47 protein-coding genes (2 of these 47 cut by a window edge) are annotated in these 57,671 nt (G+C 67.9%); 28 read left to right on the plus strand and 19 right to left on the minus strand.

Annotated elements, in window-relative coordinates:
- The 6 genes from LC041_RS04965 to LC041_RS04990 form a co-directional block, all read left to right on the plus strand.
- Positions 1–25, plus strand: partial view of an SDR family NAD(P)-dependent oxidoreductase gene (locus LC041_RS04965; protein ID WP_226531852.1) — the 3' end only. It extends 974 nt beyond the left edge of the window; 25 of the gene's 999 nt are visible here — the last part of the coding sequence; the start codon falls outside the window, past its left edge; its stop codon occupies positions 23–25.
- Positions 26–527: 502 nt separating this feature from the next.
- Positions 528–2,048, plus strand: a complete 1,521-nt coding sequence (locus tag LC041_RS04970) for a SpaH/EbpB family LPXTG-anchored major pilin (protein WP_226531853.1) — start codon at positions 528–530, stop codon at positions 2,046–2,048.
- Between the two features lie 107 nt (positions 2,049–2,155).
- On the plus strand, positions 2,156–3,142 hold the full coding sequence (locus tag LC041_RS04975) for a class C sortase (RefSeq protein ID WP_226531854.1): 987 nt from the start codon (positions 2,156–2,158) through the stop codon (positions 3,140–3,142).
- A gap of 23 nt (positions 3,143–3,165) precedes the next feature.
- The gene (locus tag LC041_RS04980) at positions 3,166–6,666 is read left to right on the plus strand and encodes a SpaA isopeptide-forming pilin-related protein (RefSeq protein WP_226531855.1); all 3,501 of its coding nucleotides are present in this window, start codon (positions 3,166–3,168) and stop codon (positions 6,664–6,666) included.
- A gap of 154 nt (positions 6,667–6,820) precedes the next feature.
- The gene (locus LC041_RS04985) at positions 6,821–8,554 is read left to right on the plus strand and encodes a sigma-70 family RNA polymerase sigma factor (protein ID WP_226531856.1); all 1,734 of its coding nucleotides are present in this window, start codon (positions 6,821–6,823) and stop codon (positions 8,552–8,554) included.
- A 314-nt stretch (positions 8,555–8,868) separates the two neighbouring features.
- Positions 8,869–14,496 carry a DUF11 domain-containing protein gene (locus LC041_RS04990; protein ID WP_226531857.1) on the plus strand — a complete coding sequence of 1,876 codons (5,628 nt, stop codon included), beginning with the start codon at positions 8,869–8,871 and terminating at the stop codon, positions 14,494–14,496.
- Positions 14,497–14,594: 98 nt separating this feature from the next.
- Here LC041_RS04990 and LC041_RS04995 read toward each other — a convergent pair whose 3' ends face one another.
- Both LC041_RS04995 and LC041_RS05000 read right to left on the minus strand, forming a co-directional pair.
- Positions 14,595–14,759, minus strand: a complete 165-nt coding sequence (locus LC041_RS04995) for a hypothetical protein (RefSeq protein ID WP_226531858.1) — start codon at positions 14,757–14,759, stop codon at positions 14,595–14,597.
- 110 nt (positions 14,760–14,869) lie between these two features.
- Positions 14,870–15,112, minus strand: coding sequence for a DUF4190 domain-containing protein (locus tag LC041_RS05000; RefSeq protein ID WP_226531859.1), 243 nt, complete (start codon positions 15,110–15,112; stop codon positions 14,870–14,872).
- A 354-nt stretch (positions 15,113–15,466) separates the two neighbouring features.
- Between LC041_RS05000 and LC041_RS05005 the strand changes: the two genes are divergently transcribed.
- The 5 genes from LC041_RS05005 to LC041_RS05025 all read left to right on the plus strand — a co-directional run bounded on the left by LC041_RS05005 (position 15,467) and on the right by LC041_RS05025 (position 20,723).
- Positions 15,467–15,841, plus strand: coding sequence for a hypothetical protein (locus LC041_RS05005; protein WP_226531860.1), 375 nt, complete (start codon positions 15,467–15,469; stop codon positions 15,839–15,841).
- Positions 15,842–16,122: 281 nt separating this feature from the next.
- Positions 16,123–17,385 (plus strand): hypothetical protein, encoded by a 1,263-nt coding sequence (locus LC041_RS05010; RefSeq protein ID WP_226531861.1) that lies wholly within the window; start codon positions 16,123–16,125, stop codon positions 17,383–17,385.
- A 75-nt stretch (positions 17,386–17,460) separates the two neighbouring features.
- Positions 17,461–18,105: a class F sortase gene (locus tag LC041_RS05015; protein WP_226531862.1), complete on the plus strand. Its 645-nt coding sequence runs from the start codon at positions 17,461–17,463 to the stop codon at positions 18,103–18,105.
- 223 nt (positions 18,106–18,328) lie between these two features.
- Positions 18,329–19,345: a TerC family protein gene (locus LC041_RS05020; RefSeq protein WP_226531863.1), complete on the plus strand. Its 1,017-nt coding sequence runs from the start codon at positions 18,329–18,331 to the stop codon at positions 19,343–19,345.
- Between the two features lie 94 nt (positions 19,346–19,439).
- Positions 19,440–20,723, plus strand: coding sequence for a hemolysin family protein (locus tag LC041_RS05025; RefSeq protein ID WP_226531864.1), 1,284 nt, complete (start codon positions 19,440–19,442; stop codon positions 20,721–20,723).
- A gap of 13 nt (positions 20,724–20,736) precedes the next feature.
- Here the strand turns inward: LC041_RS05025 and LC041_RS05030 are convergent, their stop codons facing one another.
- From LC041_RS05030 to LC041_RS05045, 4 genes are all read right to left on the minus strand, one after another.
- Entirely contained in the window at positions 20,737–21,645 is a 909-nt protein-coding gene (locus tag LC041_RS05030; RefSeq protein ID WP_226531865.1) for an SDR family NAD(P)-dependent oxidoreductase, read from the minus strand.
- A gap of 32 nt (positions 21,646–21,677) precedes the next feature.
- Positions 21,678–22,346 (minus strand): cation diffusion facilitator family transporter, encoded by a 669-nt coding sequence (locus LC041_RS05035; protein WP_226531866.1) that lies wholly within the window; start codon positions 22,344–22,346, stop codon positions 21,678–21,680.
- A complete protein-coding gene (locus LC041_RS05040) occupies positions 22,346–22,681 on the minus strand; it encodes an ArsR/SmtB family transcription factor (RefSeq protein ID WP_226531867.1) in 336 nt (111 codons plus the stop codon). The genes LC041_RS05035 and LC041_RS05040 overlap by 1 nt, the downstream gene beginning before the upstream one ends.
- 83 nt (positions 22,682–22,764) lie before the next feature.
- Positions 22,765–23,310: a small multidrug efflux protein gene (locus tag LC041_RS05045; RefSeq protein ID WP_226531868.1), complete on the minus strand. Its 546-nt coding sequence runs from the start codon at positions 23,308–23,310 to the stop codon at positions 22,765–22,767.
- A 154-nt stretch (positions 23,311–23,464) separates the two neighbouring features.
- Here LC041_RS05045 and LC041_RS05050 point away from each other — a divergent pair, with 154 nt between their 5' ends.
- The 9 genes from LC041_RS05050 to LC041_RS05090 all read left to right on the plus strand — a co-directional run bounded on the left by LC041_RS05050 (position 23,465) and on the right by LC041_RS05090 (position 34,697).
- A complete protein-coding gene (locus LC041_RS05050; RefSeq protein WP_226531869.1) occupies positions 23,465–24,661 on the plus strand; it encodes a sensor histidine kinase in 1,197 nt (398 codons plus the stop codon).
- Positions 24,658–25,260, plus strand: coding sequence for a response regulator transcription factor (locus tag LC041_RS05055; RefSeq protein WP_226531870.1), 603 nt, complete (start codon positions 24,658–24,660; stop codon positions 25,258–25,260). The genes LC041_RS05050 and LC041_RS05055 overlap by 4 nt, the downstream gene beginning before the upstream one ends.
- 138 nt (positions 25,261–25,398) lie before the next feature.
- Positions 25,399–26,802: a threonine synthase gene (gene thrC, locus LC041_RS05060; RefSeq protein WP_226531871.1), complete on the plus strand. Its 1,404-nt coding sequence runs from the start codon at positions 25,399–25,401 to the stop codon at positions 26,800–26,802.
- Positions 26,803–27,003: 201 nt separating this feature from the next.
- Positions 27,004–28,341, plus strand: coding sequence for a purine-cytosine permease family protein (locus tag LC041_RS05065; RefSeq protein WP_226531872.1), 1,338 nt, complete (start codon positions 27,004–27,006; stop codon positions 28,339–28,341).
- A gap of 41 nt (positions 28,342–28,382) precedes the next feature.
- Positions 28,383–29,930 (plus strand): hydantoinase/oxoprolinase family protein, encoded by a 1,548-nt coding sequence (locus LC041_RS05070; RefSeq protein WP_226531873.1) that lies wholly within the window; start codon positions 28,383–28,385, stop codon positions 29,928–29,930.
- Between the two features lies 1 nt (position 29,931).
- The gene (locus tag LC041_RS05075; protein WP_226531874.1) at positions 29,932–31,032 is read left to right on the plus strand and encodes a DUF917 domain-containing protein; all 1,101 of its coding nucleotides are present in this window, start codon (positions 29,932–29,934) and stop codon (positions 31,030–31,032) included.
- Positions 31,029–32,147: a DUF917 domain-containing protein gene (locus LC041_RS05080; protein ID WP_226531875.1), complete on the plus strand. Its 1,119-nt coding sequence runs from the start codon at positions 31,029–31,031 to the stop codon at positions 32,145–32,147. Before LC041_RS05075 ends, LC041_RS05080 begins: the two co-directional genes overlap by 4 nt.
- Before the next feature lie 10 nt (positions 32,148–32,157).
- On the plus strand, positions 32,158–33,186 hold the full coding sequence (locus LC041_RS05085; protein ID WP_226531876.1) for an S-methyl thiohydantoin desulfurase domain-containing protein: 1,029 nt from the start codon (positions 32,158–32,160) through the stop codon (positions 33,184–33,186).
- Positions 33,183–34,697: a PucR family transcriptional regulator gene (locus LC041_RS05090; protein WP_226531877.1), complete on the plus strand. Its 1,515-nt coding sequence runs from the start codon at positions 33,183–33,185 to the stop codon at positions 34,695–34,697. The genes LC041_RS05085 and LC041_RS05090 overlap by 4 nt, the downstream gene beginning before the upstream one ends.
- An 18-nt stretch (positions 34,698–34,715) precedes the next feature.
- On the opposite strand, the gene LC041_RS05095 is transcribed toward LC041_RS05090, so the two are convergent.
- Positions 34,716–35,666: a saccharopine dehydrogenase gene (locus LC041_RS05095; RefSeq protein ID WP_226531878.1), complete on the minus strand. Its 951-nt coding sequence runs from the start codon at positions 35,664–35,666 to the stop codon at positions 34,716–34,718.
- 90 nt (positions 35,667–35,756) lie between these two features.
- On the opposite strand from LC041_RS05095, the gene LC041_RS05100 reads away from it, so the two are divergent.
- Entirely contained in the window at positions 35,757–36,332 is a 576-nt protein-coding gene (locus LC041_RS05100) for a TetR/AcrR family transcriptional regulator (protein WP_226531879.1), read from the plus strand.
- Between the two features lie 32 nt (positions 36,333–36,364).
- On the opposite strand, the gene LC041_RS17300 is transcribed toward LC041_RS05100, so the two are convergent.
- On the minus strand, positions 36,365–36,832 hold the full coding sequence (locus LC041_RS17300; protein ID WP_308012746.1) for an SDR family oxidoreductase: 468 nt from the start codon (positions 36,830–36,832) through the stop codon (positions 36,365–36,367).
- A gap of 18 nt (positions 36,833–36,850) precedes the next feature.
- Complete coding sequence (locus LC041_RS17305; protein WP_308012747.1) at positions 36,851–37,105, minus strand: hypothetical protein; 255 nt, start codon at positions 37,103–37,105, stop codon at positions 36,851–36,853.
- A 119-nt stretch (positions 37,106–37,224) separates the two neighbouring features.
- Here LC041_RS17305 and sigJ point away from each other — a divergent pair, with 119 nt between their 5' ends.
- From sigJ to LC041_RS05120, 3 genes are read left to right on the plus strand one after another with little or no spacing between them, the layout of a single operon-like run.
- Positions 37,225–38,106: an RNA polymerase sigma factor SigJ gene (gene sigJ / locus LC041_RS05110; protein WP_226531880.1), complete on the plus strand. Its 882-nt coding sequence runs from the start codon at positions 37,225–37,227 to the stop codon at positions 38,104–38,106.
- 16 nt (positions 38,107–38,122) lie between these two features.
- Positions 38,123–39,472 (plus strand): M20/M25/M40 family metallo-hydrolase, encoded by a 1,350-nt coding sequence (locus LC041_RS05115; RefSeq protein ID WP_226531881.1) that lies wholly within the window; start codon positions 38,123–38,125, stop codon positions 39,470–39,472.
- Between the two features lie 54 nt (positions 39,473–39,526).
- Positions 39,527–40,987, plus strand: a complete 1,461-nt coding sequence (locus LC041_RS05120) for an MFS transporter (protein WP_226531882.1) — start codon at positions 39,527–39,529, stop codon at positions 40,985–40,987.
- Positions 40,988–40,989: 2 nt separating this feature from the next.
- Here LC041_RS05120 and LC041_RS05125 read toward each other — a convergent pair whose 3' ends face one another.
- The 9 genes from LC041_RS05125 to LC041_RS05165 form a co-directional block, all read right to left on the minus strand.
- Positions 40,990–41,817 carry an acyl-CoA thioester hydrolase/BAAT C-terminal domain-containing protein gene (locus LC041_RS05125; protein WP_226531883.1) on the minus strand — a complete coding sequence of 276 codons (828 nt, stop codon included), beginning with the start codon at positions 41,815–41,817 and terminating at the stop codon, positions 40,990–40,992.
- Positions 41,817–42,041 (minus strand): hypothetical protein, encoded by a 225-nt coding sequence (locus LC041_RS05130; protein WP_226531884.1) that lies wholly within the window; start codon positions 42,039–42,041, stop codon positions 41,817–41,819. Before LC041_RS05130 ends, LC041_RS05125 begins: the two co-directional genes overlap by 1 nt.
- Before the next feature lie 191 nt (positions 42,042–42,232).
- Entirely contained in the window at positions 42,233–44,464 is a 2,232-nt protein-coding gene (locus LC041_RS05135; protein WP_226531885.1) for a DUF7507 domain-containing protein, read from the minus strand.
- Between the two features lie 238 nt (positions 44,465–44,702).
- Positions 44,703–47,288 (minus strand): helix-turn-helix transcriptional regulator, encoded by a 2,586-nt coding sequence (locus tag LC041_RS05140; protein ID WP_226531886.1) that lies wholly within the window; start codon positions 47,286–47,288, stop codon positions 44,703–44,705.
- 97 nt (positions 47,289–47,385) lie between these two features.
- On the minus strand, positions 47,386–48,555 hold the full coding sequence (locus LC041_RS05145; RefSeq protein ID WP_226531887.1) for an RtcB family protein: 1,170 nt from the start codon (positions 48,553–48,555) through the stop codon (positions 47,386–47,388).
- Between the two features lie 391 nt (positions 48,556–48,946).
- On the minus strand, positions 48,947–49,714 hold the full coding sequence (locus tag LC041_RS05150; RefSeq protein ID WP_226531888.1) for a siderophore-interacting protein: 768 nt from the start codon (positions 49,712–49,714) through the stop codon (positions 48,947–48,949).
- Positions 49,715–49,825: 111 nt separating this feature from the next.
- A complete protein-coding gene (locus LC041_RS05155; RefSeq protein WP_226531889.1) occupies positions 49,826–50,023 on the minus strand; it encodes a hypothetical protein in 198 nt (65 codons plus the stop codon).
- Positions 50,024–50,045: 22 nt separating this feature from the next.
- Positions 50,046–51,005 (minus strand): DNA-3-methyladenine glycosylase family protein, encoded by a 960-nt coding sequence (locus tag LC041_RS05160; protein ID WP_226531890.1) that lies wholly within the window; start codon positions 51,003–51,005, stop codon positions 50,046–50,048.
- A gap of 43 nt (positions 51,006–51,048) precedes the next feature.
- Positions 51,049–51,750, minus strand: a complete 702-nt coding sequence (locus LC041_RS05165; RefSeq protein WP_226531891.1) for a winged helix-turn-helix domain-containing protein — start codon at positions 51,748–51,750, stop codon at positions 51,049–51,051.
- 332 nt (positions 51,751–52,082) lie between these two features.
- On the opposite strand from LC041_RS05165, the gene LC041_RS05170 reads away from it, so the two are divergent.
- From LC041_RS05170 to LC041_RS05180, 3 genes are all read left to right on the plus strand, one after another.
- The gene (locus LC041_RS05170; RefSeq protein WP_226531892.1) at positions 52,083–52,391 is read left to right on the plus strand and encodes a GNAT family N-acetyltransferase; all 309 of its coding nucleotides are present in this window, start codon (positions 52,083–52,085) and stop codon (positions 52,389–52,391) included.
- A 111-nt stretch (positions 52,392–52,502) separates the two neighbouring features.
- Positions 52,503–53,672, plus strand: coding sequence for an exonuclease SbcCD subunit D (locus LC041_RS05175; protein ID WP_226531893.1), 1,170 nt, complete (start codon positions 52,503–52,505; stop codon positions 53,670–53,672).
- The gene (locus LC041_RS05180; RefSeq protein WP_226531894.1) at positions 53,673–56,672 is read left to right on the plus strand and encodes an AAA family ATPase; all 3,000 of its coding nucleotides are present in this window, start codon (positions 53,673–53,675) and stop codon (positions 56,670–56,672) included.
- A gap of 47 nt (positions 56,673–56,719) precedes the next feature.
- Here the strand turns inward: LC041_RS05180 and LC041_RS05185 are convergent, their stop codons facing one another.
- On the minus strand, positions 56,720–57,277 hold the full coding sequence (locus LC041_RS05185) for a phosphorylase family protein (protein ID WP_226531895.1): 558 nt from the start codon (positions 57,275–57,277) through the stop codon (positions 56,720–56,722).
- A 109-nt stretch (positions 57,278–57,386) separates the two neighbouring features.
- Between LC041_RS05185 and nadE the strand changes: the two genes are divergently transcribed.
- Positions 57,387–57,671, plus strand: partial view of an ammonia-dependent NAD(+) synthetase gene (nadE, locus tag LC041_RS05190; protein WP_226531896.1) — the 5' end (the start) only. The gene runs 534 nt beyond the window's last position; the window shows 285 of its 819 coding nt (coding positions 1–285); the start codon lies at positions 57,387–57,389; the stop codon falls past the right edge of the window.

The following is a 57,671-nucleotide window of genomic DNA, read 5'->3' on the forward strand; positions in this document are numbered from 1 at the left end:
TCTTGTCGAGTACTTCACCGACTGACCAGCTGCAGAACGGCTTGTTGCGGGAGCGAGGATCTGGCGCGCAATCGAGATACCCACAGCGTTCGAAGAAGCTTCGCGAGTTCTGCGTCACGTTTCGGTCTCGCCGGCGTCATGTTGGCATGGGCCCTCACTCCCTCACTCCCCAGTTGAGGACCCGTGCCCGTGGGGACGGGCAGCGGTAGCCGCCAGCTGCGGCCCGCAGATGGTCGGGGTCGACTTCTCCCCGTCGGCCCCGACCATCATCGTCGACCGCCGCACTGACCGATGAGCGAGGCGAGAGCTTGGGTCTTGTGTCCAGCATCGGCACCAAGAGTGCGGATGCCAGCCTGACTTCTTCGACGGCGCAAGACCTCCCTACCCTGCAGCCGCAAAAAAACTTTGCCGAGTCGCGTCACGAACGCTTGCCGCGCGTATCCGGTAGGCGAAGAGGTCACTGGGGCGACATACCCACGTGTGCCATAGGGGGCCGGTTGGCCCATGTCAGGGAGGGAGACGTTCAGGTGGCTGAACGCAACAAAACACAGCGAGTGCTGTCGATCATGGGGGTGACGGCACTCGGCCTGGGCGCAGTGATGAGCGCAGGCACGGCCGCATATGCGGCCCCGCAGGACTACGGGAACATCGATCCGGATCGCACGGGTTCGCTCACCGTCCACAAGTTCCTGCACCAGGACGGCGACGTCGAGGGAGACATCTCCACAGCACCTGCCGACGGTGACTTCAGCGACCCGGTCGCGGATGTCGTGTTCACCGCGTACCCGCTGCTCGAGGGTGGGTCGCCGCTCGACCTGACCGTGCCGGAGAACTGGGATGGGTTGAGCGACCTCACTCCGGGAGCGGCCTGCACTGCCCCCGCTGGATATACGCTGGGTGCGCCGCTGGAGCTTCCGGCGACGGATGCGCAGGGCGCGGCGACCATCGATCTCTCGATTGGCGTGTACCAGGTCTGTGAGACGTCTGCGCCGGCGAGCATCGTTGATCGCGCGACGCCGTTCATCCTCGCGGTGCCCATGCCCTACGAAGACGGCTGGGTCTACGACGTTCACGCCTACCCGAAGAACGGCGAAGGCGCGATCGAGAAGACGGTCGACCCGCAGCAGGACACCGGACTCGGAGCGGTAGTTCGCTTTCCCGTGACGGTTCCAGTTCCTACGATGCAGCAGGAGTGGACCGGCTTCGCCATCCGTGACACGCTGGATGACCGACTCGAGCCCATCGCCGCTGGTGACGTCGAGGTCACTGTCGATGGTTCGCCGCTCGACTCGTCGTTCTACGAGGTCACCGTCGACGGCCAGCAGGTCACGATGGACTTCACTGCGGCGGGTATCGCGTGGTTGAACACGGGACCCAACGCACAGGTCGGCGCCGAGATTCAGGTCGTGTTCGCGGGCACCGTCGTCGAGGTCGGCGATGGCGTGATCGCGAATGAGGCTGAGCTGTGGACCAACAACCCCGGTTTCGACCCGGATGGGCAGCCGCCGCTGCCCTCGAACGAGGTCAACATCTACTGGGGCGAGCTGGAGGTTCAGAAGCGCAGCGCTGGGACCACCGGCTCCGAGGGGCTGCTCAACGGTGCGACCTTCGAGGTGTACAACGCAGCAGACCCGTACGCGGCTGACTGCACGTCTGCGGAGGCGGCCGGGAACCCCGTGTCCGTCAACGGCGAGACCGAGTTCACGTCGACCGGAACCGGTGTCATCACGATCGCCGGCCTCTTCGTGAGCGACAGCGTGAACCCCGTCATCGACGCGCCGCAGCGCTGCTACGTCCTCAAGGAGATCGCGGCTCCGGCCGGATACGTCCTGCCGGCCGACCCGTTCACCTCGGTGACGGTCTTGATCGGTGAGACCACCACCGCCGACAACATCGAGATCGAGAACACCCAGCAGGAGGTGCCGCCGCTGCCGCTTACGGGCGCGAACGGCCAGATGATCCTGATCACGGCTGGTGTAGGTGCGCTCGTCGTCGCGATCGGGCTGCTTCTGATGAAGCACCGCCGCCGCACGACCGTCGAACAGTAAGACAGCGATCGTTCCGGGCTGGGACGGCACACGCCTTCCCAGCCCGGAACGTCGCCGAATGCAGACCAAGAGGGGAGATCGCGATGCTGTCAGTGGACGCGCCGAGCGTGGATGTGCCGACCGTCGGCACCGCCCTTCGCGCTGATCGTCGTCAGCAGAAGGGTAGGCGCTGGAAGCCCGGCGGACTCACGGTCGTCATCGCGGTACTCGCCCTGGGCGGGCTCGGCGCCGGTCTGTATCCAATGACTGCGGCTTGGATCACGTCGTACAACCAGTCGAAGGTCCTCGTCAGCTACGAGTCGGCGATCGCGCACGTGGATCCGAGCGCGGACGTACAGCTACGACAGGCCCGGGAATACAACGACGCGCTGAGTGCAGGTGTCGTGTTGGGAGAAAACGCCAACATCCCTGTCGGAGACGGCACACTCTCGGACGACACTCTTGATTACGCCTCGATTCTCCGTGCGAGCGAGGACGGACTGATGGCGCGGGTGAAGATCCCGCGTATTGATGTGGACCTGCCGGTGTACCACGGCACCAGCAATGCGGTGCTCGATCGTGGCGCTGGCCACCTCGAAGGTTCTCACCTGCCGGTCGGCGGCATGGGAACGCGGTCAGTCATCACGGCTCACCGAGGTCTGGCGAACGCGACGATGTTCACCGATCTCGACCGGGTCGAGGTGGGTGACACCATTGTGGTCGAGACTTTTGGGCGCGTGCTGACCTACCGGGTCAGGGAGACCAAGGTCATCGAACCGGAGGCGACGGATACGCTCCGCGCCGAGCCCGGTGAAGACTTGGTGACTCTGATCACCTGCACACCGCTGGGCATCAACACGCACCGGATCCTCGTGACGGGGGAGCGAGTCACGCCGACTCCGGAGAGCGACGTCACCGCGGCCGGTCACGCACCGGTGATCCCGGGCTTTCCCTGGTGGGCGGTACTGGGCGGAGGTGGCCTCGTGTTGATCTCCGCGTACCTGATCCGTCAGGGATTCGTGGATTCGCGCGCACGTGCTGCTCTTGGAAACACAGACACAACGAAGGACGAGTCTCGCATCGATGACGTGCGAGACCAGGGGGAAACGCAATGAAGGATCACACCATAGGGGGAGCTATGCGGGAGAGAGTTGCACCCGGGAACCGGCGTCAGCGCCGTACACCCGGCGTGGCGTGGGCGCGCAAGGCAGGAGCCACGCTGGCTGCCTTGGCCGTCATGGGAAGCGGCGGTCTGGTTCACGGTGACGTCGCGCAGGCGGCCACCGTGTACGAGATCGAAGGACAGTGGCAGGCGCCCGTGCCCGCAGCTGTCGTGTCCGGCGATACAGTCGTTTCCGAGTGGCGCTTCAACATCAATGACGACAGCCCGGCCCCGACGAATGATCCGGTCGACAACGTCACGGTGACCTTCACGACTCAGAACGCCATGTTCACCGAGTTGCCGTCGACGTGCTTGACTGAGGGTGTCGATCCGGTTTCGGAGATTTCTGCGGACGGCCGGACCCTCGTCTGCAACCTCGGTACGCGAGACCAGGGCACCGCGGAACTCATGCTCACCGGCATGGAGGCTGAGGGGCTGACCGGTGATGCGATCACGATCTCCGGGTCGATCGGGGGGGCCAGTGCTGACCTCGATGAGGTCCCTATCATCAACACGTTCGCGATGGACATGAAGTTCGATGAGGGCGCGCCGACGACTGAGCGCGCGGACCCGTATCAGAACCTGTCCTTCCCCTGGTCACTCCGACACTCCCGGGGAGCCGCCGCCGGCCCCGCGTCTGTCAGCTACGATCTTCGCTTCACATCGACGGGGCCTGACACCATCATCCCGCAGGCGACAGGCTGCACCGCGCAGGATCTCGTGCAGCCAGGCCACCCGTACTCGGGTGCAGGGTACGCGGCCGAGCAGACTGCACCCTTTCCTGCGACCTGCACCCTGATCTCGACCGGTACGAACCGGATGCGTCTGACCCTCACGGGGATCGACTATTCCAAGACCCTTGCCCCACGCCTTGACTCGACGGGGACGGCGCTGCCCAGTGCGTGGGACGTCGTGGCCTCCGGTCTCGTGAACGTCCGTTTCGTCTACGACAGCGGGAACACCGTCACGATGACCGCGACCAGTCTCCAGTCGTACACGTCGGCGTCGGGCGAGGTATCAACGGACGACGACACGAACAACGTCAACAGCAGATCGAGCACGCGAGGGGTATGGTCGGGCGGCTGGAACCTGAGCCTGCAGTCGCCGCCGGTGGAGGGCACGGCATGGACGGACACATTTCGAACGATGGCAGGGCAACCCGCGCTCGCCGGCTCCGGCGTCCGTCCGCCGAACCTTGGCGCGACCACCAGCACCCAGGTATGTACGGTCGTAGACTCACGCTACGTTGATGTAGTCGAGGCCACGATGGGGACGATTTCGGAAGGGGTCGTCACGCCGTATGCCGGTATCCAGTACAGGTACTACACGGGAAACGGTGTCGCGAATAGCCTGAACCCGTCGCACGCGAACTACAATCCCAATGACTTCCAGTGCGACGGGACCACGGGGTGGTCGGCGACGAAGCCCGCCGACATGAGTACGGTGCGCGCGATCAAGGCCATCATCTCGCCAGCCGCGGGCGCGAACATTGCCGAGAGCGTGGCCCGCAACTACATAGAAACCCGGATCAAAGACGGAGTCGCCGTCGGGCAGGATATCTGGACATGGACCTCGTACTCATTGAACGGGGGATCGACCTGGTTCAACCCCACCCGCTCCATGGACCCGGGGGACGCGCCTGCGTTCGGCGTGTTGACCCCGAACTCTCGCTATCCGTTCACGGCAGGGGGGCGCGATGTGCTTCGCATCATCGCCGCGGTGCCGACGATCCAGAAGGTCGTCGATCAGCGTGAGACGATCCCCGGGGCAACGGTCAACTACACGTTGACGTACCGGGCAGAAGCTCCCACGGACGCGACCATCGACGAGATGTCCGTACAAGACGTTCTTCCCGATGGTATGGAGTACGTCGTCGGCAGCGCATCGCCAGCACCGACCTCGGTGAGTGGACAGACGATCGACTGGGTCGTGACGAGCGTTCCGACCAACACAGATCAGGTGATCACGTTCTCGGCACGCGTTCCTGCCGATGCGGACGCGGGCGAGTCGTTCGACAACACCGCGACTGCCACGGTGGCGGGGGCAACCGCAGAGGCGAGCGCGTCCACTTTGATCCGTGACGGCGGGTACACGATGCTGACCAAGACCGCTGCGGAGGCCAAGGTGCCGCACGACAACGGGACCGCCGAGGACTCCTGGACCGTGCGGATCTCCTCCCGTGATACGCGCCCGCAGACGTTCACCGACACCGTCGATGTACTCCCGTACAACGGAGACGGCCGCGGCACAAGCTTCACGGGTCAGTACGTGCTGAGTGCACCGGTCGACGCCGTGGCAGGGGCGACGGTGTATTACACGACCGCCGATCCCGGCACGCTCGTGGACGACCCGGCGGACCCGTCCAACGGGTCTGCTGGGGACGTGGCGGGTAACACCGTCGGCTGGTCGACGACGTTCGACGAGAACGCCACCGCTGTCCGTGTGATCGGCCCCGCGCTGGCGCCGTCCGCGTCCCAGGAGTTCACGATCGCGGTTGTCACCACCGGTGCGACGTTCGAAGACGTCTACGTCAACCGAGCCGAGGCACGGTCAGACCGCACTGAACTGGTCATGCGTACCTCGAGCCGCTTCGAGATCGGTGCGGTTAACTCGGTCACCTTGAAGAAGTACGTGCAGGATTCGGAGGGTGAGTGGCGCGACGCCAACGATGTCGACGACTATCCGCAGTTCCACACCGGTGCGACGCTCGCCTACCGCCTGGTGGTGACCAACACGGGCGACCAGACGCTGCAGGACCTCCTCGTCACGGATGACCGCGTCGAGCTGGCCGCGCTGGACCCGCTTCCGGTCGGTCTCGCCGCTGGGGCGACGATTCCTGAGCTGCTGCCTGGGGCAGACAACGCCGTGACGATCGACTACCAGGTAGACCTCACCGAGCGGCCGGAAGGCGCGTACCTCGTGAACACGGCGTGCGTCGCGCCAGAGGACACAACAGCTCCGGAGCCAGGCGCGCCCGCCCCGGTGGAGGAAGCATGCGACCCGGCCGGTATCGAGGTCTTGCCTTCGAGCCTGACGTGGGAGAAGGTGAGCGTCGAGAACGGTACGCGTCTCGAGGGCGCAGAGTGGGAGCTCACACCGGTCGACGGAGCTGACGCGCCCACTGGCGACCCGATCGCAGTCGTCGACTGTGTCGCTTCGGAGGCGTCCGACTGCACTGGCGAGGATGTGAACCCTGCAGCGGGTCTGATCACGGTCGACCCGCTCGACGATGGCCGCTACCGCCTGGTCGAGACGCGGGCTCCCGCGGGCTATCAACTCGACTCGACGCCACGCTTCATCGACGTCCAGGGTGAGACGGTGTTGTCGGAGGCGATCGAGAACGAACTCTTTGAGGGGCCTTCGATTCCGCTCACGGGTGGCCTCGGAAGCCTGGGATTCTGGGTCGGCTCGGGGGCGCTCATCATGCTCATGACCGCCGGGCTGCTATGGCAGCGCAGGCGTCGCGTCCTGAGCTGAGCAACGTCGCCGCATGACGGTGCAGGCTCCCTCCGCTGCTACACGCAGCGGAGGGAGCCTCTCCGCGGGCTAGACCTGTATTCCAATATGCTCAAAATGAAGATCGGGCCAGGGCTGTATCTTCCTGGTCATCGATGACGTGGGGAGGGGCACGATGAGTGCAGACGAGGGATCCGACTCGCTCTCGGATCATGATCTCGTCGAGCGTGTGCGCGGCGGGGAGAATGCTGCCTACGCGGAACTCTGGCGTCGCCATGCAGGCGCGGCCTACTCCGTCGCGCGGACCTTCGAAAGACTGGATGCAGACGACATCGTCTCCGAGGCATTCGTTCGCGTGCTGCGCGCGATCAAAGCGGGAGGTGGTCCGTCGACGGGCTTCCGGCCGTACCTGGTCATGTCTGTGCGCAACGTGGGTCGAAGGTGGTATACCCAGGACGCGCCTCTGCCTGTAGGGGAGTTGGAGTATGTGATCGACCCCGCCGCGCCCGAGGGGGAGCTCACGGTGGTCGAGGAATTCGAGGGAGGAGCGGCTGTAGCGGCGTTCCGAAGCCTCCCCACTCGCTGGCAGGAGGTTCTGTGGTACAGCGAGATCGACGATATGAAGCCTCGCGAGATCAGCGTCCTTCTCGGTATGGCGCCCAACGCGGTGTCGGCATTGATCGTCCGCGCAAAACGAGGATTGCGAGACGGCTGGATCAGCGCCCAGCTCGCGGGCGCCAAGACACCGGAATGCGAGACCGCGCTGAAGGCCATGGGCGCCCATACCCGGAGTGGCTTGTCGGATCGGGCTCGCAGGGCCCTCGAGAGCCACCTGTCCTCGTGCCCCACCTGCCCGGAGGCTCTCGCCGAGGCGAAGAACCTCGCCACCCTGACGATGTCGGTCCTCCCTGCCGTTGCGGGAGTCGCGGGCGCCGCGGGATACATGTCCACCCTCGAGGCTCCACCGCTCTCGGTCGCCATGGCATCGGGACTCGATGCCATGGTCACAGGGCCGTCGGCCGCGGTCGGTGACGATCGCCGCAGACGGCGCACCGGCGTGATCATCCTGCTGCTCATCCTCGTAGCCGCGCTGGTGGCGCTGGGCTTCTACGGGGTGTTCAGCGCGCTGACGGTTCCAGAAGGTGACTCTGATGCGGGGAGTTCGACCACCCAGCCGGCGCCAGGAACATCGGCGGAGTCTGAGGTGCCCGCGACGTCGACCCCCTCGCCGGGAACGACTTCGACGCCGACGCCGACCCCGTCACCGCCCGGGGGAGACCCGCAACTGCCTCCGGGGTCGAACCCGGGTACGGATGTTCCACCGGCTTCTGATCCGGGTGCCCCGGGGCAGAACCCGCCGGGATCAGGCGAGATCCCGTCTGTGCCCGCGGCTCCGGGAGCCACGCTGACGCAGTTTGACTCACGAATGTACCCGAGGTTGTCCGGCGATGCCGCACCGCGAGCCGTGATCGAGGTCGTCGACAGCGGCGGTGCGACGATCGTAACCACGACGGCCAGCGCGGATGGGACCTGGAGTGCGCACCTCACCGCGGCCCCGGCGGGCTCCGACTCGGTATCCGCCAGGCAGGTGACCGACGGAGGGCGATCGCCAGCAAGCGCGCCCATGACATACACACTGGCCTCCCCGCCGCCTGCCGCGACGCCGGTATCGGGTTCCACGGTGTCCGCCGCGCGGTTCCGGTTCGCATTCACGGCAGCACCGGGAACGATTATCCAGCGTCAGATCGTGGGGTCGACTCCCGTTCAGACCCTCCGCGTTCCGAGCAGCGGAGCGTGGAACGAGTACCTCGCTACCGAACCCGGCGACCGTTCCCTGAGGTTGCGCTACGCGAATCCCGCGACGGGCGACTATGGCCCGTGGGCCACGTGGAGCTTCACCGCCGAGTGAGACGCACGTCTCGCCGTCGAGAGGGAGAGGGGGAGGGTGCGCGATCGCGCACCCTCCCCAGCCCGGACTGGGGAGACCGGGCGCATCCGGCCGGGGAGCCGGGCAGGCCATGGGACGCCTGTACCTGACTGGACTCGGACGCGTCTGAAACGTGACGCGAAAGGAAGGCGGTGATTTGCGTTCGGACCCGATCACGATCGCACAACGACGAACGTATCTCGGAGTGCGACCTAGCGAACATTCCGATATATCTCTATCGTCGGAGGTGCGGCGATCTCGGATCGTCGTTTCGACCCACGGGGAGGTAGGCCGAGATGACCGCGCGCGTGCAAGGAAACAATCGCAGAGAACGCAAGATACGCAAGCCGAGACGGCTCACCGTAGCCGCAACCGTCGGAGCTCTCGTCGCGGGTGTCCTGTCGGCGGTGAGTCCGCTGGGCGGTGCTCCCTCGGCCTTCGCAGCGCCGGGCGACCCGTTCGATCCTGCAGCCCCAGTCGTCTTCATCGCGCAAGGCGACCCGTCGCAGATGCAGCGTGCCGAGACCACCGGCGACGGCTCTTTCGCCTTCAGCAACGAGGGCGGCCCGGCCGCCGTCGGCTATAACGCGATCGCGTTCAACCCCGCAGACAACTACATGTACGGCATGGTGACGAACACGTTCACGCCGGGGATTCCGCGCGGTTCCCTCGTCCGCATTGCCGAGGGCGGGGTCGTCACACGGATCGGCTCGACCGTATACACCCACCCCGGGGGCTCGACCCGATTTTACTCGGGGGCCTTCAACCCCGCCGACGGGCTGTACTACATCTCCGACTCGGCACCCAACACGACAATGCTGGCTCTGAATGTCGCTACAGGTGCTGTGGTGAGCACCCTCGACTTCGGACAGCAGCCCGACGTGCAGGACTTCGCTTTCGCAGACGGCTTCGCCTGGGGCGCCAACAACGCCGGCGATCTGCGCCGGATCAACGTCACCACGGGCGGCATCACCGTGTTCCCCGGCGTCATGCCCACGACGACCGGTGGATACGGCGGAGTCTGGAACTTCGGCAACGGCAACCTCGGATTCTCCGCGAACGCCACGGGAAACGTCGTGCAGCTGGAGATCGTCGACGGCGCGACCGCGACGCCGACGTTCCGCGTGGTCAACACCGTCGCAGGACCGAGTTCGAGCCTGAACGACGGCACCTCGATTCCCGGCCTCCCCGCTGATCTCGAGGTCTCGAAGACTGCCTCAGCCACGTTCGAATCCGGCGACCGCATCAGCTACGAAATCACCGTCACGAACAACGGCGCAGGATTCTCGAGCGGCTGGTCCGTCTCCGACACGCTTCCGGCAGGACTGAGCAATCCTGAGGTCATCGGCGACTTCTCCGATTCGTACGATGGCAATGTCGTCACCATCAGCGGTGGCGGCCTGGCACCCGGCGAGTCCGCGACGTTCCAGATCGAGGCCGATACCGACGTCGCCGCCGGCACGTGTCTGGAAAACACGGCCACGGTCCTCGGCAACGAAGAGGATCCGGTGCCGGAGAACGACTCTGACACGGCGATCACCTGCGACCTCGCGCTGACGCTCGAGAAGTCATCGGATGCCACCGCCGACTCACGCCCCGGCGATGTCATCACCTACACCGTGACCGCGACGAACACCGGCGAGGGCGACTTCACCGAGGCGAACCCTGCGGTCGTCTTCGATGACCTCTCCGGCGTTCTGGACGACGCCACCTACAACGACGACGCTGCCGCGACCGTCACGGGGGACCTCGGCTACGCCGCTCCGCTGCTGTCATGGTCCGGTGCGCTCGCCGCCGGCGCGTCCGTGGACATCACCTACTCCGTGACTCTGGAGTCCGGCGGCGACGGCGAAGTCCGCAACGTCACCTGGCGTCCGGGCGATCCGGGGGTCACCACGCCGCCGGCCTGCGACCCGGCCGTGGACGGCGTGGATCCGGTGACCGGCGAGCCCTGCGCGGTCGTGCAGTTCGAGCTTCCTCGGCTGACGATCGACAAGTCGGCAGACAGCACCGAACTCCCGGCGGTCGGTGAGCAGCTCACCTACACGATCACGGTCACGAACGAAGGGCCGGGCGACTACACGGCAACGGCTCCCGCCACCGCGACCGATGATCTCACCGACGTGCTCGACGACGCGACATTCGATGATGCATCGCTCTCCGCTTCTACCGGCACGGTGACGCGCACCGGCAACGACCTGGTCTGGGAGGGGCCGCTCGCTGCGGGCGACCAAGTGGTGATCACGTTCTCGGTGACGTACACCGGAGACGGCGATCAGATCCTGAGGAACCAAGCGTGCGTACCGGCCAGCGCGACGCTTCCGGGCGCTCCGTCCTGCGACGTCGTGGAGGTACCGGGAGCAGCGCTGTCGCAATGGAAGAGTGCGTCAGCATCGTCGGACCCGGTCGTCGCCGGCTCCACCATCACGTACACCCTCTACTTCGACAACGACGGTCAGACCGCCGCAACGGTCGACGCGGTCGACGATCTCACCTACGTGCTCGACGACGCGTCCGTGACGTCGGGTCCGGTCTCCGCTGACGGGCTGACGGTCGCACTCGTCGGCGACCAGATCCTCATCTCCGGCTCGGTCCCGGTGGGTGAGGTCTACACCGTCGAGTACACGGTGACCGTCAACGCGGACGGCGAGCGCGGCGACAGCGTCGCGACCAACTTCCTCCTGCCGCCCGGTGAGGAACCGCCACCCGGCGGGGTCTGCACCCCGGCGGATGACGAGCAGCCGAACTGCACGAGCACCCCGATCACGGGCATCTCCTATGTGAAGTCGGTGGTGGCCTCTGAGACTCCCGTGGTGGCGGGAACCGAGCTCGAATACTCGATCACGATCGAGAACACGGGATCGACCGAGGTCGACGTGCTGCGCGACGACCTGCTCGCCGATGTGCTCGACGACGCGACCCTGACCGGAGCGCCGGAGTCCGACACGTCGTCGGTGACGGTCGCAGGCCCGACGGATGATGTCCTCGAGATCCGGGGGACGATCGCGGGCGGCGCTACCGCCGTGGTCACCTACACGGTCACCGTCAACGAGCAGAGCGCGCAGGGGAACAGCGTGGCGACGAACTTCCTCGTGCCGCCGGGCGAAACCCCCGAGCCGTGCGTGCCCGGCAGCCCAGAGTGCACCACGACGCCGATCCAGGCATACACCGTGACGAAGTCGGCGGGCGTTGATGAGGTCGCCCCCGGCGGCACGGTCACGTACACGGTGACGGTGGAGAACACAGGTGCTGTGGCGTTCACGGATGCGGATCCCGCGACCTTCACGGATGATCTCGCCGACGTGCTGGACGATGCGGTCTACAACGACGACGTCTCTGCGGGTGGCTCGGTTGCCGGCGGCGTCCTCTCCTGGGCCGGTGCCCTCGACGTTGGCGAGGTTCTCACCGTCACGTACTCGGTAACGGTGAACGACCCGACAACGGGCGACCTGGTGCTCACGAACGCTGTCGTGCCCGATGCTCCCGGAGGGGAGTGCGCGACGGCCTGTGTGACAGAGACGCCGGTCGCGTCGTTCGCGGTGACGAAGGAGGCGGATGTCGCGGAGGTCATGCCTGGCGACATCGTCACCTACACCGTCACCGTCACGAACACCGGCGCGACCGACTACACGGACGCGTCGCCCGCTTCGTTCGAGGACGACCTGTCGGGTGTGCTCGACGATGCGACCTACAACGACGATGTGTCGGCCGGTGGTTCGGTCGACGCAGGAATCCTCACCTGGTCGGGAGAGCTGGCGGTGGATCAGGTGGTGACCGTCACCTACTCGGTGACGGTCAACGACCCGGCGACCGGTGACCAGCAGCTGTTGAATGCCGTGGTGCCGACGGCTCCGGGTGGTTCGTGCGTGTCTGAGGGCGACTGCGAGACGACGACGGACGTCGCGTCCTACACCGTCACGAAGGAGACCAGCTCCGAGACCGCGCTCCCGGGCGATGTCATCACCTACACCGTGACCGTCACGAACACGGGTGAGGTGGCGTACACCGAGGCGGACCCGGCAAGCTTCGAGGACGACCTGTCCGGCGTGCTCGATGACGCCGTCTACAACGACGACGTGACCGGCGGTGGAGTCGTCACCGGGAACACCCTCACGTGGGAGGGCGCGCTTGGCGTCGGTGAGGTGGTCACCGTGTCGTACTCGGTGACCGTGGACGATCCGATCGTCGGCGACTTCGCGATGCGCAACGTCGTCACGCCGACCGGCCCCGGAGGCGAGTGCGACGGGATCTGTGAGACCGAGACGCTCGTTGCCTCGTTCGCGGTCGAGAAGTCGACCACGACGACCGAGGTCGTCCCGGGCGACGTGATCGAGTACACGATCACCGTGACGAACATCGGCGAGGTCGCCTACACCGCGGGTGAGCCCGCCTCCTTCACGGATGATCTCTCCGAGGTGCTCGATGACGCGGTGTACAACGGTGATGCGCAGAGCAGCACGGGTACCGGCGTCGCCTACACGGCACCGGAGCTCGCGTGGTCCGGTGCGTTGGATGTGGACGCGACCGTGACGGTCACCTATTCTGTGACGGTCAACGACCCGGCGACGGGCGACAGCATCCTCGAGAACGCCGTCGTGACGCCACCGGGAACCGGCGGGAACTGCGCGCCCGGTTCGACGGATCCCGACTGCATCTCGATCGTGCCCGCGGCTTCCTTCTCGATCGCGAAGACGGTGGAGCCGACGACCGCACTCCCCGGTGAGGTCGTCACCTACACCGTGACCGTCGAGAACACCGGAGCGGTCGCCTACACCGATGAAGACCCTGCATCCTTCGTCGATGACCTCTCGCGAGTGCTCGATGATGCGGTGTACAACGACGACGTCTCCGCGGGCGGCGAGATCGACGGAGATGTCTTGACGTGGTCGGGTCCGCTCGCGATCGGCGAGACGCTGCAGGTCACGTACTCCGTGACGGTGGATGACCCGGTGGAGGGCGACTTCGTGCTGCGGAACGTGGTGGCTCCGTCATCGCCCGGTGGCGAATGCGCCGACGGCGGGTGCGTCACCGAGACCGCGGTCGCCTCCTACTCCGTGGAGAAGATCGCAAACGTCGAAGACATCACTCTGGGCGGCGAGGTGACATACGAAGTCACCGTCACGAACATCGGTCAGGTTCCGTACTCTGACGAAAACCCCGCATCGTTCGTCGACGACCTGTCGGGCGTGCTCGACGACGCGACCTATAACGACGACGCCTCGGCAGGAGCGGTCGTGAGCGGCGACGAACTGTCATGGAGCGGTGCGCTCGCAGTCGGCGAAACCGTCACCGTCAGCTACTCCGTGACCGTCAACCAGCCGATGACCGGGGATGGCTTGCTGTTCAATGCGGTGGCCGCCGATGGGCCGGGCGGTGCATGCACAGATGACGACGGCTGCGTCACGGAGACCCCGGTGGCGACGTTCCGTGTGCTCAAGGAGGTGTCCGCCACGCAGGCCGTGGTGGGCGACGACGTGCGCTTCACGATCACGGTGACGAACACCGGCCAGGTGCCGTACACGCAGGAGCGGCCCGCGTCCTTCACGGATGACCTGACCGACGTTCTGCGCCTCGGCTCTTACAAGGGGTCCGCCACCGGAGGGGCCGCGTACGAGGCCCCTGTCCTGTCCTGGGAGGGCGCGCTCGACGTGGGCGAGAGCGTGACGGTCACCTACACCGTCACGCTGGAGCGCGCGGGTGAGTTCCGCAACGTGGTCACGACGCCCGAGGGAACCGGCGCCAACTGCCCGGCCGGGTCGACGGATGACGACTGCGACACGGTCACGAGGGTGATCACGTCGGATCTCGCGACGACCGGTGGAGTCGCCGCGATCGGCGCGGCCGCGCTCAGCACGCTGCTTCTCGGCCTCGGCGCCTGGCTCGCTGTGCGTCGCCGTCGTGAGGAGCAGCTCGAATCCCTCTGACGCCATGACGGCTGAGTGGGTGGGTGGGTCCTGATGGCCCTCGCACCCACTCCGCCGTTCCGGCTCGAGTCCGGGTTGTACCGGAGAAGAGCGGATAGCTACTGGCTGTCGCGGCTGTGCCGAAGCCTCTCGGCGGTCGCGAGCACGGTGCTGGCCGTCGCTAGCTCGCGGACGGTGGTGTCCAGCGCGAGGGCAAGTCGTTTGGCCTCTCCCCGTTCGAACCCCAGGCGGTGAATGCGCGCCTTGTATTCGTGGGCATCCATCTGCGCCTCGTGAAGGACTTGAGCCACAGAACGACCGGTTCGGCGGCGAAATCTCTCGAGCGCCCGCGGGTTGAGGAAGACACGGTTCGCGGCTATCGCAGCAGTGCTCTTCATCGCTGCGCCCAGACGATCACGGGCACGATGATCCACACCGCGAGACTTACCCAGCCGAGGGCTATGCCCCACGCGGTTCGTTGTCGACCGCGTTGACGCAGGCTCACCATGTCGCGTCGTGCGAGGTACCCCGTGGTGAGCGCGACGATGGAGCCTAGGAGCGGAAGCGCGAGCGAGATGATGCCCGCGACGAGGGATACCGTCGAGAGAGGGTTCATGCGAGCGGTGGGAAAGGTCATGTGAGCCACGGGCGCGGACGACGCCGAACGAGGGTGCAAATCCGGCTGGGGCTCTGCACCGTGCGCGGGTGAGCGACGGTTCGCTGTTCGAAGGCGCCCGGTGGTGCCGGAGTGGCGGTGTTCGGTCATGTGCTTCCTCTCGGCCCGAGGTAGTTTTCGATGGTCTTGCATTAGAGACCGGCGAGATCGCGGAGCATGACGCGAGACACCAGAACTCTGGGTCGAGGGCCTGAGCAACCGATCGGCTGCGGTGACGGTGCGGCTGACGAGTTTCGGTCAGTCGCGTCATGATTCGCCCTCTCGGGCGTCTTCCAAGTGACCACGCGCTTGACACCGCTCCCTGGAAGGCCACACATGATCTCGACACTCAGCATCTGGAACGATCTCGCACCTCTCTACGGGGGCCTCGGGTATGCGGGCCTTACTGTCGCGCTCATCGGGGCTGTCGCCGTCGGTGTCGCCGGCGTGGTGGATCATCCGGAAGCGGTTGGCATCAGCGTCGGAGCGTGGTTCACCGGGCTTCTGCTGAGTTGCTGCGCGTTTTTCACGGGGCACGTGTGGTTGATGGCGGTGGCGGCCGCGGCGCTCCCAGCGGCCGCGACCGTCGCGCTGGTGAGCCGCTTCGCCCTCAGACGCGCGCGACGCGCAGCCCCGAGTGTCGGGACGATGACGCTGCACCCCCGTGGAGTCCAGGGTGCAGAGAACGCGCACGCACTGAGCGGGCACTAGCACGGCTTGCGGACTGTCGAGAGACGACGCGTCGGGCGCGGAAGGGGAACTCGCAGAAATGTTGAAAGGATCGCGCAGATTCACGTCATGATGATGACCGAATGGGGTCTTGTGGGTGGGGCGCACGGCCCCTGTGGGCATCCTCGACATCGAGGAGCGGCAACCCCTCGGGTTTCCGATGGCCGCAGTGACAACGTGGATCGTGCCTATAAGACGTCGAATCTGATGGGGGACTCATCATGAACAAAGCAATCACTCGCTGGGCCGCAGGCGGAGGCGCAATGGCTGTTGCGCTCGCGCTCGTGACCGCGCCCACCGCGGCTGCGTCCACGCCCGTCGCCGTTGACTTCACCGGGGGCTCGTGGAACGGCGCTGCTGGTTATCCCCTTGATGCGGAGGGCGGCACCGGAGTGAGCGGCGCTGTGGCCGATCTCGGCAACGGTCTCACGGTGACGGTGAGCTACTCGGAGGTCGGAACAGCTGAGGCACAGGGACGGATCGGGTCGTCGCTGGGCAACCTGAATCTCCTCGCCGCGGGCGCGGTCGCCGACCTCGAGAACCCTGGCACGCCGCTGCCGGGCGACTGTCTGAGCACCACCGACATTTTGGGGAACGTCGGGACGCCGGCAAACGGATGCCATGAGACATCGGGGCTCACGCTGAACATCGGTTCCATCGGCGCGAACAACGCGGGGACGCTGGGCAACTATGTGCGCTACGACTTCGCCTTCAACGAACTGGTCACTATTCCCGCCGGTGTCACGCTGACGGACATCGACTCGTTTCGAGTTCAGTACAACGATGCTTTTCCGATCGACTACCAGGTAGACCTCTATCAGGACGCTGTCGGGTTCGAACTCTGGAGCGGTGCGCCTGCGGAACCGGGGACCGGTGTTGCTCCGGTTGTTGCGCTCGGTGGTGACCTGACCTCGTCGAGCCTTGGCGGAGTTTCCTACGTGCACACCGCCGACGCGCCGGTCGGAGGACGCGGCGGCCTGACGGATTCGGGCGATATCGACAACCACGCGACGTTCTCTGCGGCGACGGCCGTGCGTGGCTTCTCTATCTACTATTGGGATGAGCTCGCAGACAGCGCGTTCGACCCCGGCGTCTTCCCCACCGTGGGAATCGAGAACTTCGAAGTGGTTCCGGCGGCCAGCCAACTGGCCGTGACCAAGACTGTAACGGGTGGAGCGGAACCCTGGGAGTTCGTTGTCACCGTCACTGGATCAGACGCATCGAGCCGTGAGGTCGTGCTCACGGACGAGGCTCCCACGGTCGTTATCGATGTCGATCCCGGCGTCACGTACACTGTCTCGGAGCAGGGCGCCCCTGGTTACGCACTAGAGTCGATCGACTGTGGCGACGGCACGGATTCTTTCCGCGCCTTGTACGACGACGGGACCACTGCAGCCGAGACCGCGTGCGAGGTGACCAACGCGGTTGTGGCTCCGACGGAGACTCCGACTGAGGACCCCGAGCCGATGGAGACTCCGACGATGCCGCTCCCGATTGCTCCCCAGACAGGAGGGGCCGGTGACTAGCGCGAGGCGACTCGCGAGGCGCATTCCTCTCGGGTCCTTCCTGTGATGACGACGGAGGTCGTGAGAGAAGTGGGCGTGAGTGGTCGCGCACGCCGACTTCGTGTCGTGCTGGGCGGAGGGATCAAGGTCGCGGCGATGGGATCGTGTCTGTTCCTTACCGCGTGCGCCCCGGAGCCGGTCGTCGGTACTGTGCCGGCGCGAGACAAGATCTCGCCTGTCGAGTCGAAGTCGCCCGACCAGTCGACTGACGTGTGCCGTGAGGGCGAGCCCGTGCACTTCGTCTGGCCAGACCTCGACGTCGATGCCGCGATCGAGCGCGTTGGTCTGGACGCGGAAGGCGCACTCGCCCCTCCGACCAGCAAGGACACGATCGGATGGTACGAGCCCGGGTGGAAACCAGGGTCCGGGCATGGCAACATCCTCATCGAGGGGCACACCTACACAGACGACTCTGCCGTCTTCACCGAGACCTTCGGTGAAGACGTATCCAAGGGTTCGCGCTTTTGGTTCGAGATGGACAATGGAAGCCGCTGCGAATATGAGGTCACGGAGCTCTTCCTCTCGATCGACAAGGACGAAGAGTTTCCTGCGGTCGCCGTGGAGCACGGCTTTTTCAATGCGACAGGCGAAGAGCGAGTGTTCGGGGTGACGTGCTCCGGAGAGTTCGTCGGCGACAGCCACCTCGACGTCGATGCGTTTTACGCAGAGCCTGCCTGGTGACATCGGGCTGACGCCGTGACGACGTCACTGGATCCCTGTGTTCCCGGCCAATCCACAGGAATGCCAAAGCATGTCCTCGTAATCTGGGATCTCCCAAGGGGAGTACTCCGACACGGTGGGGTCGTCATTACGGATGCACGTCGCATCCCGGACCACCGGTTCCTGTTCACGGAATGGAGAAGACTTTGGCGGTACGGTCGTACCCCGAGTCTGGAGCCCTCATTTGGATATCACCCCGCTGATCTGGATCATCACGATCGTGATCACGATCGCCTTCTTCGTGTACGAGTTCTTCGCGCACGTGCGCACGCCGCACGAGCCGACGATCGCGGAGTCGGCGCGCTGGTCGATCTTCTACATCAGTCTCGCGCTGCTGTTCGGCGTCGGGATCGGCGTCTTCTCCGGGTGGACGTTCGGCGGCGAGTACTTCGCCGGCTATCTCACCGAGAAGGCGCTGTCGATCGACAACCTCTTCGTCTTCCTGATCGTGATGACGGGCTTCGCCGTGCCGAAGAAGTATCAGCAGAAGGTGCTGATGATCGGCATCGTGATCGCGCTGGTCCTGCGAGGCATCTTCATCGCCATCGGCGCGACGCTCATCGAGAACTTCTCGTGGATCTTCTACCTGTTCGGCGCGCTGCTCCTCGTGCTCGCCTATCGTCAGGCTTTCAGCAACCATGAGAGCAACCCGGCGAACGGGCGATTCATGACGTTCGTCCGCCGTCATCTGCCCGTCAGCGACGAGTACAACGGCGACCGGCTCACGGTGGTGAAGGACGGCAAGCGCTTCGTCACGCCGATGCTCCTCACGATCATCGCGATCGGATTCATCGACCTGGTGTTCGCGGTCGACTCGATCCCCGCGATCTACGGCCTCACCGACCAGGCGTACATCGTCTTCACGGCGAACGCCTTCGCGCTCATGGGTCTGCGTCAGCTGTACTTCCTCATCGGTGGACTGCTGGAGCGTCTGGTCTACCTCGCTCAGGGACTTGCCGTCATCCTCGGATTCATCGGCGTCAAGCTCGTCCTGCACGCGCTGCACGTCAACGAGCTGCCGTTCATCAACGGCGGCCAGGGCGTCGAGTGGGCGCCGGAGATCCCGATCTGGTTCTCCCTGCTGTTCATCGGCGCGACCATCGCGGTCGCCACCGTCGCCAGCCTCCTCAAGACACGCAACGACCCCAAGCCCCTGCCTTCCGGCACCACCGCAACACCGACCAACAAGGAGCACTCTTGAGCGCGCAGCGCTGTTCTGACTCTTCGGACTCTGACAGTACGAGCGCCCGGTTCATCCCGGGCGCTCACCCCTCCACAGACGAGGCGGCCCGCTGATGGGCGATCTGCTCTGGAACATCGCCCTCGTCTTCGCGTTCGTGCTGATCGGCGGTGTGTTCGCTGCGACGGAGATGGCTCTGGTCACGCTCCGTGAGAGTCAGATCAACGCGATCGGGCAACGGGGTCGTCGTGGGGCGAAGGTCGCGTCACTCGCCCGCAACCCCAACACCTTCCTCTCGGCCGTGCAGATCGGAGTGACGGTCGCCGGATTCGCCTCGGCCGCCTACGGAGCCACCTCGATCGCTCCGTCGTTGGCGCCGGTGTTCGAGTCGTGGGGGCTCGCCCCCGCGCTCTCCCTCACGATCGCCACGGTCGTGCTCACCCTCGTGATCGCCTACCTGTCGCTCGTGCTCGGAGAGCTCGTGCCCAAGCGGCTCGCGATCCAGCGCAACGCCCAGTTCGCGTATGCCGTGGCCCCCGCTCTCAACGGGTTCGCGGTGGTCATGCGACCGGTCATCTGGCTGCTGTCGGTGTCGACCGACGCCCTGGTGCGACTGCTCGGCGGCGACCCTCAGAAGACGAGCGATGAGATGACCGACGAGGAGGTGCGCGACATCGTCGCAAGCCACCAGGGGCTGCCCGAAGACGAGCGTCGGATCCTCGACGATGTGCTTTCGCTGAGGGGCCGCCAGGTCAGTGAGGTCATGCGACCGCGCCCGGAGATGGTGGCGCTGGATGAGGTCGCCAGCGTCGGTGAGGCGCTGACCCAGGTGCGAGATCTTCCGTACTCGCGGTACCCCGTCTCCCACACGTCGATCGACGACATCACCGGCTTCGTCCACGTGAGAGACCTGTTCGAGGCCTCAGCGGACGATCCTGCTCGTCCTCTGAGCGCACTCGTGCGCGACATCCCGTACATCCCCTCCAGCGCCCGGGTGCTGCCCACTCTCACCCGGATGCGGGCCGAAGGGCACCACATCGCGGTCGTCGTCGACGAGTACGGCGGCACGGATGGCCTGGTCACCCTGGAGGATCTCGTCGAGGAGGTCGTCGGGGAGATCTTCGACGAATACGACGCCGAGGAGTACTTCTCTGCGGAAGAGGGGCTCGACGGTCGTCTCAACCTGCAGGACTTCGAGGAGGTGACCGGACTGGCGATGCCGCGCGGCTCGTCCGACACCATCGCCGGGTTCGTGACCGAGCAGTTGGGGCGTCTCGCGGTCGTCGGTGACACCGTCGAGGTGCCTGGTGCGTCGATCCAAGTCATGGCGCTCGACCGTCGTCGCATCTCGCGAGTGCGGGTCACACCGCACGAGATCCGGGAGTCCTCCGAGGAGTGATCCGCGACCGTGATCACATCGGGAAGCGCACTCCCGTGAGGCGCTCGGCGGCCGTCCATACCCCGGCTCCCGTTGCCGGGGTACGGACGTCGTCCGAGGCGGTCACTCGCCGTGGTTCCCCACGGAATTCGAGCAGTCCACCAGGGCCCCAATAGTCGCCGTTCGCCACCTCCGCCGAGGTCGCCGCGTGCACGATCGGCAGCGCTCCGCCGTCCTTGCCCTGCACGAGCACCCGCGTGGGGGCGGTCAGGGCGCGGACGAAACCGGGGACTTCGGCGAGGCCCGGGCGCGGCGGCGTGAGCGGGTCGACGGCGTAGCCCGGGTGCGCGACGACCGCCGACCGGGAAGAGTCCGACCAGCGCCGAGCGAGCTCGAAGGCGAAGGCCATCAAGGACGCCTTCGACCGTCCGTACTGCCGCAGGGAGGATCCGGTCCACGGGTCATCGAGGGTCGCGGGATCGAGCTGCGCGAAACGGTGCGCGATCGAGCCGACCACGACCACGCGGGCATCCGGTGCGAAGAGCGGTTCGAGCTGCGCCGCGAGGGCGAAGTGGCCGAGGAAGTTGGTGCCCACCATGAGGTCGAAGCCATCGCTCGTGCGCGCGGCAGGATCGGCCGCCTTCACGCCGGCGTTGCAGATCACCGCATCGAGCCGTTCGTCCACGCCGGCGGCTGCGTCGGACACGCTGCGGAGCGAGCCGAGGTCGAGCACCGAGGCGCGCAGGTCCGCCTCCGGCACTCGGCTGCGGATCGCGGAGACCGCGGTCTGCGCGCGCTCGGGTGAGCGACAGCCCAACAGCACGCGCGCTCCGCGAGCGGCCAGCTGCTCGGCGCACCAGTAGCCGATGCCCGCATTCGCGCCCGTGACCAGCACCGTGCGGCCGCGCAGGTCTTCGGCAGGTGTGAGGGGAGCGGCATCCATCCCCCCAACCTACGTGCCGACGACGTCAGCGGTCAGTCGTCGCGATGAGTCTCGTGCTCGTCCCCGTCCTCGAGGAGCATTCCGATCGAGGTGACACAGGCGTCGCCCTTCCAGGCTTCGATGCCCTCGCGCACGGCGAAGGCGGCGATCACGAGTCCGGCGACGGCATCCGCCCACCACCATCCGAGCAGCGAGTTGGCGACCAGGCCGATCAGGACGGCGGCGGAAAGGTACGTGCAGATGAGGGTCTGTTTCGAGTCCGCGACCGCTGTCGCCGATCCGAGTTCTCGACCCGCGCGGCGTTCGGCGAGGGAGAGGAAGGGCATGATCGCGACGCTGACCGCTGTGAGGATGATGCCCATCGTGCTGTGCTCCGGGCGCTCGGCTGTGAGCAGCGCGATCGCGGAGGTCGCGGTGACGTAGATCGCGAGGGCGAAGAAGGCCACGGCGATCACCCGCAAGGTCGGCTTCTCCCAGCGTTCCGGGTCGCGGCGGGTGAACTGCCACGCGACGGCGGCTGCGGAGAGCACCTCGATCGTCGAGTCCAGCCCGAAGCCGATGAGAGCCGCTGACGATGCGACCGCCCCCGCCGTGATCGCGATGATTGCCTCGACCACGTTGTAGCCGATCGTGATGCCGACGATGAGGCGGATGCGACGATGCAGAATCTCCCGACGCGAGTCGGGGAGCGTCGACGACATCAGCAGGTGCATCCGTCGCCCGAGCAGCAGTCCGGTTCGACGACGAGGGTGACACGCAGGAGCATGTCGAGGGCCGGCGCGAGGTGGCGGTCAGCCAGTCGATAGCTGCTGCGGCGGCCGTCCGGCACGCTCTCGACGAGCCCGCAGCCGCGGAGACAGGCGAGGTGATTCGACAGGGCTTGGCGGGAGACACCGAGGGCTTCCGCCAGATCGGCGGGGTAGCGGGGGGCTTCGCGCAGAGCCAGGAGCACGCCGGCACGGGTGGGATCGGAGAGCGCATGTCCCAGGCGAGCGACGGCGGACGTGTGGGACAGGGAGGCGAGAGCGGTTGTCACGTGCTCGATGATACAGAAGATGATGAATTCAGGAAATCATGAACAAAGAGAGAGGGCACGACGGCGCCTCCCGACGTCAGCGGTCAGCGGATCGCGTAGACCGCGCCGCCGACGATCACCGCGACGACGGTCGTCCAGCCGATGATGGCGATGGCCTGCCAGAAGAGGATGCGCGCCTTGCCGATGCCGGAGGCTGCGAGCATCGTCGCGGTGAACTGCGTCGGCAGCAGGAGCGGTCCGAGCAGACTGACGCCGGGCACGCCGTAGCGTTCGAAGGCGCGCTGGAACTTCTCCTTGCGGGCGGAACCGCGCCCGGAGTCGGCGGCCTCGACCACCGCGGCCGTTTCCGTCGTGCCGCCGCCGGCGAGGGCGGCCGTTCTGGCGCGCGAGCGGTTCACGACCGCCTGACGTGCACCGGAGCTCGCCAGCACCAGCACCGCGACGCAGAGGAAGTTGCCGACCATCGCGGCGATTGCCGCGACCACCGGAGGGATACCGCCGAGGATCCCGATGCTCACCGCGCCCTCGCCCTCGATGAAGGGGATCGCGCCGGCGAGGGCGACGATGAGCGGCTGCACGAACTCGGGGACCTGGGCGACCAGGTTCTGGAAGGTCTCGATGAGGTTCATGGGGGCTCCCTGCTGTCGGTGCGAGCGGTGTCTCCGCCGCGATGATCCCAGTCCAGTCGAGGAGCATCCGCGGCGGCAGTGTCGGCCCGTCACCTGTTCCCCTGCGGTTCGCACGGTGATCCCGTGACATGTGTCACGCCTCTATCGTGGGAGCGTGAGTTCCGTCCCCACGACGCCTGCCGCCGAGCCGATGCCCGGCGCCCGCCAGCTCGCCAGGGGCATCACCGCCACCTGGTGGTACACCGCGAGTGCCGTGGTGTTCTTCGAGCTCATGCTGGTCGCCGCGTGGACCGGTGTCACGGCCGCCGTCGACGTGCGCGGGGGCACGATCCTCGTGGTCGCGATCGGTGGCGTGCTCTGGTGCGCCTCGACCATGCTGCTGCTCGCCGACTACCGCAGCCGCATCGACGCCGGCCCCGGTGTCGCGTGGGGGCGCCTGGCCGTGCCCTTCCTGGTGGCGGTCGCGTACGGGGCGGTGGCGGGATCGGTGGTCGGTAGCTGGGCGCTCGTGGCCATGCCGGTCGCGCAGTTCTTCGTGCTCCTGAGATGGCCGCGCGGGATCCGGGTGCGGGTGGCCGGTGCGGCGACGCTGCTGCTCGTGGCCCTGACGGCGGTGGACTCCACTGCGAGGGGCGACACGAGCCTCCCGGTGTGGCTGCCCGCCGTGTATGCCGTCCTGCTGCCGGCGATGACCGTGAGTTCGCTCTGGTGGTGGGATGTCCTGGTCACGCTCGACCGGGCCCGTGCCTCGGAGGCCAAGCTCGCCGCGACGCAGGAGCGCCTGCGGGTGGCGACCGACGTGCACGACCTGCAGGGGCATCACCTCCAGGTCATCGCGTTGCAGCTGGAACTCGCGGAGCGGCTGCTGCCGACCGATGCCGAGGCCGGGAGGGAACAGCTCCGGGCCGCCCGGCTCAGCGTCGACGAGGCGCGACAGGGGACCAGGGACCTCGCGACCCGCTTCCGGTCCGTTCCGCTCGGCGATGAGCTCGCCAATGCGCGAGACCTCCTGACCGCGGCCGGGCTCGCGGTGGAGGCCGTAATCGACGCGGATGCCGATGCCGCACCGGGCTCCGCGCTGGGACCGGTCATCCGCGAGACGACGACGAATGTGCTGCGCCACGGGGGCGGCGGCCGCGCTCGGCTGGTGCTGGCGCGGGTCGGAGGTTTCTGGCGATACGAGATCGCGAACGACAGGGCGCCCGGAGCGACGGTCGAGCACGACGGGTCGGGCCTCGAGGGGGTTCGGCGGCGGATCGAGGAGGCGCAGGGCTCTCTGGAGGTGCGTCGCGACGCCGGCGAGTTCGCGGTCGTCGTGACCGTCCCGTCGCAGCCGGAGGAGGGACGATGATCCGCGTGCTGCTCGCCGACGACGAGGCGATGATCCGCTCCGCACTCGCCGCGCTGCTGCGACTCGAGGCGGACATCGACGTCGTCGCAGAGTGCGCCGACGGCGAGGAGGCTGTCGCCGAGGCTCTGCGCCTGCAACCCGACGTGTGTCTGCTGGATCTGGAGATGCCCGGTCTGGATGGGGTGCAGGTCGCCGAGAGGCTACACCGTGCGATCCCGACGCGCTGCGTGGTGGTCACCCGTCACGCCCGTCCAGGTGTGCTGCGGCGAGCCCTGGCATCCGGCGTCTCCGGCTTCCTGCCGAAGTCCCGGGGTGCGGACGAGGTCGCCGCCGTCATCCGCCGAGTCGCGGCAGGAGCCCGCTACGTGGATCCGGAGATCGCGGCGGACGCTCTGAGCGATGAGCGCTCTCCTCTCACGGATCGCGAGCTCGACGTGCTGCGGGCGGGGCGGCGCGGGGAGACCACCGGCCAGATCGCGCGGTCCCTCGCTCTCGCGCCCGGCACCGTGCGCAACCACATCTCCGTGATCCTCGGCAAACTCAGCGTCGACACCCGCCAGCAGGCCGTGCTCACCGCCGAGGAGCGCGGTTGGATCTGATCGCCGATACCTCATCGCACCTCCGGCGCCTGCTCGCCCCGAGATGAGGCGCGGGATCGTGGTGTCCGTCATCCCGTCATCCCGACCGGGAACACCCTGCGAGAATGGACGTGCCGAGTCCCGAGCCGAGGAGCCAACGTGCAGTTCATCTCCACCCGCGGCGGCATGCAGCCGCAGTCGTTCAGCGAGACGCTGTTGGAGGGCCTCGCGCCCGATGGCGGCCTCGCAGTGCCGGAGACCATGCCGACCGTCGACGGCGAGACGCTCGAGCGCTGGCGGGCACTGACCTATCCGCAGCTCGCGACCGAGGTGCTCGGGCTGTTCGCGACCGACATCCCCCGCGCCGACCTGGCCCGGATGACATCCGCTGCGTACGCCGACTTCCCCGACGGTGTCGTGCCGCTGCGGACGATCGACGAGGAACTCACCCTCGTCGGACTCTCCGAGGGGCCGACTCTCGCGTTCAAGGACATGGCGATGCAGTTCCTGGGGCAGGTGCTCGAGTACACGCTGGAGCGCAAGGGATCGGTGCTCAACATCCTCGGTGCCACGTCGGGAGACACCGGGTCGGCGGCCGAGCACGCGCTCCGTGGCAAGGAGCGCGTCGCGGTGTTCATGCTGTCGCCGCAGGGTCGCATGAGCGCGTTTCAGCGCGCGCAGATGTTCTCGCTGGACGAAGCGAACGTGCACAACATCGCCGTCGAGGGTGTCTTCGACGACTGCCAGAATCTCGTCAAGAAGCTCGCCGGCGACCTCGACTTCAAGCGCACCCAGCACCTCGGTGCGGTGAACTCCATCAACCTCGCACGCATCACGGCGCAGACGGTCTACTACTTCTGGGCGTGGCTGCGGGCGACGGATGCGGGGGGCTGGACCGAGCTCTCCTTCACGGTGCCGTCCGGCAACTTCGGCAACATCCTCTCGGGCTTCTTCGCGAAGCAGATGGGTCTGCCCATCCGCCGCCTGGTGCTCGCGGCGAATGAGAACAACGTGCTGGACGAGTTCTTCCGAACGGGTGTGTATCGCCCGCGCAGCGCTGCTCAGACGCTTGCCACCTCCAGCCCGTCGATGGACATCTCGAAGGCGTCGAACCTGGAGCGTTTCATCTTCGAGCTGGTCGGCCGTGATGCGCATCGCGTCGTCGGCGCCTGGCGGGAGCTCGACGAGCAGGGCTTCTTCGACTTCTCCGCGGATCAGGAGCGCTTCCTCGAGGAGTTCGGGATCGTCAGCGGCACCTCGACCCACGAGGACCGGTTGGCGACCATCCGCTCGGTGTACGAGACGACGGGCGAGGTCATCGACCCGCACACGGCCGACGGCGTCAAGGTCGCGCGGGAGTACGTCGAGCCCGGTGTGCCCATGCTCGTGCTCGAGACCGCGAAACCCGAGAAGTTCGCCGAGACGATCCAGGAGGCGCTCGGTGTGGAGCTCGGCTACGCGCCGGAGCTGCAGGAGATGCTCGACGCCCCGCAGCACGTGACCGAGATGCCCGACGACGAGCACGCACTCCGCGCGTTCATCGAGGAGAACGCGCTGCGCTGACCTCTACTGTCGACGCCCCCTCTGCCCGTCGACACCCCCTCTGCGCAGCGTGCGCCTACGGGGGTGTGGACGCGAGGAGGGGGCGTCGACGTGTGCGATCTGCACATCCATAAGCGAGGTTCGTGCGATCTGCACATGTGAGACGAGTGTGGGGCGTAGCTACTGTGGCGCACAACCCGTTCCCTCTCCCGAAGGATCCTCATGGCACGCACGGCGCATCCAGACGACTTCGCGCTCTCCCGAGTGACGCCCGAGGCCCGCAAACCCTGGTTCGGAATCGCCGTGCAGCGATTCGGGCAGGTCTCGGCCCTCTCGCAGTTCCTCCTCGGCGCGACTCTCGGCTACAGCATGACTTTCGGCGAGGCCGTCCTCGCCTTCCTCTTCGGCTCGATCATCCTCGAAGTCATCATGTGCGTGGTCGGCTTCATCGGCCAGCGTGAGGGCCTCAACACCGCTCTGCTCGCGCGCTGGACCGGCTTCGGCGAGATCGGTGCCTCTCTCGTGGGGCTCGCGATCGGGATCAGCCTCATCGGCTGGTTCGGCATCCAGTCCGCCATCTCGGCGCAGTCGCTCGACGCCCTGATGCCCGGCGCGCTGCCGGTCTGGGCGTGGAGCCTGATCTTCGGTCTCGCCGTCACCGCGATCGTCGCCTTCGGCTTCGTCGGCATGCAGTGGCTAGCGAACATCACGGTGCCGCTGTTCCTGATCCTGGTCGGCTGGTCGGTCATCTCCGAGCTCAGTCGGCACGACATCGGCGAGCTGCTCACGGGGCCCGCACCCGGACCGACGATGAGCGTCTGGGCCGGCACCGGCATCGTCGCGGGTGGACTCATCGTCGGCGCGATCATCACCGGTGACATGACCCGCTTCAACCGCTCGCGCGCCGACGTCGTCAAGCAGACCGTCCTGGGCGTCTCGCTCGGTGAGTTCGTGATCGGACTCGCCGGTGTCCTGCTGGCTCACGCGGCTGCGACCGGAGACATCGTCGCGATCGTGACGTCGTCGGTCGGCTTCATCGGACTCTTCATCGTGCTCACCGGCACCTTGAAGATCAACGACTGGAACCTGTACTCGTCGACCCTCGGCCTGGTGAATTTCATCTCGACGGCGTTCGGCAAGAACCTACATCGCGTCACGACGACGATCGTGCTGGGTGTCGTCGGGTCCATCCTGGCCGCGGTCGGCATCCTCGGACAGTTCACGGAGTTCCTGATCGTGCTCAGCGTCGCGTTCCCTCCGATCGCCGGCATCATGGTCGCCGAGTACTACGTGGTGCGCCGCTGGCGTCCTGAGCTCGACGCGACCCGCGAGGCGGGTACCCTTCCGGCGACCGCGCCGCGCATCGTTCCCGCGACGATCGTCGTGTGGCTGGTGTCCGCGCTCGTCGGCTACTTCGTCACGTGGGGCATCCCGTCGCTGCTCAGCCTCTTCCTCTCGATGGCGCTCTACATCGTGGCGGGCAAGCTCGGCTGGGTCCGCGGAGTGGGTGTCGCGAACACACGGCACGCGCGCCCGGTCGAAGAGACAGCCACGGCCTGAGCCGCGCCGAGTCAGACAAGAACCACAGGAAAGCGAGAATCATGCACATCGGCATCGACGTCGGCGGCACCAACACCGACGCAGTCCTCATGGACGGCACCCGCACGCTCGCGGGCGTGAAGCACTCGACCACCCCCGATGTCACCAGCGGCATCATCCAGGCGATCGAGGACCTGCGGGCGGGGCATGCGTTCGAGGGCGCCGACATCGACGCCGTCATGATCGGCACGACGCACTTCATCAACGCGCTCGTGCAGGCGAGTCGTCTGGCACCGGTCGCGGCACTCCGTCTCGGGCTCCCCGCGACGCGAGCCCTGCCGCCGCTGATCGACTGGCCCGAGGTGCTGGTGGAGGCGACGCAGGCGCGGAGCTATCTCGCCCACGGTGGCTACGAGTTCGACGGTCGGCCGATCTCGCCTCTCGACCCGGACGAGATCCGGGCACACGCCGAAGACATGAAGGCGCACGGCATCCGCTCGGTCGCCATCTCCTCGGTCTTCAGCCCGGTCAACCACGACCTCGAGGTGCGAGCGGCCGAGATCGTCGTAGAGGTGCTGGGGGCGGATGCCGCCATCTCGTTGTCGCACGAGATCGGACGCATCGGGTTGCTGGAACGCGAGAACGCGACGATCATCAACGCCGCGCTGCGCGAGCTCGCGTCCGAGATCGTCGATGGGCTCACGTCTGCCGTCCGCGCCCAGGGCATCGACGCGCCGATCTTCCTCAGCCAGAACGACGGGACGCTCATGGACGAGGAGTACGTGCGCCGGTACCCGGTCGCGACGTTCGCGTCCGGTCCGACGAACTCGATGCGCGGAGCAGCCGCGACGAGCGGTCTGGACGACTGCGCCGTGATCGATGTCGGGGGCACCACGGCCGACATCGGGCTGCTGATCAACGGATTCCCGCGGGAGACCGCCAACGAGGTCAAGGTCGCGGGCATCCGCACCAACTTCCGGATGCCGGACGTGCTCTCGCTCGGCATCGGCGGCGGGAGCATCGTCGATGAGGAGACGGCCGAGGTGGGGCCGGCATCCGTCGGGTACAAGCTGGCCACGGAGGCGTTGGTGTTCGGCGGATCGACCCTGACCGCCACCGACATCGCGGTCGCGGCCGGACGTGCGCAGGTGGGCGATGCGAGCAAGGTCGCGCACCTCGACCCGGTGTTCGTCGAGCGGGTGCTCGCCCGCATCGCCGAGCGGGTGTCCGAGGCGGTCGACCGCATGCGCACCTCGCCCGAGCCCATCGCGGTGGTCGCCGTCGGTGGAGGCTCGATCCTTCTCCCCGACGAGCTGCCGCTGTTCGGCACCGTGCATCGTCCCGAGAACTACGCGGTCGCGAACGCCATCGGCGCCTCGATCGCCCAGGTGGGCGGTGAGATCGACAAGGTCTACGCGATCGAGCCGGGGCGTCGCGACGAGACGCTCGCCGAGGTGCGCGCCGAGGCGGTCGACAAGGCGATCGCAGCGGGCGCCAAGCCGTCGACCGTGGCGATCATCGACTTCGACGAGGTGCCCATCCCGTATCTTCCCGGCAACGCGACGCGCATCCGCGTCAAGGCGGTCGGCGACCTCGACATGGGGGCGTGACATGAGCTGGACGATCGCTCCCGCGCACATCGACGGACTCGCCCGCGGCGCCGCGGTGCTCGGCACGGGAGGCGGAGGGGACCCGTACATCGGTGCCCTCCTCGCCCGCCAGGCGTTGAGTTCCGGTGACGTCACGGTCGTCGGACTCGAGGAGGTGCCCGACGACGCGCTCGTGCTGTTCGTCGCGATGATGGGCGCGCCGACCGTGATGGTCGAGAAGCTCCCCAGCCTCGCCGAGGTCATCGAGCCGGTCAAGGCGCTCAGCGTCCACCTCGGCCGTCCGGTGACCCACATCGCCTGCGCGGAGGTGGGCGGAGTCAACTCGACGATCCCGATCGCCGCGGCGGCCGCGCTCGGACTGCCGCTGGTCGATGCCGACGGCATGGGTCGCGCGTTCCCCGAGCTGCAGATGGTGCTGCCGACGTTGTACGGCGTGACCGCATCGCCTCTCGCGTTCAGCGATGAGAAGGGCAACACGGGTGTGCTGCAGACGGCCGACAACTCGTGGACCGAGCGCATCGCCCGCGTGGCCTGCGTGGAGATGGGCTGCTCGGTCATGATCTCCGGGTTCTCGATGTCCGGCACAGCCGCGCGAGGGTCGCTCGTGGCGGGTTCGCTGTCCCGCTGCATCGAGATCGGGCAGCGCATCGCGACGGCCCGCGAGGAGAAGTCCGATCCGGTCGACGCGGTCGTCCGGCTCCTCGGCGGGCGAGAGCTGTTCGACGGGAAGGTCGTCGACGTGCACCGGGCCACCACCACCGGCTTCGCTCGTGGGCGCGCCCGCATCGACGGGGACGCCGACCGCTCGCTGACCCTGCAGTTCCAGAACGAGCACCTGGTGGCCGAGGCCGACGGCACGGTCCTCGCGACCACGCCCGATCTCATCATGGTGCTCGACGGCGAGTCCGGCGAGCCGATCACGACCGAGGGGCTGCGGTACGGGCAGCGGGTCCGGGTGATCGCGGCTCCGGCCGACGAGCGCTGGCATTCGGAGGCAGCCCTCGCCATGGTCGGCCCGGGGTACTTCGGGTACGACATGGCGGCGCACCGCTTCGACGGCAGCATCTCCACCGGTGTCGTGCCGGCGGGAGCGACGGCATGAGCTGGCAGCTCACCGCGGCCGACCTCCCCGATCTCGCCCGAGGAGCGACTCTGCTCGGCACCGGCGGAGGTGGCGATCCGTACATCGGCAAGATGCTCGTCGAGCGCGTGCTGGGCGAGCAGAGCATCACGATCCTGGATCCGGAAGACCTCGCCGACGACCTCTTCGTCATCCCGACCGCCCAGATGGGTGCGCCAACGGTCATGGTCGAGAAGATCCCGGCGGGCACCGAGCCCACGCTCGCCCTGCGCACGCTCGAGGAGCACCTCGGGCGGAAGGCCGATGCGACGATGCCGATCGAGTGCGGCGGCATCAACTCGATGATCCCGCTCATCGTCGCGGCCGAGACGGGTCTGCCGGTGGTGGATGCCGACGGCATGGGCCGGGCGTTCCCGGAGCTGTCGATGGAGACCTTCGCCGTGTACGGCGTGCACGGGTCGCCCCTCGCTCTCGCCGGGGAGCGCGGAGAGAAGGTCGTGATCGACACGGGAGACGATGACCGGCAGATGGAGTGGCTCGCCCGCGGCATCACGATCCGTCTCGGTGGCGTCGGTCATATCGCCGAGTACGCGATGAGCGGCGCCGACGTCCGGCGCACGGCCGTCCCGCGCACGATCTCGATGGCCCTCGCACTGGGCCGCGCGATCCGTCTCGCCCGCGAGGAGCATCGTTCACCGTTCGAGGCGATCGCGGCGACGCTGACGACGACGCTCTACCCGCACCTTCGGGAGCTCTGCGTCGGCAAGGTGATCGATGTCGAACGGCGCACGACCGAGGGGTTCGCCAAAGGCCGTGCGGTGATCGCACCCCTCGGCGCGGAGGAGGGCGACACTTTCGAGATCTCGTTCCAGAACGAGAACCTCACCGCCCACCGCGGGGAGACTCTCGTGGCCATCGTGCCCGACCTCATCTGCGTGGTCGATCACGAGACGGCCGAGCCCATCACGACCGAGGGTCTCCGCTACGGGCAGCGCGTGCGGGTGCTGGGCATCTCCACACCGGGGATGATGCGCACGCCCGAGGCGCTCGCCGCCTTCGGCCCCTCCGCTTTCGGTCTCGCAGCGGACTTCGTCCCGGTCGAGACGCTCGCCGCGGGTGAGGGCGTTTCTCCCTAGGCTGGGTCACATGATGCTGCAGCGGGAGGACCTCACGGCGCTCGCCCGCGGCTACTCCCTCCTCGGGTCCGGCGGTGGCGGCTCGACGACCATGCTCGAGCTGATGCTCGCCGGTTCCGACCAGGGGCCGATCGAGATCTCCCCGATCGCTTCTCTGGACGCCCGGACACCCTGCCTCGGCGTCGCCTTCGTCGGCTCGACGATGCTGCTCGGCGAGCGCCTCCCCGGCGCCGAGCCCTTCGCCCGCCTGCTGGACGCGGTGGAGCGGTGGATCGGGCATCCCGTCCCCGCGGTCTGCTCGCTCGAAGGCGGCGGGATGAACGGACTCGCCCCGCTCACGCTGGCCGCATCGCACATCGTGGTGGACGCGGACTGCACCGGCCGTGCCGTTCCGGGGCTGGACCAGATGTCGCTCTTCGTCGACCGGGTTCCCGGGCTCGTGTTCGCCTGCGACACCGGCGCCGGAGGCGTCGCGCTCGTCGAGGCGCACCGCGCGATCGACGCTGAGCGGGTCGTGCGATCAGCGATCATCCAGGCGGGCGGCGTCGGCTGCGCGGTGCTCGGCGGCTTCACGGTCGGCGACCTCCGTGAACATGCGATCGGTGGGCATCTCGCGCACGCGCTCGAACTCGGCAGGGCCTATCTCGCATCCGTGGCCGCGCCCCTCCCACTCCTGGCGGATGCCCTCGGCGGCGAGCTGCTGGCCGAAGGACGCATCGTCTCGGTCTCCACGTCGCCGCAGGACCCTCATGTGAACGCCGTCGAGATCAGCGGACTGGGTGGCGCGGTCCACCGTGTGGTGAGCCGCTCGGAGACCCTGGCGGTGCTGACCGATGGACTCCTGGTCGCGTCGGCCCCCACGATCATCGTGGTCATCGATGCGGTGTCTCGCGAGATCCTCGAAGTCACCGAGCTGCGTCTTGCGCGGAACGTGGCGGTCATCGCCATCCCGGCGCCCGCGTGGTGGAACGCGCGGCCCGAACGTCGTGCGAAAGTGCTGCCCTCGGCCTACGGCCTCGACGATCTGGACGCGGCATGAGCGCGCGGCTGCCCGTGAGCGCGCTGCTCTCCCATGCGGAGAACGGCGGCCTGCAGTGGGTCGCGGGACCACAGGGTGCGGCGTGGGAGGCGGTCGCCGTCGGTGCGAGCGAAGCCGAACTCACCGACAGCGGTGCCGAGCGCCTCGCGATCATCACCGCGGCCGCCCCGGCGTCGACCTGGCAGCAGGACGCGATGCTGCGCCGGCTCCGGGATCGTGGGTTCACCGGGCTCGCCGTCTCCGGGGCGAAGGGCTTCGATGCGGGTGCGTTCCGCCTCGCGGATCGGATCGGGCTGTGCCTGCTCGACGTCGAGCGCCCCATCCAGCTCGCCAAAGCCTGCTGGATGCTGATCGAGGCGCGTGATGCCCTGACGCTCAGCCAGGTGCGCAAGGTCGCGCAGTCCTTCGAGTACGCCGCCGACGATCTCACCGATCTGCTCGGACACATCGCGGCCAATCTCGGGGTCGGTGCTGCACTGATCGACTCGTCGGGCGTGCTCCAGGAGGCGGGTGCGCATCTCGACGAGCGACTGCATGCGGCGATCAGCTTCGACTCGTGGCTCGATCGGGTGAGTGACGGCGAGTCGGCTGCCGCTTCCGTGCGGGTCGACAGCCCGGGACGCAGCGGTCTGCGACTCGTGCTCTTCGGGCGCGGTCTCGGGGAGACGCAGCTGCAGTCCCTGTCCGTCGCGGCGGAGGTCGCGATGCCCGCCGTCGCCGCGCGCATCCTGATCGACGAGGTGGCGGCCGTCAACGACGTCGCGGTGTCGTCCGGGCTGCTGCGCGACTTCGTCGACCTGCACGGGGCGGCAGACGCCGATGTCCAGCGGCGGATGATCGAGCGCGGCTGGCGCACGAGCGGTCATCATCTCGGCTTCCGCGTGGTGGCGAGGGGGCGGCTCGACTCGTTCTCGCTGCTGCGCTCCGTCAGCGCCGGGCTCAGCGCGATCGATGCGGAGGCGCATGCCACGACGGCAGGTCGAGGACTGAGCGGGTGGCTGACGTTCCCGGATGCCCCCGATCCGGATCGCGTCGAGCGGGCCGTGGCCGCACTGCGTGAGCTCCACCTCAGCGTCCTGCGGGACTTCACCGTCGCGACCGGCGTCGGATCTTTGCAGGCCGGTTCCGAAGGGCTCGCCGCGACGCTGGACGAGGCAGGGGACGCGGCGCGAATCGCAGCGGCGCGGTCGGCTACCGGGTGGTTCGTGCGGGTGGACAGTCTCGGTCTGGAGCAGCTGCTGCTGGCCTGGACGGGCAACGACACCTTCGTGCCGGCGGCGGAATCGCTCCTCGCCCCGCTGCAGGAAGGCGGCGGGGAGCTGCTCACCACGCTCTCCGCGTATCTCGATCACGAGTCGGGCATCGCCGCGACCGCGACGGCTCTCGGTCTGCACCGCAACACCATCGCCGTGCGGATCCGGCGGGTGCAGGAGCTCCTCGGGATCGACATGAACGACCCGGAGGCGCGACTGGCACTGCACCTGGCCTGTCGCGCGGTGCAGCCGCGCTGAGTCCGGGTCGCTTCAGGTTCATCCGATCGGGATCGCACGGCGAGTGGTGGTGCTGAGAACCGTGCGTGCGTCGTGGAGCAGGCCGACGTCCGAGAGATCGGCCATGCTCACGGGGCCACGACGTGGATCCTCGACGGCGCGGATCGCCGCCAGCGCCGTGAACTCCCCGGTCGCGAGCGACTGGCCGATCCCGGAAGCCGTGCGCTGCTCTCCGGTGCGGCGGTTCGTCGCCGAGATCTCCCATCGCGCATCACCCCAATGCGGTGATGCCGTGAGAACGCCTCGCCAGGCCGGTATCGCGCCGACGATGGCCAGAGCCGCTGTCGCCACCGGGCTGCTGAGGGCGAGATAGCTGCGCACTCGCAGGCCGCGTCCCGCCAGAAGGACGTGATCAGGGAAATCCGCGCGCAGATGCAGCCGCCGCCGCCCCGCTGCCACAAAACGACGGCGCTCGACCAGGTTGCGCACCGGGTAGTCGTCCGCGGGGTCGTGCACGTCGGTGCCGACGAGACCGGCGGTCCATGCCACGGCGGCCGGTCCGTGGGCCTCGCCGGTGCCGAGCATGACAGCGACGTCGATGTCGTCTCCGTCCGCCGAGGTGAGCGCGGCCGCGAGGAGGGTGCTGACGCCGGGGGCGATGCCTGCTCCGAGCACCACGGTCGCGGAAGCGGAGAGGGAGCGAAGTTCCGACAGGTATGCGCCCGTGGCCGAGATATCGACGAGCGGTGTCTCGGGGAGGAGGGTCACGAGCTGTGGATCTTCGATCCCGGAGGCGTTGATCACCACATCGACGTCGATGGCAGCGCCGGCGAGGCGCTCTCGGCCTCTGGGCGTCGTCAGATCGAGCGGTATGCCTTCGGTCTCCCCTATGGTGCGTCCGGCGAGGACGGCCTCGTGGCCGCGTTCCTGCAATGCGGCGCGTGCGGCACGTCCGACGGCCCCGCGTCCGCCGAGGATAAGCGCGTGCATGAAGACTCCAAACGTTTGGTTGGAATCCGAGTGTACGGAGCAGATCCGATATTTCCAAATGTTCATTTGGGGATGGCGTAGACTGAGTGCATGGCCTGGGACACCGCAGCGACGAGGCAGCGACTGCTCGATGCCGGATCTACCCTGTTCGCCCGTCACGGTTTCGCCGGAACGAGCATGGACGCGATCGGTCGTGAGTCAGGCGTGAACAAGGAACGGGTGTACCAGTACTTCGGCTCGAAGAGCGGGTTCTTCGCAGCCGTGCTCGACCACAGGCTTACCGGTGTGCTCGACGGCATTCCGATCGAAGGTTCGGGCGCGGAGGCAGTGGGAACCTGGGCGCTGATGCTCTTCGACCGCTTCGGACAGCACCCGGACCTCGCCCGCCTGCTGGCTTGGGAGAGTCTCGAACTCCCCGAACCGGTCGCTGCCGCTCACCGGACTGATTCCTGCGCGACGCAGGTCACAGGGCTGCAGGTCGTCCTCCCAGGACTCGCGCGCGCTGACGCGCAGCAACTCCTGCTCTCCCTCGTCACACTCGTCACCGGGTGGTGGACACTCGTGCACGTGTCCGTGACGATCATCGCCGAGCATTCCGATTCCGATGCGCGACGGATTGCGGTTCGTCGTCAGGCCGAAGTCCTCGCCGCGGCCGCGGCGGCCTGACCACGAAGCTGGACGGCGGGACGAGCCCGTACTCACAGTGCGGAGAGCCACTCCGTGAACGTCTGGCGTCCCAGGTCGGCATCGGGGCCGGGAAGCGCATCACCGCGACGCATCCCCGCCATCTGCGGCCCGGGGACATTGAGCGCCGGGATCCATCCGCGATACCCCTCGCGGCGGGCGAATGCCCGGATCATGGTGGAGAGCTGTTCCTCGCGCGGGCCGGCGAAGTCGCGCGCGCGGCCCTGGGGTTCGGACGCCGCGAGGGCTGCGAGCCGTGCGCCGACCTCGGAGGCAGCGACGGGCTGGGTGCGGGCGTTCGGGGCGAGGTGCAGCGGCCCCAGCTTCGCGCGCTCGAACATCTGCCCCGCGAACTCGTGGAACTGTGTCGCCCGCAGAATCGTCCAGGGCACCCGTGCGGACTCGATCACCTTCTCCTGCGCGATCTTGCCTGCGTAGTAGTCGTAGGGGATGCGATCGACTCCCACGATCGACAGGAGCACGACGTGTCGGACTCCTGCCTACTCGGCCGCGGAGACGAGGTTGCCGCTCGCCGCGGTGAAGAACTCGATCGCTGAGGCGGCCTTGAGCGTCTCGATGCTCGTGACGTCGATCACGACGTCGGCACCGTCCAGCGCGGCCTCGAGCCCTCGGCCTGTCACCAGGTCCACGCCGCGCGAACGGCTGAGCACCACCGTGTCATGTCCGTCGGCCTCGATCGCGGCCACGGTCGGCCGACCGACCGTTCCTGTTCCTCCTGCGACGGCGATTCTCATGCGTGCTCCTTCTTTCTCGGTTTCATCCTTCTCCTCTTTCGACGACGCAGGCCACGGGAATGTGAGGCGACGGTCGAGAGATGCAGCGGCGGGCGTCGAGTCGGGCCAGGATGGAGGCGATGGATGATCTCGAGGTGATCGACGCCGAACGCCGCACCCTGCTCGCTCTCGCCTATCGTCTGCTCGGCACGGTCGCCGACGCTGAAGACGCGGTGCAGGAGACGTACGTGCGGTGGTACCGGATGAGCGTGGACGAACGTGCGCAGATCGTGAACCCCGCCGCCTGGCTGACCCGCGTCGCCGGACGCATCTGCCTGGACGTGCTGGGGTCAGCGCGTGCGCGTCGAGAGAGCTACGTCGGCCCCTGGTTGCCGGAGCCCGTTCCGCAGGGGTCGCTGCTCGCCGCCAGCCCGCACCCGGATCCGTTGGAGCGGGTGACGCTCGACGAATCAGTGGGGATGGCCCTGCTCGTCGTGCTGGAGTCGCTCACCCCCGCCGAGCGGGTCGCGTTCGTGCTGCACGACGTGTTCGGCGTCCCCTTCACCGAGATCGCCGAGACGGTCGGTCGCAGCCCGGAGGCGGTGCGACAGCTCGCCTCGCAGGGTCGCCGGCACATCCGCGAACGCCGGGCGGTCGCGGCGTCGAGGGAACAGCACGACGCCGTGGCGAGAGCCTTCCTCGCCGCCGCGGCGACCGGAGAGCTGGACGGCCTGATCGCTCTGCTCGACCCCGACGTCGTGCTCGTCTCGGACGGAGGCGGGAAGAGGTCGGCTGCGCTGCGGCCGGTGGTGGGAGCGGATCGCGTGGCGCGCTTCCTGCGAGGGATCGCACAGCGCCATCCCGAGGCCGAGGTCTCGCTCGTCGCCGCTCCCGACGGGCTCGTGATGCTTGCGACGATCGACGGGCGCGCCGATGCGGTCTTCTCCCTCGTCGTTCGTGACGACCGCATCATGGAAGTCTTCGCCGTGCGCAATCCCGACAAGCTCAGCCAGTGGCCGTGAGACCCCACTCGGTACGATGGCGAGCGTGACCACCCCGACAGTGCGCCCCGGCATCGCCGAACGGCTTTCGCAGATGATCCGCATACCGACGGTGTCGGCGGAGCTCGACGAGCGGGGGAGGGAGCCGTTCGAGGAATTCGTCGCGCTGATCGCTGGGCTGTACCCCCTGACTCACCGGGAGCTGCGGCTGGAACGGCACACCGACTTCGGTCTCCTGTTCCACTGGGCGGGGAACGGCGCAGCGGGCCGAGATCCCCTCGTGCTGATGGCGCACTACGACGTCGTCCCGGTCGACGAGAGCGACGATTGGACGCACCCTCCGTTCGACGGAGTCGTCGCCGACGGTTCGGTGTACGGAAGAGGAGCCCTGGACGACAAGGGGCCGCTGATCGTCGTTCTGGAAGCGGTGGAGAACCTCCTCGCCGACGGCTTCGTACCCGCTCGCGACGTGTACCTCTCGTTCGGCGGCAACGAGGAGACCTACGGGAAGGCGGCCGAGGAGATCGCACGGGCGCTTCGTGGGCGTGGCGTGGTGCCGTGGCTCGTCCTTGACGAAGGGGGCGCCGTGGTCGATGCGCCGCTGCCCTTCGTCCCCGGTCGAGCAGCGATGATCGGTGTGGGCGAGAAGGGCGTCATGACCCTCCGGCTGTCGGCACGCGGCGAGGGCGGGCATGCATCGGCGCCGCCGTCGCTCACCGCGGTCCGACGCATCGCGAGGGCCGTCGATCGGCTCGGACCCACCACCTTCCGTCCTCGTGCCTCGAAGGCGATCCTGCGGATGCTGTCGAAACTGGCGAGCCGGACTCCGGGGCCGGCGCAGCACCTGCTGCGGTTCCTGGCGTCGTCACCGCTCGTGACGGCGCAGGTCTTCGCCGCACTCGGGGGCGAACCCGCGGCCCTCGTCCGCACCACGGTGGCTCCCACCATGCAGTCAGGGGGTACTGCAGCCAACGTGCTGCCGTCGCAGGCATCGGCCACCCTCAATCTCCGCATCGCGCTGGGTGAGACCACCCAGCAGACGATCTTCCGCGTGCGGCGACGTATCCGCGATCCGCTCGTCTCCGTCGAGGTGGTCGAAGCCGATGAGCCCTCGCCGGAGTCGCCCACCGACAACGCCCAGTTCGCGCTGCTCTCGGAAGCGTTGGACGTCTCCCATCCGGGGGTTCCCGCCGTGCCGTACGTGATGATGGCGGCCACCGACTCCCGGCATTTCCACCGTTTCTCGCCCGCGGTCTACCGCTTCGCGCCGCTGGATATGTCGAATGCGCAACGGGCGTCGATCCATGGTGTCGATGAGAGCGTCGAGATCGCCGCTCTGGAGCGCGGGGAGCGGTTCCACCGGGCGCTTCTCGAACGGCTAGGGTGATCTCACCCACCTCCTTCCCACGCAGGAGGACCCGAACGAGAAGCAGGAGACGCGATGACGCGAACCCGCACACTGGGCACTCTCGCCGTCGTCGTCGGCTTCCTCGCCTTCGTCGAGTTCACGAGTGGTGTGCTGCAGGGCTACTACACGCCCATGCTGACGGACATCGCCCGTCATCTCGGCGTCCATGACGCTGACGTGAACTGGCTCGAGGGCACGCAGCTGATGCTCTCCGCACTGGTCGTCCCGGCGTTCGCGAAGCTGGGCGACATGGTCGGTCACAAGCGGATGCTGCTGATCTCCACCGCCGTCACGGCCGCGGCAGCCCTGGTGCTGCCGTTCACGGACTCCTTCGGCGTGTTCCTCGCGGCGTGGGCGCTGATGGGGTTCTACGTCGTCTGGCTTCCCCTGGAGATCGCCCTCATCTGGTCGCGGTCGAGGCGGATGGAGGGGCGCTCCTCGATCACGGCCAAGGCGGCGGGACTCCTGGTCGCGGCGCTCGAAGGCGGTGCGATCATCGGAGCGCTCGTCGGCGGTGCGCTCATCGACGTCCTGCCCCTCACCGTCGTCCTGCTCGTGCCCGCCGTGCTCATCGTGGTGTGCTTCTTCGTGATCCTGCTCGGGGTCAAGGAATCTCCGGAGCCGACGGGCGGTGTGTTCGACACCGTCGGGCTCGTGCTCATCTCACTCGCGCTCGTCTGCTTCACCGGAGGTCTCAGCCTGCTCCGTCTCGACGGCGGACTGGGCAACCCCTGGTCGTGGGGCGTGGTGGTCCTGGGCGTGCTGCTGGTCGTCCCGTTCGTGTTCTGGGAGCTGCGGTGCGAGGATCCGCTCATCGATGTGCGCATGTTCCGCTCGCCCGCGCTCGGCCCGGTGTTCCTGACGGCGGGGCTCTTCGGGGTGAGCGTTCTCGGTGCGCAGGCCCCGCTGTCCACGTTCGCCCGGACCGACCCCGCGGTCTACGGCTACGGTCTCGGGACCAGCGGTTTCGCGACCTCGCTGATCATCGGCGTCTATCTCATCGCCATGATCACGGGCGCCCTGCTGTTCCCGTCGGTCGCCCGCTGGGTCACCCCGCGCCTGACGCTGATGGGCGCCTCGCTGCTCGTGGGACTCGGCTTCCTCCTGTTCCTCCCCTTCCATGACACGTATGCGCAGGTCATCGCGAACATGGTGGTCGTCGGACTCGGCTCGGGCGCCCTGGTCGCCGCGCTGCCGGCAGCCGCGGCTTCGGCGGCCCCGGCATCGCAGACAGGCGTCGCGACGGGGCTCACGAACTCCGTGAAGACCGTCGGCGGTGCGATCGCCTCGTGTGTGTTCGGCATCGCGCTGCTGCACGGTGTCGCGACCACGGCGGGGACGGCCGAAGGGACCGCGGGTTCGCTCGCTGGCTACTTCACGGTGTGGATCGTGTGTGGCGCCACAGCTCTCGCGGCGGCGGTGATCCTGGTGTTCGTTCCCAAGACCGCGTTCACCGACCGAGCTGCCGACGCGGCGGCCGTCCCGGTGCTCTGACCTCACTCGCGCAGATCGAGCGCACGCGCGATCGCCGTCCACGCCTTGGCTCCGAGCACGGCGTCGGCGGACGGCGTACCGCCTCGGCCCATGGCCACGCCGGCCTGGACGGCCGTCTCGCCGGGAAGCGTGATGCGGTGTCCGGCGTCGGGGTGGGTGACGACGATCGTCTCTCTGCCGTGCAGCGAGCGGCGCAGGCGGATCTCGTCCGCGAATCGGTCGCTCGGCCAGACGCGGTCGTCGCCGCCGGCTGCGAGGACGACCGGCCCGGTGATGTCTTCGACCCGGATCGCCGCCGCACGGGTGAGGGCGGGATCACGGTCGAGACTGGCTTCGTATAGTGACCGATACTCGGGCGGCTCCGTCGAGGCAGACCACGACGGTTCGAACGCGACGGAGGGGAGCGGAGCGCCACGAAGTGTCCAGTGCGATGACCAGTTACCGTCGACGACTCCCGACCAGACGACGGATGACGGCGCGACCGCCACGGTGGCGTCGACCGGATGCACGGACGCGGTGACAAGGGCTGCTTCCGCTCCGAACGACGTGCCGAAGATCGCCACGCGATCGGCGTCGTGGCGGAGGAGGTCCAGCTGGTCGACGAACACCTCGATCGGCACCTCGTGCGGAGCGGGACGCTGGCCCATGCCGCCGAACCAGCGGATGGCGCGGACCCGGGCCCCGTGTCGTGCGAGCAGGTCGGCCCGCTGGGCCTCCACCCGCCCACTTGACCCGGCGAGCAGGAGAACGGCGGTGCCACAGGGCGTTTCGGGTGTGGCATCGTACCGGTCGTCGCGATCGATCGCGGTGCGGGATAGCGGTTTCGTCATCACTCGCGATCGAGACCGAACGTGCGCTTCACGATGGCCTGGACGTCGCGGTCGAGGGCGTCGATGCGGGTGTTCACGGTATCGAACCGGGCGTTCATCTCGGTGCGGAGACCACCGATCTCGCTGCGGACGATCCGGACGAACAGGGTCGAGACGACCGTGAGGGTGCTGGACATCAGCACGGTGAACGCCCCGATCATCGTCCAGATCTGTGCGTCATTCATGAATCCCACTCCGTCATCGTCGCATCGATCCGGCAAGCATGCCAGGGCGCAGAGGTCGAAGATATCGGCTGTTCCGGAAGCCGGGGAGAACCTGTTCACACATCGACTGGTGGAGGAGATGCCCCAGAACCCCGGGGCTCGACGTGGGGTGGGGTGGGGAATGTCGAGCCCCGGGGCGGTCTGGATCGTGCTCAGGCCTGGTGCCTGCGGGCGGCGCGTCGCACGAGCAACACGGTCCCCAGTGTCAGGAGAGCAAGGGCCACGGCGCCGGCGATGAGGGTGCCGACCGCGTCGAGGCCGGTAGCGGCGAGATCGCCGGTCGCCTCCGGGGCTTCGGCCTCTTCCGCGTCGGGTGCCTGCGTGGCGACGCCCGGGTCGATCACCTCGGGGGCGATCACGACGGCACGGGGAGTGGTCGCGGTCGACGGTGTCGACTCGATCGGTCCGCCGTCCGGCGCGGTGCCGGTCGCCAGAGCGGTGTTGTCGATCGTGTCGAGAGCGAGGTCGGCCTCGTCGACCGCGTACGTCGCGGTGCACGTCATCGACTGCCCCGGTGTGAAGGCAGCGGACTCCGCCGGACAGACGACCGCCGAAAGGGAGCCGCTGCCGGTGAACGCCACGTCGTCCACGCGGACGTCGGTGAGAGTGACATCGCCGGTGTTGGTCACCAGGAACTGGTAGTCGATGATGCTGCCGTCCTCGAAGGACTCGGCGTCGGTCGACGTCACGATCGCCGATTTCACGATGGCGAGGGCCGGTGACTGCGGCGACGTCACCAGGGCCGTCGATGGCGGCGAGACCACACGGTCGTCAGTCGGCGTGGTGCCGGTGGCGGTCGCCGTGTTCTGCACGGAGCCGCGATCGACATCCTCTTGCTGCATCGAGTAGGTCGCTGTGCACGTCGCCGACTCACCGGCGTCGAGGGACAGGGGAGAGGCCGGACACGACACCCCGGAGAGCGTCCCCGCGCCGTCGAAGGCGAGCTCGTCCACGGTGATGTCGTGCAGGGGCACGCGGCCCGTGTTCGTGATCTCGAAGAAGTACTCCACCTCATCGCCGAGGACAGCGCTGGATACATTCGCCGTCTTGGTGAGAGCGATCATGCTCTCGCTTCGTGGCGTGTTCGTGAAGGTGCAGACCACACCCACTCCCGCGGGATCCGTGTGGGGAACGGTGACGTCCCCGCTGGTCCCCGCCCCGGCAGCGAACACGTCTCCCGTGGCATCGTCGAGGCAGGCCCACGAGCTCTGGTAGCGTGCCGGATCGGCGCCCGTCCCTGCCTCCTCGATCCGGATCACCGAGCCTGGGAGCACAGGAGCGACGATGCGGCGATGCTGCACCCCGATCTCCGTCCCGAGAGTCGTGACCGAGAGGTCGTCGAACCCCGCTCCGGAGAGCGTCAGCTGCACCTGGTCCGTGGCGTCGTCGGAGTCGCGTCCGACCGGGAAGTCCTTCTCGAGCGTGAGGTGGCTCGGGTACGAGCACGATGCGATGTCGACGACGCCGGGCTCCGTGAACGTGACCTGGCTGGTCACCTCACCGGACATCGGATTGATGCGGAAGAGCTCGAGCCCCGTGCTGACGACCAGGTAGCCCTCGCTGTCGAACGCGATCCCGTTGACGCCCAGTCCGCCGCTGTCGTCCACGCTGAAGGTCTGGATCAATCGCGGGCGTGCGGTCGGATAGGGGCTCGTCGTGCCCAGGACGATGTCGCGCGCGTCGACCACGTAGATCCCCGCCTCGGTGGCGGAGCTCATGACGATGTACAGGTTGCCGTCACGGTCGAAAGCGATGTCGCCGTTTCCGCCGGGTGCGGGTTCCCAGTAGAAGTTGATGGCGATGCGGCCCCTTCGCTCGCCGGTCACGGCATCGCGCCCGTCGAGGTTCAACCGGTCGCCGTTGAGGGCGCCGTGGAAGTACAGGGAGGTCTTCGGGTCGACCGCTCCGTGCGTCTGCCGGGTCCCGAAGTAGTACGGCAGGCGGGTCGCATCGACGGTCGTGGTCGCTGCGGTGGCGAAGTCGAAGGTCGCGAGCGCTCCGGCGTCGTTCGTCGTCCACGGATCGGCGCGCATCGCGTAGGCGGCGCCCTCGGGGTGCTCGGGGGTGATCGCGACTCCGAGACCGTTGAAGATCGATGTGGGATCAGCGCCGGGATCGATGGTTCCGATGACGGTTTGCGATCCCGTCGCGGTGTCGATGCTCCACAGGGTGCTTCCGGCGCCGTTGTTCTCATTCATGGCGTAGATCGTGGAACACGCGAAGACTTCTGCCGCGTGCGCTGCGGGAGCGTCGATCATGGCGCCGGGGATCACGACAGCGCCGACGGCGATCGCGGTGGCCGCGAGGCCTCCGATCGTTCTCCTGCGCGAGCGGCTCCGGCTTTCGGAGAGCGTGTGCGGTCTGTGCGCAGAATCATGCGCCATTCGGGAGTCCTTTCTGATGACGGTGCGAACCGAGCCCGGCGAACAGGCGGTCCGGCTCACCCAACGTCCCATCCGCCGGACGCGGTGCGTGGCCCGGTGCGTGGCGAGCGCGCAGAAGTCAGTGACGGCGACTCCGAAACGCGTCCTTCGGAACCTGTCGAGTACGTAGTATGCGAGCGGACGCGCGACGCGAGTGTTGTCGTGCCTGCGGATCCCGCCGGTCAGTGAGGGACGCGGTCTACGCCCACGAGAACGTCGAGAGTTCCGCGCGTCCGGAGATCTGAAGCTTGCGGAAGACCTTCAACAGGTGGCTCTCGACCGTCCGGGTACTGATCTGCAGGAGCGCAGCGATCTCATTGTTCGACTGACCGTGAGCGGCGAGCCGGGCGACTTCGCGCTCGCGGTTCGAGAGCGCCGCCCGTGTGCCGCGCCGCCCGGCGATCGGTGGAGCGTCAAGCGGATCGCGGCGCCCGCGGAGCTCGGTGAGGGCACGCGCGAAGTGGGAGGCCATGGCGGAGTCGTCTCTTCGGGCCGCGATCTCGCCACCGTGCTCGAGTGCGACCGTCGCGTGTTCGAGACGCCCTTCGGACTGGAACCAGGTCCCCCAGCGGGCGAGCTCCGCATCGTCTCCGCGGACGATCGCACGCTGAACCTCGAACATCGGCGGGACGAGAGTGCCCTCCAGGGTGGCGAGGTCCTCGTCGCCCTGCGTGCTGGGAAGGGTCCTGAAGCCGAATCCCACCACCAGCACGCGGAGCATCCCGGCGCTGAGGAGGTAGCCGCGCGCCTGAAGCTGTGCGCTCTGTTCTCGCAACAGCGATCCGGCACGCTCGACGTCACCGGCGAGCAGCGCGAAGGTGATCTCGGGAAGAGCGGCCACCATTCCCGGCCAGGGACCGATCGAGACGCCGGTGGACAGCGCCTGCGCGGCGAGGGACTCGGCAGACGTCTGGCGTCCGGCTCGGGCGGCGACCATCGCCGCGAGAGCGAGAGCACCCATCTGGGTACCCTCTTGCCCGAGACCGGGCTCTCCCAGCGCCAGGAACCGGCCCAGGTGGATCTCCGCGGTTCGGAACCGGCCCAGTACGATCCCGGCAACGGCAGCCACATAGGTGTGTCCGCGCAGGTTCTCCAGGTCAAGCTCCACCCGGCTCTGCTCGATGTGCGTCAGCGCCCAGTCGTAGGCGCCGCGCACATCGCCCTTGCCGAGCATCGCCCACCCTCGCAACAGGGTGAGCACGCGCCCGATCTTCGTCGAGGTGTCGTCCGAATCGACGAGCAGCGCGTGGGCCGATTCAGCGCGACCTCGCAGGATCAGCGCTGTCGTGCGCACGGCGGTGATGGAGTTCTCGGTGGTCGCATCGCGTGCCGTCAGTGATGCGAGATGCTCCAGCTGCGCGACCGATGTGCCGCTGGTGTTGATCTCGATCTGCGTCGTCCACACATCGAACATCGTCGCGTAGCGCGGCTGTCGGATGGCCGAAGCCGCAAGGATCTCGAGTGCTTCCTCGGTCTCGCCCGCTGCGAGTGCGTACCAGTGCGCTTGGAGGATGCGGAACATCGCCATCGCCCTGCCATCGCCGGTATCGGTCGGTGTCTGCTCGAAGACCTTCCGCGCCACCGAGAGTTCGTGCTTGCGGTCGAAGAGGGCGAAGAGATAGCTGATCGCGGAGTCCGCGCTGGGGTCGCGTTCCCAGGCGTGCCGTCGCGCCGAGAGCTGAGCGGCGTGGCGGTCCCTGATGAGTCGCAGGACGGCCATCTCCGCTGCGTCGGGTTCGAGTGAGGCGTCGGTCATCGAGAGCGGGAGCAGATCGGTGTGTGCTGCGGCTTCACGGGTGCTGAACTGATCCCGGATCCTTCGCAGGATGCGGCTTCGTCGAACGGACGTGGGCTGATTCTGGAAGTAGTCGGTGATCAGCGGGGGAGTGACGGTGACGGAGAGCCGTCCGAAGGGCTCGATGCTCAGGAGAAGGTTCGCGGCTTCGAGTGCTTCGATCAGGTGACGACTGACGAGTTCTTCCGCGGTGTCGATGTCGAGCACACCGGCGAGCGCCAGGGTCTCGATTCCCTCGAACTCCGCATCGTCGAGCCGGGCGAGAAGGTGCTCGACCGCGCCCGACATGGACTCGTGCCAGAGCTCGCCGTTCGTCGTCCAGATCTCGTCGGCGAAGATGATGTGTCCGAAGGATCGCGCTGACGTGATCATCGCGACGGCGAGGCTCGGGATGCCGGCCGAGCGCGTGTACACGCGGCCGACGAGGCCGGTATCCACCGCGCCGGCGAGCTGCTCGTGCACGAGATCCGATATCGCCTCGAAGCTCAGGGGACGCAATCGCAGTTCCGCCGCCTGGCTGACGATGGCGTGCAGCCGCTTCACGCCGGGGTCGGTGGCGGCCGTCGATGCGGTGACGATGGTGGCACCCGTGCGGGAATGCACGGCTGCGATGACGCCCCACGTCTCTTCGTCGATGTACTGCGCATCGTCGACGAGGATCACGCAGCGGCGCCCTGCTGCACGCTCCGCCATGTCCGCGACGATCTGCCCGGCACGGAACGGCGTGTTTCCCCTCGGCAACTGGCCCGCGAGGTCGAGCGCGTCGAACGGGCGGGAACGGAGGGCGGCGACGCCGAGGAACTGGATCGTCGGATGCCCCCGTTGCTCCAGGCTGCTCGCGACTTCCCGAAGGAGCATCGAGCGACCGCTTCCTTCCGGGCCGACGATGCTCACGCACGAGCCCGCAGTGATGAGCGTCAGTGCGGCGGCGAGATCATGGGAGCGGACGAACATCGCCCGTCCGCCCGTTCGTGAATCCCACTGCGCCATGCTGACACCGATCCGCGGAGTCTGCCACCACTCAATGTAGGGGTTTGTGCGGCCGTGCGGAGGTGGGCGATGGCGACGACACCGCCCACCTCCGGTTTCAATCCCCCTTCACGTTGACGATCTGCCGCAGCGTGTGCCGGACCGACACGAGGCCTGCGGCATCCGCCATCACCTGGTCGATCGGCTTGTACGCCTGCGGGATCTCGTCGACGAAGGCCTCGGTGTCACGGAACTCGATCCCCGTCATCGCCTCCCGCAACTGGTCGTGCGTGAAGCTCCTCCGCGCCGCCGATCGGGAGTACTCCCGTCCTGCACCGTGCGGGGAGGAGTTCAGCGACTGCGGGTCACCGAGCCCTTCGACCACGTACGAGGCGGTGCCCATCGATCCGGGGATGAGCCCCGGTCGGCCGGCGTCCGCCTGGATGGCGCCCTTTCGGGACACCCACACCTGCTTGCCGTAGTGCTTCTCCGACTCCGTGAAGTTGTGGTGGCAGTTGATGCGCTCCTGCTCGTCGACCGTGGTGCCGAGGAACTCCGACACCTGACGCATGACCCGGTCCATCATCTCCTCACGGTTCAGCAGGGCGAAGCGCTGGGCCCACCGCAGTTCCCGGATGTAGCTCGTGAACTCCGCGGTCCCCTCGACCAGGTAGGCCAGGTCGGGGTCCGGGAGGTCGATCCACCACTGTGCTGCCAGCCGCTGGGCGACGCCGATGTGGTGTCCGGCGATCTTGTTGCCGACGCCGCGCGATCCCGAGTGCAGGAACAGCCAGACCCGGCCGAGTTCATCGACAGACACTTCGATGAAGTGGTTGCCCGAACCGAGCGTCCCCAGCTGCAGCCGCCAGTTCCCGGCGTACCGAGCGGGATCGAAGCCGCTCTTCTCGGCGAGCTGCTCGAGCTCGGCGATGCGCGGCTCAGCAGTGGCCACGACCTTGCGGTTGTAGCGTCCGGCCGACAGCGGGATGGCGCGCTCGATCTGCTCGCGGAGCCCTGCGAGGTCACGACCTGCGAGGTCGTCTCGGGTGAACGGCGTGCGAACGGCGATCATGCCGCATCCGATGTCGACGCCGACGGCCGCGGGGATGATCGCGCCGAGCGTCGGGATGACCGAGCCGACCGTCGCCCCCTTGCCGAGGTGCGCGTCCGGCATCAATGCCAGGTGCGGGTGGATGAACGGCATGCGGGCCGTGGTGTGCGCCTGAGCGAGTGTCTTCTCGTCGATCAGTGACGCCCACGACAGCAGCCGTGCGGAGAGCCTCTCCATGATTCCTTTCCTTGTGGTGGTGTCCGGCCACAGGTCAGGGGTCTTCCATGGAAAACGCCCCGGACCTGACGGTACGGGGCGTTGCGAGAGCGGATGCTGTCACACGGCGCGTGCCGGAGGGTACGACTCGTAGCGGTCATTGCGCTTCTGCTGAAGCTGCAACACCGCTGCGATGGGGAGGTTCCGCTGCGCGGTCATCCGTCGACTCCTCGGCTGGTGCGCTGCGCCGATCGACGCAGCTTTGTCACACTAGGGTGCGACACGCCCGGGAGTCAAGTGGTCCCCGGGGCCACGCCGAAGTGCCAAGACCCAGATCTGCGCCGCAAGCGGCGGCGTGTCGAACGGCGACGCGCCGTGAACGCGACGGCTGGTCTGGGTTTTCGCCGCGGGCTCAGTGCGGCGCGTGGTACTCCGCCTCGCCGCGCTTCCAGTACCCCTTCACCACGGCCTTCGTCGTCTCGACGCCCCAGCGTTCGAGCAGCGCCCGGCCCGGCTTGACGATCGACTGCTCGGCGGCGACGAACACGAAGGGGTCTTCGCCGATCGCGTCCTCGGGGGTCAGGGCGTCGAGGAAAGCGATGAGCGCGGAGCCGGAAGGTGCCTCGCCGCGGTGCAGCCACTCGACGTCGACGGGGGCGTCGATCTCGATTTCGCGTCCCGGATTCACGGTCTCCACCACGATGCGCGCCGGCGTGCCTTCCGGGATGAGCGCGGCGAAACGGCGGATCGCGGGGATCGCGGTCTCGTCGCCGACCAGTAGCCAGGACCCCGGCTCGCCCGTCACCACGGCGGATCCGCGAGGCCCGCCCACGCCGATCGCGGAGCCGAGTGGTGCGGTCGCGGCCCAGGGAGCGGCCACGCCCTGGTCTCCATGCACCGCGAACTCGACATCGAGCCAGTCCTCGCCCCAGGCCAGCGGGGTGTACTCGCGGCTCGGTGACGCGCGAAGCTCCTCGATGGACTCAACCGGGCCGGAGGGGAAGAAGAGTCGCATGTGATCGTCGGCGCCCGGCGAATCGAAGCCCGCGAGGTCCGAACCAGTCAGCCGCACGCGAACGAAGTCCGGCGCCAGCCATTCCCGGGCGCTCAGGGTCGCGTTGCGGAAGCGCAGCTCGAGGCCGCGGCGTTCGATCGAGAATCCGGATGTCGTAGAGCTCATGAAGTAAGGCTAACCTAAACGCGTCGCGGAAGGCCGGCGGCGGCGGAGGGCGTGATCGCCGGACCCTCCAGACCGCTCGCGGTGTACTACTGAACCCGGCGCAGGAGCGGCTCAGAGCTCGATGCCGTGGTCTTCATCGTTGACACCGGCATTGTTCCCGCGCCGCGATTCGTACCCGAGGAACCAGCCCAGCCACACGATCGCGGCGAGAAGCACGCCCAACCACACATTCTGGAAGATGAGCCCGATCACCACGCCGACGATCAACAGGCCGACGGTGATGGAGATGCGGATCGCGCTGCGGGACATGGCCCCAGCATAGGCGGCGGAGTCAGCGGTCGCGATGGTTCTCGGGGGCGAGGCGAGGGCCTCGTCGCGGCTCCTGCACCCCGCTGGCGAGGATGAGCCGGACCGCTCGCTGCCGTTGCCCCGCCCAGGGAGCGAGCAGTTCGAGCATCCCGGCGTCGTCGGTGCGCGTGCCGGTGAGGGCATAGCCGATCTCATGGGCGAGGTGGTAGTCGCCGACACTGACGGCATCGGTGTCGCCGAGAGCGCGTGCCCTGGTCTCCGCGGACGTCCAGGCTCCGATACCGGGGAGGCTCGTGAGAACGCGGTCGCGCGCCGTGCCGTCCGAGGCGTTCCGCACGGCGCGGGCGATGCGGTCGCCCCGCTCGGCCGCGCGCACGAGGGTCCGGGACTGTGGCGGCTCGACCCCGGCGCGGTGCCACGCCCAGGACGGGACGCGGTGCCACTGCGCAGCCGTCGGCGCGGCGAACATCGGCCGTGGCGTCGGGCCGGGGGCGCGCTCGCCGAAGCGGGAGACGAGCCAACGCCACGCCCCGAACGCCTGCATGCCGGTGACCTTCTGCTCGATGATCGCGCACGCGAGCGCGTCGAACACCTCGTCGGTGCGCGTCAGGCGCAACCCGGGATGGCGACGGGCCGACTCGGTGACGAGAGGATGCTGCGACGCATCGAAGTCCTCGGCGTCGTCATGGGCTCCGCAGAGCGCGGGAACGACGTCGAGCGCGAAGTCCGCTCCGGGGCCCCAGGCGGTCGCGCGCACCTCGTCGCCGATCGTCCGCACCGCCAAGGTCGTGGGGCCGAGGGGTGTCCGCATCGCACGCCAGATGACCGACCCGGCGATGACCATGGTCGGGTCGCCCTTGCCGCGGCGCAGGAATCCGAGTGTGCGGCCGAGATCCAGAGCGTGCGGTGGGCGGTAGACGGCCTCCCGAGGGGCAGCTGATGGCGCGACCTCAGCTGCTGCGGAATGCGCCGTCGATGTCATGCGGCCACCCTACGCGCCGGCTCCGACAGCGCCTCCCAGACGGTCAGAAGCGGTCGGGCGACGGCGTTCCGTGTCCGTAGCGGATGACGACGTCGGCGTGCCGGTCGAACCGGTAGCCGATGCCGCGCACCGTGCGGACGATGTCCTCGTAGCGCCCGAGCTTCGCGCGAAGACGACGCACATGGACATCGATCGTGCGCTCGCCGGGGGTCTCGTCGTCCTGCGCCTGCCAGAGGGCGGAGACCAGCTCGCTGCGCTCGATCGTGCGGCCCTCGCGCAGCACGAGGTACTGGAGCAGCTCGAACTCCTTGTAGGTGAACGCCGCAGACTCCCCGTCGATCAGTACGCGCTTGCGGGAGATGTCGACGGTCACGCCGCTCTCCTCTTCCGCGGAGTCCTCGTCGGCCGCGGCCTTGGTGCGTGCGATGGCACCCGGCTCCTGCAAGGCGAGTCGGACGACGTCGAGATCGCGTCCACCCGACCCGTGCGGGGCGAGGGCGACCGTCGCGTGTGTCTCCGCGCCCGGAGCGAGCTCGGCCAGAGTGCGGCGCAGCGCGTCGACGAGCAGCGGGAGGCTCACACCGGCTTCGGCGGCCTTGATCTCGTCGAGGCCCACGTAGAGTGCGAAGCCGCGCGGCGAGCGGACAGCGGGAAGGTCGGCGGTGGCGGAGGGCAGCGGCGCGGCTTCGGCACGAGTGCGGATCGGGGCGGCGGCGGGACGCTCGAGAAGTGCGGTGTTCGACATGATGATGAAGTCCTCGGGACGTGAGCCCGGATCGAGAGGGGCTCTGATGCGTTGCATGAATGACCGGCGGAGCCGGGGAACGAGCAGAGGGTGGATGCTCGGAGACGCTGGCCTCGCAGATCGCGAGGACTCAGGTCAGGCGGGGTGGCTGTTCGTTCAGCGACACATTCGGCAACACATGCCAACGCGACCGGGCATCATCATCCCGGCAGTCCTGTTCGCCTCCTGGGCGGACAAAGGGCTTGCGTTGGTGGTCATGGGGGGATTATGTCCGATCGTGACGCCCCATGTCAAAACGCCCGGGCGCTTCCGACGGGCGTAACGTGGAGCGAATGACGATCTCACACACTGTCGGAGGCTTCATCCTGACCGACGAGAAGGACGCGTCGCGCTACACGCTCATGCGCGACGGAAAGCTCGTGAGCGTTCTCGACTACCGCGACGACGGTCACACGATCGCCCTCACCCGCGCGTTCACGATCCCGACTTTCCGGGGCAACGGCTATGCGGGCAAGGTCGTGGAGGGTGCGGTGGCCGACATCCAGGAGCGCGGCGACCGCAAGGTGGATGCGGTGTGCTGGTACGTCGCCGATTGGTTCGCCGCACACCCCGAGCATGCTCCTCTGCTGCGCTCGCGCTGACCGCCTTCTTTCATGACGTCGTGTTACGACCGGTTACCGACCGGGTGACGTCCTGAGCCCGTCGCGGCACGCCTCGCAGGGAATGTCGGAGGTGGTTCGTACCGTGTGACTATGCGAATCCTGCACACCTCCGACTGGCACATCGGCCGGACGTTCCATGGCAACTCGACCATGGGCGCGCTGACCGAGGTTCTCGGGGCGCTCACCGAGCAGGTGCGCACACACGCGGTCGACGTGGTTGTCGTCGCCGGAGACGTCTTCGACTCCGCGACTCCGTCCGGTGCCGCTTACTCGGTTCTCGGCGACGCGTTGGTGGCGCTGGAAGAGGTCGGCGCGCGGGTGATCGTCACGAGCGGCAACCACGACTCGGCGGCGCGACTGGGTTTCCAAGCCCGGTTGCTCCGTGACGGCATCCATGTGCTGACCGATCCGCTCGGCGTCGGCGCGCCCGTCACGATCGCGGATGCCGATGGACCGGTGCATTTCTTCGGCATCCCCTACCTCGAGCCGGCGATCGTGCGTCAGCATTGGCCCGAAGGCGACAGCTCTGGCCGCCCGCTCCGCACCCAGGCACAGACCATGGCGCATGCCATGGACCTCGTCCGCACCGGCATGAGCGCTCACGAAGGGCGTTCGGTCGTCATCGCGCACTGCTTCGCCGCAGGAGTCGACGCCACCGCCGGTCTCGAACGCGAGGTCCGTCAGGGCGGGCTAGACGTGGTGCCGCTGAGTGTGTTCGACGGTCCCGATTACGTCGCGCTCGGGCACATCCATGGTCGCCAGAAGCTCAGTGAGCGCGTGCGTTACGCCGGGGCTCCGCTGCACTACAGCTTCGGCGAGCAGTACAAGGAACGTGGTTCGTGGCTCGTCGACCTCGATGCCCACGGTCTCGCCACCGTCGAGTGGCTCGAGCTGCCCGTGCCGCGTCGCCTTGTCACGCTCACCGGCACGCTCGACGAGATCTTGGCGCCCGAGATGGTCGCCGAGCATGCCGATGAATGGGTATGCGCCGTGTACACCGACGCTGTGCCCCAGTCAGAGCCGATGCGGCGTCTGCGCGAGAGCTACCCCTACTGCGCCATGGTGCAGCACCAGCCCGCGGCCGTCTCTGGGACGGAGGAGAGGTCATACTCGCAGCGACTCCGTGCCGCGGTGACCGATGCCGACAGGATCGAGGCGTTCCTCGAGCACGTCCGGGCAGGCCGCGGCGCGACCGACGCGGAGCGCGACCTCATCCGCGAGGTGCTCGACGAGCGCGTGCGCGCGGAAGCTCTCGTCTAGATGCGTCTTCATCGCCTGGAGGTCGAGGGGTTCGGCCCTTTCCGATCGCGGCAGATCGTCGATTTCGACGGGTTCGGTGACGACGGTATCTTCCTGATCGCGGGGCGGACCGGCGCCGGCAAGTCGAGCATCCTCGACGCCGTCTGCTTCGGTCTCTACGGCGGCGTGCCGCGCTACGACGGCGGTGAGAAGCGGCTTCGCAGCGACCATTGTGAGCCCGACGATCCCTCCGAGGTCGTGGTCGAATTCAGCACGCCGTCCGGTCGGTTCCGGGTGACGCGGTCGCCGGAGTACCTTCGTCCGGCGAAGCGCGGCGGGGGACTGACGAAGCAGGCCGCGGCGGTGTCTCTGGACGAGTGGACCGAGGCAGGGTGGGTGGGGCGCGCCGCACGCGCCGTCGATGTCGCCGGCGATCTCGATGAGATCCTGCAGCTGAGTCGGGAGCAGTTCCTGCAGGTGATCCTTCTGGCACAGAACCGGTTCTCCGAGTTCCTGCTGGCGGGCAGCCGGGATCGCCAGTCTCTGCTTCGCCGGCTGTTCGGCACTCAGCGGTTCGAGGATGTGCAGGCGCGGTTCGATGAACGACGTCGGCAGGCGGAGCAGGTGCTCGGCGCCCGGCTCGCCACCGTCGACGCTCGCGTCGACGAGGCGGAACGTCTGGTGGACTCCAGCGGGCTGTCGGGCGAAGCCGATGACGGCACGGCCCCACCCGCAGCCAAGGAGCAACCGACGACGTCGCAGACGATCGATGAGCGTCTCGACGCGCTTCGGCGGGCCCAAGCGCGCGCCGACTACCGCGCCGAGCGTCGCGCCTCCGAGCAGGCTGACGCCGAGAAGCGAGCGGCCGAGGCCGACGCGGCGCTCGCCACGACGCGCGAGGAGCAGCGCGCGCAACAGGAGCGCGACCGCGCACGGGCCGCGCTCGCGCGTCTCGAAGCCGATGCGCCGTTGATCGACGCGGTTCGCGCCGAGCTCACGGCAGCGCGGGCTGCAGAGGCTCTGCGGTCGACGATCGCGTCGGCGTCTCGGTCTCGCGCTCTGGTCGACGATGCCGCTACGGCTGAGGAGCGCGCTCGTGCGGAGTGGGACGCCCTGGGGGTCGATGTCGACGGCGACCTCGAGACGTGGGCCACGGCCCGTACCAGGGAGATCGGATCCTGGGAGCGCGCGCGTGAGCTCGAGGAGCAGGCGCCGGCCCTCGACGAGGATCTGCGGATCGCGGCTGCCGCGGTCGAAGCAGCGACCGCACGCCTCGAAGCAGGGGAGGCGGAGCGTCTCTCGTTGCCCGAGGCGGTCGCCGCGTCACAGGCGGAGCGGGACCAGACCCGGCGCGTCGCCGACCGTGCGGATGACCTGAGAATCGCGCAGGAGTCGGCGGGTGCCCGCGTCGCGGCCGCGAAAGCCGCGCAACGTCTCCAGGGTGATCAGAACTCCGTGGAGCGCGAGTTGACCGCTGCCACCACCGAGCACGCCGAGGCGCAGATGAGCCTCGCGCAGCTTCGGCAGCGTCGCAGCGAGGGGATGGCCGGCGAACTCGCTTCGAGTCTTCGCCCCGACGACCCCTGTCCGGTCTGCGGCTCGGTCGAGCACCCGAACCTCGCCACGCACTCCGATCCGGTGTCGCCCGAAGACATCACCGACGCCGAGAACGTTCGTGACGATGCCGCACGGCGGGAGCGTGAGCTCATGTCGGCCGTTTCGACCGTGGGGGCCGAGTTGGCTGCTGCCCTGGCCCGGGCCGACGGGCGGAGCGTGGAGGAGGCCGAGAGGGAGCACGCCGAGGCTCAGGCGGCGTATGCACGCAGCCTGAGCGCCGTCGAGGACGTGGAGGCGATCGACGCGAAGCTGGTCGCATTGACGGCGCGTGTCGAGCGGCTCGAGGCCGAGAAGGCGGAAGACGCGGCAACGCTCGCTCAGGCGCGAGAGAACCAGGCCCTGCTGCGGCAGCGGGAGGCGCAGGCGCGCGAGGCGATCGCCGAGGCCCGGGGAGACTTCGACACGGTCGCCGCCCGTCTCGCGGATGTCGCGACCAAGATCGCCGCCGCCCGCGCTCTCGCTGCGGCGATCGCGGAACACCGTCGCAGGTCCGAGGCGCTCGTCGCTGCGGAATCCGAGCGAGACACTGCCCTCGCCGACTCGCCCTTCCACGACGCAGTGACCGCGGAGCAGGCGCTTCGCTCGTCGACGGCACAGGAGTCCCTCGACGCGCGGATCGCGCAGCATGCCGGCCAGCGTGAGAAGGAACGCGGGATCCTGTTCGATCTGGAACTGCGCACGCTCCCCGAAGAGCCCATCGATCTGAAACCCGCCGAGGAGGCGTCGGAGTCCGCCCGGGCGCTCTGGAAGGGCGCGGTCGATGAGGCGGCACGCGCTGCCGGTGTCGCCGAGCGACTCGAGGGGTTGATCGAGTCTGCTGCGGCGGAGCACGCGAGGACGACCGCGGAGGCGACCGAGTTCGAGCTGCTGCAGAACCTCGCAGACACCGTCGCCGGACGCGGAGCGAACACGCACAAGATGACGCTCGAGACCTTCGTCCTCGCGGCCGAACTCGAAGAGATCGCCGAGGCGGCCAACCGGCGATTGCATGACATGTCGACGGGGCGTTATCAGCTGCGGCACTCGGACGCGCTCGCCGCCCGAGGTGCGGCTTCGGGCCTCGGCATCGTGGTCTTCGACGCGTTCACCGGACACGCCCGGCCACCACAGTCGCTCTCAGGAGGTGAGACGTTCCTCACCTCGCTCGCTCTCGCGCTCGGCCTCGCCGAAGTCGTCACCGCGCGGGCCGGCGGCATCCGGCTGGATACGCTCTTCATCGATGAGGGATTCGGGTCGCTCGACGGGGACACGCTGGATGTCGCCATGCGCACCCTCGATGAGCTTCGCCAGGGTGGCAGGACCGTCGGGGTGATCAGTCACGTCGAGGCCATGCAGGAGCAGATCCCGGCTCAGCTCACGGTGCGGGCCTTGCCGAATGGCCCCAGCGTGATCGAGCCTCGCTGAGACGATGCCTCGACGGCGCTGAGACGAAGCCTCGACGGCACCGGTTGTCAGACGCCGTATTCGGCGAGGATGAACTCGCGCAGTTGCACGCTGCAGCGCGCAACTGCTTCGCGCCAGTCCGTGAGGGCGCCGTCTTCGGCCTGATCGGAGATGGCCCGGAACACGCGGATCGGGACCTCGAATTGCCCCGCTACCCAGATGTACGCATAGGTCTCCATGTCGACCAGAACGGCGCCCGACGGTCGGATCACGGCGGTGATCTCGGCGTCTTCGACGAAGTGGTCGCCGGTCGCGATCAGTACCCCCTCGCGCCCCGTCGAGACCTTCGGTGGTAGCGAGACGTGTTGCCCGGAGATTCCGTCGAGATCGGTGACGTCGTGCTGGAACGCCGTGCCGACCTCGTGCACCGTCAACTCGAGGTCGGGATCGATCGCCCCTGCGGTGCCCACCACGACGATCTCGTCGTAGGGGTTCGCGTCGAGGGCGCGGGTCAGCGCATACGTCGCCTGGAGCTTGCCGGGGCCCGTGACGAGCCGATCGAAGCCCTCGAGTTCCTCCGGGAATGCGGACAGTTCGGACGCGAGCGCGGCGACGAGGAGTTTCACTGCCCCATTCTCTCAGGTCGCCGCAGGCAAGACCTCACGAGCGACGCGGCGTCACCCGGACGTAACACGGAGGGGAGATACTGATTCGAGGAACAGAGCGGAGGATCGCATGTCTTTGCAGCAGCAGATCTCGGAGGACCTCGGCGTCCGGCCGGAGATCGACCCGGAGGCCGAGGTCGAGCGTCGAGTCGCGTTCCTCGTCGAGTACCTTCGCACGACGGGAGCGAAGGGCTACGTGCTCGGGATCTCCGGGGGGCAGGACTCGACCCTCGCCGGGCGTCTGGCGCAGCTCGCTGTCGAACGAGTGAGGTCCGAGGGCGGCGAGGCGAAGTTCCTGGCCGTACGCCTGCCGTACCGCGTCCAGCATGATGCCGCGGATGCGGATGCGGCACTC

Origin of the sequence: Microbacterium paraoxydans, from assembly GCF_020524545.1 — a bacterium.
Lineage (GTDB): Bacteria > Actinomycetota > Actinomycetes > Actinomycetales > Microbacteriaceae > Microbacterium > Microbacterium paraoxydans_C.

Excerpts from the sequence above, each read along its gene's own strand:
- LC041_RS05175 (WP_226531893.1), top strand. The coding sequence starts at position 52,503 with ATGCGAATCCTGCACACCTCCGACTGGCACATCGGCCGGACGTTCCAT.
- LC041_RS05005 (WP_226531860.1), top strand. The coding sequence starts at position 15,467 with ATGATCTCGACACTCAGCATCTGGAACGATCTCGCACCTCTCTACGGG.
- LC041_RS04985 (WP_226531856.1), top strand. The coding sequence starts at position 6,821 with ATGAGTGCAGACGAGGGATCCGACTCGCTCTCGGATCATGATCTCGTC.
- LC041_RS05090 (WP_226531877.1), top strand. The coding sequence starts at position 33,183 with ATGAGCGCGCGGCTGCCCGTGAGCGCGCTGCTCTCCCATGCGGAGAAC.
- LC041_RS05055 (WP_226531870.1), top strand. The coding sequence starts at position 24,658 with ATGATCCGCGTGCTGCTCGCCGACGACGAGGCGATGATCCGCTCCGCA.
- LC041_RS05000 (WP_226531859.1), bottom strand. The coding sequence starts at position 15,112 with ATGACCTTTCCCACCGCTCGCATGAACCCTCTCTCGACGGTATCCCTC.
- LC041_RS05165 (WP_226531891.1), bottom strand. The coding sequence starts at position 51,750 with ATGTCGAACACCGCACTTCTCGAGCGTCCCGCCGCCGCCCCGATCCGC.
- LC041_RS05100 (WP_226531879.1), top strand. The coding sequence starts at position 35,757 with ATGGCCTGGGACACCGCAGCGACGAGGCAGCGACTGCTCGATGCCGGA.
- LC041_RS05120 (WP_226531882.1), top strand. The coding sequence starts at position 39,527 with ATGACGCGAACCCGCACACTGGGCACTCTCGCCGTCGTCGTCGGCTTC.
- LC041_RS04995 (WP_226531858.1), bottom strand. The coding sequence starts at position 14,759 with ATGGATGCCCACGAATACAAGGCGCGCATTCACCGCCTGGGGTTCGAA.
- LC041_RS05035 (WP_226531866.1), bottom strand. The coding sequence starts at position 22,346 with ATGTCGTCGACGCTCCCCGACTCGCGTCGGGAGATTCTGCATCGTCGC.
- LC041_RS05070 (WP_226531873.1), top strand. The coding sequence starts at position 28,383 with ATGCACATCGGCATCGACGTCGGCGGCACCAACACCGACGCAGTCCTC.
- LC041_RS05030 (WP_226531865.1), bottom strand. The coding sequence starts at position 21,645 with ATGGATGCCGCTCCCCTCACACCTGCCGAAGACCTGCGCGGCCGCACG.
- LC041_RS05180 (WP_226531894.1), top strand. The coding sequence starts at position 53,673 with ATGCGTCTTCATCGCCTGGAGGTCGAGGGGTTCGGCCCTTTCCGATCG.
- sigJ (WP_226531880.1), top strand. The coding sequence starts at position 37,225 with ATGGATGATCTCGAGGTGATCGACGCCGAACGCCGCACCCTGCTCGCT.
- LC041_RS05080 (WP_226531875.1), top strand. The coding sequence starts at position 31,029 with ATGAGCTGGCAGCTCACCGCGGCCGACCTCCCCGATCTCGCCCGAGGA.
- LC041_RS04980 (WP_226531855.1), top strand. The coding sequence starts at position 3,166 with ATGCGGGAGAGAGTTGCACCCGGGAACCGGCGTCAGCGCCGTACACCC.
- LC041_RS05095 (WP_226531878.1), bottom strand. The coding sequence starts at position 35,666 with ATGCACGCGCTTATCCTCGGCGGACGCGGGGCCGTCGGACGTGCCGCA.
- LC041_RS05075 (WP_226531874.1), top strand. The coding sequence starts at position 29,932 with ATGAGCTGGACGATCGCTCCCGCGCACATCGACGGACTCGCCCGCGGC.
- LC041_RS05085 (WP_226531876.1), top strand. The coding sequence starts at position 32,158 with ATGATGCTGCAGCGGGAGGACCTCACGGCGCTCGCCCGCGGCTACTCC.
- LC041_RS05045 (WP_226531868.1), bottom strand. The coding sequence starts at position 23,310 with ATGAACCTCATCGAGACCTTCCAGAACCTGGTCGCCCAGGTCCCCGAG.
- LC041_RS05145 (WP_226531887.1), bottom strand. The coding sequence starts at position 48,555 with ATGGAGAGGCTCTCCGCACGGCTGCTGTCGTGGGCGTCACTGATCGAC.
- LC041_RS05170 (WP_226531892.1), top strand. The coding sequence starts at position 52,083 with ATGACGATCTCACACACTGTCGGAGGCTTCATCCTGACCGACGAGAAG.
- LC041_RS04990 (WP_226531857.1), top strand. The coding sequence starts at position 8,869 with ATGACCGCGCGCGTGCAAGGAAACAATCGCAGAGAACGCAAGATACGC.
- LC041_RS05150 (WP_226531888.1), bottom strand. The coding sequence starts at position 49,714 with ATGAGCTCTACGACATCCGGATTCTCGATCGAACGCCGCGGCCTCGAG.
- LC041_RS05065 (WP_226531872.1), top strand. The coding sequence starts at position 27,004 with ATGGCACGCACGGCGCATCCAGACGACTTCGCGCTCTCCCGAGTGACG.
- LC041_RS05010 (WP_226531861.1), top strand. The coding sequence starts at position 16,123 with ATGGCTGTTGCGCTCGCGCTCGTGACCGCGCCCACCGCGGCTGCGTCC.
- LC041_RS17305 (WP_308012747.1), bottom strand. The coding sequence starts at position 37,105 with ATGAGAATCGCCGTCGCAGGAGGAACAGGAACGGTCGGTCGGCCGACC.
- LC041_RS05125 (WP_226531883.1), bottom strand. The coding sequence starts at position 41,817 with ATGACGAAACCGCTATCCCGCACCGCGATCGATCGCGACGACCGGTAC.
- LC041_RS05140 (WP_226531886.1), bottom strand. The coding sequence starts at position 47,288 with ATGGCGCAGTGGGATTCACGAACGGGCGGACGGGCGATGTTCGTCCGC.
- LC041_RS05130 (WP_226531884.1), bottom strand. The coding sequence starts at position 42,041 with ATGAATGACGCACAGATCTGGACGATGATCGGGGCGTTCACCGTGCTG.
- LC041_RS05135 (WP_226531885.1), bottom strand. The coding sequence starts at position 44,464 with ATGGCGCATGATTCTGCGCACAGACCGCACACGCTCTCCGAAAGCCGG.
- LC041_RS05160 (WP_226531890.1), bottom strand. The coding sequence starts at position 51,005 with ATGACATCGACGGCGCATTCCGCAGCAGCTGAGGTCGCGCCATCAGCT.
- LC041_RS05025 (WP_226531864.1), top strand. The coding sequence starts at position 19,440 with ATGGGCGATCTGCTCTGGAACATCGCCCTCGTCTTCGCGTTCGTGCTG.
- LC041_RS05155 (WP_226531889.1), bottom strand. The coding sequence starts at position 50,023 with ATGTCCCGCAGCGCGATCCGCATCTCCATCACCGTCGGCCTGTTGATC.
- LC041_RS05115 (WP_226531881.1), top strand. The coding sequence starts at position 38,123 with ATGGCGAGCGTGACCACCCCGACAGTGCGCCCCGGCATCGCCGAACGG.